Here is a 57671-nt window from a genome sequence, read left to right as displayed (position 1 = left end):
GTTTCAGGAAAAGCTTACAGTGACTCAGCCATAATAAAAAATATAGGAATTTCAGAAGATGAATTAAAAAAAATATATATAGAGTTAGAAAATAATGGATATTTAGAATCTTACGATGATTTTGTAAAAAATAATCAGTCAGTAGCTACCGAAAAAAAGAGTTGTGGTTCTGGTTGTGGAAGTTCTTGTAGTAGTAAATCTTCAAGCGGAGGATGTTGTTCTTCTAAAGACGAAGATTATTCCAATATTAAAGTTTTAACTCTAAAAGCCATTAAAGAATTTGGAGATAATTAATACATTCACAGCGATTAAGTCATAAAAGATTTAATCGCTCTTTTATTTTTTTGATTATTTATTAAAAGATTATTTAAATTTTTAATTTTAAAAATACAATTTTTTATGATATAGTGTATTATAAAATGTTTATAGGAGCTTAAAATGAACAAAATAACAACAATGTTAACAGCAATAATGTTTTTTTCTACAATGGTTCATGCTACAGAATTTAAAGCTGGAACATATCTTGGGACATCTGATGGATATAAAGGCGAAATAAAAGTTGAAGTTAAATTAGGAAAAAATAAAATTGAAGATATAAAAATTATAAAAAATGGAGATACTCCAATAATATCTGATAGCGCTCTAAATATACTTCCAAGTAAAATTTTAAATTTACAGGGACTTGGTGTTGATACAGTCGCTGGTGCTACTGGAACAAGTAAAGGATTTATATCAGCTGTAACTAAAGCTATAAAATCTTCTGGAGCTGATACTTCAGAACTTAGAAAAATAAAAGAAACAAAAAAACAGTTTTCAAACAAAGTTATAAATCATGAAAATGATGTAGTTATTGTGGGTGCTGGAGGTGCTGGACTAATTGCAGCAATAGAAGCAAAGTTAGCAGGTGCAAACGTTATTATTATAGAGAAAATGAGTTTCCCAGGTGGAAATACTCTTATTTCTGGTGCTGAATATGCCGCTCCTGAAAACTGGATTCAAAAGAAAGTAGGAATTTCAGATAGTAAAGAACAGTTTTATAAAGATATTATTAAAGGTGGAGATAACCAAGCAGATATTAATCTGATAAAGGTTCTAGCTGATAATGCTTTAGATGGTGCACTTTGGCTTAGAGATTTTGTAAATGTATCGTTTGAAGATAGACAAATGTTCTTCGGTGGACATTCAGTTGAAAGAAGTTTAGTGCCTGAGGGTGCTAGTGGAGTAGAATTAATTGGAAAACTTTTAAAAAAGGCCAAAGATCTTAATATTCCAATTGTTTATAACATGAATGCAAACGAATTAATTTTAGATAATACTGGAAAAGTTATTGGAGTTCAGGCAGTTTCTGAAACTGAAACTAATAAATATTTAGCTAAAAATGGTGTTATCCTTGCAACTGGAGGATTTGGATCAAATTTAGAAATGAGAATGAAATACAACACAGCTATGGATGAAAATATTCTTTCTACAAATACTACTGGAATTACGGGTGACGGAATTGTAATGGCAGAAAAAATTGGAGCAGGTGTAACAGATATGGAGTATATCCAAACTTATCCAACTTGCGACCCAATGACTGGTGCTCTACTTTATATAGGAGATGTAAGACTTATTGGTGGAAGTATCTTAGTTAATAAAGAAGGAAAACGTTTTGTTGAAGAATTAGATAGAAGAGATGTTATTTCAATGGCAATAAAAAAACAAACTGGAAATGTAGCTTACCAATTCTGGAACCAAGAAATGATGGATTTAAGTAAAGTTGCAGAGCATCATAGCGATGAGTATAACTCTCTAATTAAGAGAAAAGTTCTAATTAAAGGCAATACTATAGAAGAGGTTGCAAAAGCTTTTGATGTAGATGCTACAGAGTTAAAAAATACTGTTCAAAAATATAATCAGTATTCTAAAGATGGTAAAGATTTAGAGTTTAATAAAAGAGGTAAATTAACAGCTTTTGAAAACGGACCATTTTATCTAATGAAAAATGTTCCAGCTGTTCACCACACTATGGGTGGATTAACAATTGATACGAATGCTAGAGTTTTAGATAATAATAAAAAACCTATTCCTGGACTTTTTGCTGCAGGTGAAGTTACTGGCGATATTCATGGAACTAACCGTTTAGGAAGTAATGCTATTTCAGATATAACTGTATTTGGTAGAGTTGCAGGAAAAAATGTTGTAAATAATTAATAGAAAAAAGACGGTACATAGATTAAAATCTATGTACCGTCTTTTTATTACATTGCTACTTGATATTTTTTTATATCTTCTTCTAACTTTTCTAAATCAACTGGTAATACTTCTCTAGTTCCACCATTTATAAATACTGGAATAGTTTCTTTCCCTTTTACCTTAGAGTATCTTGAGAATAAATTTAATGCAAATTCAATTTGCTCCTCATTTAAATCTCCATATCCTAAAATGTGAGGTCCAGGAATTTCTCTTCCTTTTATGTAAAGTGTTCCTATATCCTTATAATTATCCAATTTATGATTGTCTTCTTTTTCTCTTCCAACTATCAGATATTTTCCAGCCTCAAATCTAAAGAATCTTCCTGTTTTTAGAAGATGGAATAATACAGAGTTTTCTTCTTCTAATAATCCGTCTTGCTCTACAAATCTTAATCTTTGAGAATATCCTGGATCAGTTAATAAACATCCTCCACCTGGACTTGGATAATCTACTATTCCGTATCTATCCATAAGTTCTATTTGAGTCTTTCTGCTTCTTCCATGGATATCAAGTAGTTTTTCTCTGTCAATCCACCCTTCTCTCTCAGGTAAGCTTGGCGGTAAATGCTTTGCACATAGAGGTCTAACTATTAAATCCTCTAATCCTCCAGACATACCTTTTACCTTCTCAAGAGCTTGATAATTTTGAGACATAGGTCTTTGTCCTAAAACCTCTCCCGAAATTATAAATGAAGCTCCATATTGCTCTAATAATTGTCCTGCAATTCTAAACATAAGTGCATGGCAATCTATACACGGATTCATATTTTTACCTCTTCCATGTACAGGTTTTTTTAACACTTGAGTATGAGCTGTACTAAAGTCAACATACTCCAATTTTACACCTAACTGTTCTGCCATATTTTCTGCTTTTTCATTTTTACCACCAAAAAAGTGCGAAACAAAATTTAAAGCTATTACTTCAATCCCTTGTTCCTTCACCACTTTTATAGCTAAAGCACTATCTAGTCCACCAGAAAAAAGTGCCAATGCTTTCATAATATTACCTCCTCAATATCAATCGTTATTAATATCTAGGAATGCTCTTTGTTTTAAATCTGTTTTTCCATCATAATGAAACTTAACTGACTTTGGAATTGACGTATAAACTTTTTTGCTTATTTCTATGAATCTTGCTTCTTTTATACTCATAGCTCCACTTAAAAAATCCATTATTCTTTGAGCATCCTTAGTATCTAAATATTCTAAATTTAAAGTTACCATCTTATCATTTTTTATATAATTCGCAATTTTTTTACAATCTGCAAAGCTTTTAGGATCTACAAAAACTGTTTGATACTGCTGATTATTTGCTTGATCTACATTTGATGCAGATACTGAAGAATCTATTCTTGGAGATGGAGTTTCAATAAAATTAGGTTTTAAGTTTTCCTCTATCGCCACATCTTCCATCCCAGTAAAGCTTAGTGATTCATCTTCATCTGCTTCGATTCCAATCATCTCTTTAAAGCTTTTAAATTTATTCTTTATTCCAGCACTCTTACTTGACATTAGTTTCCCCCTCTTATTTAAAAATTTTACTTCCAACTCTTATTAATGTCGCCCCTTCTTCAAGAGCTATTTTATAGTCATTACTCATTCCCATTGACAATTCTGTTAAAGAATTTTCAAAATAAGTTTCATTTAACTCATCTTTAATTACTCCTAATTTTTTAAAAACCATTCTTTGAATATTTTCATCATCAGTAAATGGTGCCATCGTCATCAATCCTACTATCTTTATATTTTCTAACTTTAATAGCTCTGGAAGATTCTTTAGTAACTCCTCTAATTTATATCCTTCTTTACTTTCTTCACCATAAATATTAATTTCTAAAAGAGTTTCAATAATTCTATTATTTTCTTTCGCTCTTTTATCAATTTCTTTAGCTAGAGTAAGTTTATTAACTGAATGAATCATATCTATATAACTAGCTATATATTTCACTTTATTTTTCTGAAGATTTCCTATAAAATGCCATTTTACGCTAAGATTATTTTTAGATAATTCTTCATTTTTTTCTTGAAGAACCTGAACTCTATTTTCTCCTAAAATATTTACTCCAGTTTTCAATACTTCCTTTATAATTAAAGAATCCACATACTTTGTTACCACAACTAATTTTACATTTTTAGCATAAGGAGAATATTTCTCAATATCACCTAAAACTTCCTGAATATTTTTACCTACTTCCAATTTTTAACTCCTTTTAAACAAATTCATCAAAAACATCATTGGCTAATAAAATACCTTTGGATGTTAGAATATATCCATCTTTATTTTTTTCTAAAAATCCTTTTTTCATTAAAGATTCACAGACTTTTATATATTTACCTTCAGCTTTGACTCCTTTAGTTAAAAGTCTTAATCCAAGTATATATTTATAAATCTCTTTTTCAGATTCATCAATTATTTCACTTTCAAATATTGGTTTCTCTTCATTATCTATATTATCATAATAATCCTTAAATTTCACCTGATTTTTATATCTAATACCGTCGCAATATCCTGAAGCTCCTAGACCAACACCCACATATTCTTCATTTTCCCAATATTTAGAATTATGTATAGCCTCTTTTCCAGGAAGAGCAAAATTTGAAATTTCATAATGTATATATCCGTGTTCTTTAGCCATCTCAATTATTAGTTCATACATAGATGCTTCTAAATCATTATCCGTTTCCTTTAATTCTCCCTTTTTTAATTTTTCAAAGAAGTTTGTTCCCTCCTCCCAAATTAAAGAGTAAATCGAAAAATGTTCTGGTCTTAATTCAAATAATTTATTTAAATCTTCTTTCAATTCTTCTAAAGTTTGATTAGGCAAAGAAAACATTAAATCTAAACTTATATTTCTAAATCCAGCTTCTCTAGCTAAATGGTAAACCTCTACCCCTTCTTGAGAGTTATGCATTCTTCCAAGTATATTTAAAAATTTATCATTAAAACTTTGAATTCCAATGCTCAGTCTGTTGACACCAGCTTTTTTTATCTCCTTTAACTTTTGTAAATCTACAGTTTTAGGATTTGTCTCTAAAGTTACTTCAGAATCAATTGAAATATCTATACTTCTAATAATTTTTTTGATTTCACAAGGTTCTAAGATTGAAGGTGTTCCACCACCAAAATAAACAGTAGAATATTCAACCGTTGGATATAACTCTATTTCTTTTATTAAATATTGAATGTATTTATCTCTTTCACTTTTTTTAGATTTAAAAGATAAAAAATCACAATAATTACACTTGTTCATACAAAAGGGTATATGTATGTATATTCCATTTACCACAGCTATCCCTCCTAATATATAAAATAGGGGCTGGTCACAGCCCCTATCTACATTATACCAATGAATCTACAAATTTTTCAAACTCTGTCATAGTATTTGTTATTTTTATCTCTGCTTCATCCGAATTTTTACCTATTATACAGAAATAGTACTTTATCTTAGGTTCTGTTCCAGATGGTCTTGCTGTTATATAAGTACCATCTTCAAAGATAAATTGAATAACATCAGAACTAGGAAGATCTATTGTTTTAGTTTCTCCAGTTTCTATATCTAATTCCTTACTTAATTTAAAATCTTTTATAGTTTTTATTTTTTTGCCAATTATTTCCTTGTAATTTCCATCTCTTAAAGAGTTCATTATTTTGTTGATTTCTTCAACTCCAGCCTTACCTTTTTTAGTAACGGCTATTATTCCCTCTTTATACCATCCATATTTATCATAAAGTTTTTCTAATTCTTCTGGTATAGATGTTCCTATGCTATTATAGTATGCTGCCATTTCAGCAATCAATAAAGTAGATACTATGGCATCCTTATCTCTAGCATGTGTTCCTATCAAATATCCATAAGATTCTTCAAATCCAAATAAATAAGTTCCATCCAATTTACCTTCTTCAAACTCTCTAATTTTTTCTCCGATATATTTGAATCCAGTTAATGTTCTAAATATTTTTACTCCTTTTGAAGCTGCTATTACATCCAGCATTGGAGTTGAAACTATTGTTGAAATTATAGCTCCATTTTTAGGAATATCTTTCTTATTTTCTAATATATAGTTCATTAGAAGAAGTCCTACTTGATTTCCATTTGGATAATTCCATTTACCCTCTTTATCTTTAACAGCTATTCCAATTCTATCAGCATCTGGATCATTTGCCATACATATTGTCGCTCCAACTTCATCAGCTAGTTCTATTCCTAATTTGAAAACAGCTGGATCTTCTGGATTTGCATATGAGCATGTTGGGAAGTTCCCATCTGGCATCTCTTGTGAGGCAACTGTATAAACGGAATCAAACCCCATCTCTTTAAGAACTCTTTGAACTGGAACTCTTCCAGTTCCATGTAGAGGTGAATATACTATCTTAAATTCAGATTTTCCTGGAATTTCTTTTTTTATAACCTGTTTTTCAACTTCAGATATAAATCTATCGTCTATTTCTTTTCCTATCATTACAAGAAGACCTTTTTCTTTAGCTTCTTTTTCTGACATTATTTTTATATCATCGAAATTTTCAACCTCATTTACAGCTTGAACAATTCCGCTAGCCTGAGGTTCTATTATCTGTGCTCCGTCATTCCAATAAACTTTATAACCATTATACTCTTTCGGATTATGAGAAGCTGTAACAACTATTCCTGCTTGTGCTCCTAGCTCTCTTACAGCAAATGATAATTCAGGAGTTGATCTCAATCCTTCAAATAAATAAGCTTTTATTCCATTTCCAGCAAGAACTAAGGCTGCATTTAAAGCAAACTCCACTGACCCTATTCTACAGTCATAAGCTATTGCCACACCCTTTTTCTTTCCTTCCTCACCGGCTTTTAACATTATGTAATTAGATAAACCTTGTGTTGCTTTTCTTATTACATATTTATTTATTCTGTTGGTTCCTATCCCTCTTACCCCTCTCATTCCACCAGTACCGAAAGATAAGTTTGTATAAAATCTATCCTCTATTTCTTTTTCATCTTTTTCTACACTTTTTAATTCTTCTCTATCTTTCAAATCAATATAGTTTGAATTTAACCACTTAGAATAATTTTCTTTAATCAAACCTTCCATTTTACTCCCCCTATTTTACATCATTCCTGGCATCATACCAGGATTTGTATCATTAGATTTTTCCTCTTTTTTATTAGCTATTATAACTTCTGTAGTTAAAATTAAAGCTGATACTGAGGCAGCATTTTGGATAGCTGATCTTGTAACTTTAGATGGGTCAATTATCCCAGCTTCTAGCATATTTACATATTCTTCTGTAGCGGCGTTTAATCCAAATCCTGGAGCTAAAGTTTTAACTTTTTCTACTACTACTCCACCGTCTAATCCGGCATTTATAGCAATTTGTCTAAGTGGTGCACTAAGAGCCCTTTTTACTATCTCCACTCCTATTCCTTCTTCATCTTTCAATGTAAAGTCCTTCATAGCTTCCAATATTTCAATAAGAGCAACTCCACCACCGGGAACAATACCTTCTTCCACGGCAGCTTTAGTAGCATTCAAAGCATCTTCTATTCTAAGTTTTTTTTCTTTCATTTCAGTTTCAGTAGCAGCTCCAACTTTTACAACTGCAACTCCACCTGAAAGTTTTGCTAATCTCTCTTGAAGTTTTTCCTTATCATATTCAGATGTAGTTTCTTCAATTTGAGTTTTTATTTGAGATATTCTATTTTTTAAAACATCATCTATACTATGTCCATCGACTATAATAGTTGAATCCTTGGTAACTTTTACATTATTTGCTCTTCCTAAGTCGGCTATAGTAGCATTTTCTAAAGACATTCCCTTCTCTTCTGAAATTACTTCTCCACCAGTTAGAATAGCTATATCTTCTAGCATAGCTTTTCTTCTGTCTCCAAATGCTGGTGCTTTTACAGCTGTTACATTTAAAGTTCCTCTTAGTTTATTTACAACCAATGTTGCAAGAGCATCTCCTTCTAAATCTTCAGTTATTATTAAAAGAGGTTTTGATGTTTGAACTACTTGCTCAAGAATTGGAAGTAGTTCTTTCATAGAACCTATCTTTTTATCTGTTATTAAAATAAAAGGATTATCTAATAAAGCTTCCATTCTCTCTGAATCAGTTACCATATATGGAGATAAATATCCTTTATCAAACTGCATTCCCTCAACTATTTCTAAAGTTGTCTCAAGTGATTTTGCTTCTTCTACAGTTATTACACCTGTTTCTCCAACTTTTTCCATAGCTTCTGCTATTAATTTCCCAATTTCTTCATCTCCAGCCGAAATAGAGGCAACTTGCGATATTTCTTCATTAGATTGAATTTTTTTAGAAATTTCTTTTAAATGTCTCACTGCTTCTTTAGTTGCTTTTTCTATTCCCTTTTTGATAAACATTGGGTTGGCACCAGCACTTACCATTTTAAGCCCTTCTTTTACCATGGCTTGTGCTAATACAGTTGCAGTCGTAGTTCCATCTCCAGCAACATCATTTGCTTTCGTAGCAACCTCTTTTATAAGTTGTGCTCCCATATTCTCAAACGGATCTTCAAGCTCTATCTCTTTAGCTATAGATACTCCGTCATTTGTTATCAATGGTGATCCATAAGCCTTTTCTAAAACTACATTTCTTCCTTTTGGACCTAGAGTTACTTTAACAGCATCTGCGAGAATATTTACACCTAGTTCTAATTTTTTTCTAGCATCTTCATTAAACTTTATTATTTTAGCCATTTATTTTCGCCCTCCAAAATAAAAAATTTTTACTCAATTACAGCTAATACATCTTCAAAATTAAGAATCAAGTAATTTTCACCATTATCCTTTACTTCTGTTCCTGAAAATTTGTTATATATTATTTTTTCTCCAATTTTTATCTCTATAAGATTTTGACCTTTTCCTAAGGCTACAATTTCTCCAATATTTTGTTTTTCAGATTCAGTTCCTCCAGCTATTATTATTCCACTAGCTGTTCTCTCCTCTTTTTTGGCTACTTTTACTAAAATTCTATCTCCAATAGGTTTAATATTCATATCTTTCCTCCGAATTCTGATTTCAAATATTCCATTAAGTCCTCTTTTGTCTCTTCATTTCTTAATCCAAACTCTATATTAGCTTTTAATAATCCAATTTTATTTCCAATATCATATCTTTTTCCATCAAAATTATGCGCTACTACTTTTTTGTTATCTTGTAACATCTTTAAAATCGCATCTGTAAGTTGGATTTCTCCACCTTTTCCAGGCTCTGTTTTTTCTAAGTAGTCAAAAATTTCTCCTGATAGTAAATATCTTCCAAGACAAGCCATTTTTGAAGGTGCTTCCTCTAAAGATGGTTTTTCAATAAAATCTTCCATCTCTACAGTTTTATCATCTAAATTCTTAGACGGCTTTACTATACCATATTTACATACATCTTCATCAGGTACATTTTGAACTCCAATTACACTTGCTCCATACTTTTCATATACATCAACTAACTGCTTTGAAACGGGGTTTCCAGGATTATAAACAATATCATCACCTAGAGCTATTACAAATGGTTCATCTCCGATAAATGGCTTGGCCTTTAATATTGCATGTCCTAATCCTAGTGGATGATTTTGTCTTACATAAAATATGTTTGCCATGCTTGATATATCGTCAACTTTCTTTAATAGATCTGTTTTTCCTGATTTTAAAAGGGTATTCTCTAACTCATAAGAATGGTCAAAATGATCCTCTATCGAATTTTTATTTCTTCCTGTTACTATAACTATATCAGTTATACCAGAAGCTACCAGCTCTTCAACTATATATTGTAAAGACGGTTTATCAACTATTACCAGCATCTCTTTTGGTTGAGCCTTAGTTGCAGGTAAAACCCTAGTTCCTAAACCTGCTGCAGGTATAACTGCTTTTGTTACCTTTCTCATACTTCCCCCTCATATAAGTTTATTTTATTTTAGATCCTACTTTTACAGATGAATCAACTTCAACAAGTTTTAATCTATTTTTTTCTTCAGAACTTAAAAGCATTCCTTGAGATAATTCTCCTCTTAATTTAACAGGACTTAAATTAGTTACTGCTAGAACTTTTTTCCCTACAAGCTCCTGAGGTTCTGGATAATATCTTGCTATTCCAGATATTATTTGTCTTGCATGATCTCCTAAACTAACTTTAAATTTTAAAAGCTTATCTGCACCTTCAACTTTTGAAACTTCTAATATTTCAACAACTTGAATTTTTGTTTTAGAGAAATCATCTATTGCCACTGGATTTTCTACTACTAAATTTTCGTTGATAGCAAAAGGATCTACTACCTCTTCTTTTTCTAATTCTAATCTCGGGAATATAGGTTCTGCATTTCCTAATTTATGACCAGCTTCTAAAGCACCCCAGTTTTTAATATCTTCTATCTTAATATCTTGAATATTAAAACCTTCAAATCCTAATTGGTTCCAAATCTTTTGAGCTGAAGTTGGCATATAAGGAGCCACTACAACCGCTATTTTATAAAGAGACTCTACTAACATATTCATAACTGTTGCAAGTCTTAATTTTTTATCCTCATCTTTTGCTAAAACCCAAGGAGCAGTTTCATCAATATATTTATTCATTCTAGATACAAATTTCCATATAGCCTCTAAAGCTTTTGAGAACTCAACTCTATTCATATGGTACTCGATAGAATCTAATGTAGTTTCCCATAATTTTTTTACTTCAGAATCAATTTCTTCTTCAACATTTCCTAAAACTATCTGACCATCAAAATATTTTTTATACATTCCTAATGTTCTGTTTAGTAGATTTCCTAAATCATTTGCTAAATCTGAATTTATTCTTGTTACGATAGATTTAGTTGAATAATCTCCATCATTTCCAAAGTTAACCTCTCTCATTAAACAATATCTGAAAGCATCTACTCCATATTTTGCAACTTCATCTAAAGGAGCTACTACGTTCCCTTTAGATTTTGACATTTTTTCTCCTTCAGATGTCCACCATCCATGAGCAACTATCTTTTCTGGAAGTTTAATTCCAGCTGAAAGTAACATACATGGCCAAATAATTGCGTGGAATCTTAAAATATCTTTTCCTAAAAGATGAACAATTTCTGAATTATTCCAGAATTTATCAAATAATTCAGGATTATTTTCATATCCTACTGCTGTTAAGTAATTTGTTAAAGCGTCAAACCAAACATAAGTTATGTGTCCTGGTGCAAATTCTATAGGTATTCCCCATTCAAAAGTATTTCTTGAAATAGATAAATCTTGAAGCCCTTGTTTGATAAATGAAGTTACTTCATTTCTTCTAGAGTGAGGTAAAATAAAATCTGGATTTTCATCTATATGTTTTAATAGCTCATCTTGATATTTAGACATTTTAAAGAAATACGATTCCTCTTTTACAACTCTTAATTCTTTTCCACAATCAGGACAATGATTTTCATTTACAACTTGATTTTCAGGAACAAACGTTTCACACGAAACACAATATTTTCCCTCATATTCTCCTTTATATATATCCCCTTTATCATGTACAGTTTTTAATATTTTCTTAACTGCATCTTTATGTCTTGGTTCTGTTGTTCTTATAAAATCTGTATAATTTATATCTAAAGCTTTCCACATCTCTATAAATCTTGGAGCCATAGAATCTGTCCAATCTTGAGGTGTAAGACCTTTCATTTTAGCTGTCTCTTCAACTTTTTGACCATGCTCATCTGTCCCTGTTAAGAAGAATACATCGTATCCCATCGATTTTTTATATCTTGCTAAAATATCTGCAGCTAATGTTGTATAAGCACTTCCAACATGTGGATCTCCATTAACATAATATATCGGTGTTGTTACATAAAAATTTTTACTCATACTCTAAACGCTCCCTTAAAATTTATTTATTTCCTAACTCTCTCTCAGCTTGTCTATCTAAATTTAACAATTCATCTCTAACTATATCTGCATACTCATCTAATTCACAATCTGGTGGAATCTCTATAGGATCACCCAAAATACAAACTAGCTTTGAAAAAGGTTTCGGAAATTGGAATTTATCCCAAGCTTTTTCAAAAGTCCATTTATTACTAAATGCTGCTCCAACGGGAATTATTTTTTTACCTGATTTTTGTGCAAGATATAACATACCATGCTTTACCTCATACATCGGTCCCTTTGGTCCATCAAGAGGAGTTCCAGCACTATATCCATTTTTTACAAGTCTTATAAGATTTATTAAACTCTTTGCTGAGTCCTTACCCGAAGAACCTCTTACAACCGTAAATCCAAGCTTTTCAAGAGGAACAGATATAAGCTCTCCATCTTTCGAAGGACTAGCTAAAACTGCCTTTTTTTCAACAAATGTCAAAGTTACAGAAGCTGCAATTAATTTATTGTGCCAAAACGCATAAATATAACTCTCATCTGCCTCAATTTCTTTAGATTTTATTATTTTTTTTCTCATAGTTTTAGAAACTATCTTTAAAATATAATATAGAAGAAAACCATATAATCTATAATTTTTATTAGCCATAAAATAAACTCCTGATTACTAATATTTTGAAGTAATTATACCATACAATATAAATTAAAAAAAGCACCAATATACTAGATATCAGTGCTTTTATTGATTATTAGAATAACCCTGGAATGTTTATTCCACCAGTTACTTTAGACATTTCTTTTTCTGCTAATTCTTCTGCTTGTCTCATAGCTTCTCTAACTGCTGAAAGAACTAGATCTTCTAGCATTTCTTTGTCTGTTGCAGCGTCTTTTATAGTTTCATCTGAAATAACTATCGAAACAATCTCTTTTTGTCCGTTAGCTTTAACTATAACAGCTCCTCCACCAACTGAAGCTTCTACTTCTTTACCTTTAAGTTCTTCTTGAACTTCAAGCATTTGCTGTTGCATAACTTGAGCCTGCTTTAATATATCCATTTGAGAATTTCCTGTTTTTTGAGATGTTTTTAATTTTCTAACCACTTATACTCCTCCTCCAAATCTGTTTCTGCTGTGATTATACCATAGTATGTTATTTTTTTTCAACTATAAATCATATGGAAGATACATAACAGGTTTAAAAAACAATTCTTCTTTTCTTAGTTTGTGCATAATTGAACTTGGAGACATTAAAGCTTCATAATTTCTCATCAAAGTTACAGGTAAAATATAGCTTTGTATAACAGAATCCAAACTCTCTGATGATTTCACTTCTACCACATCGTAATTTTCAATATTGTAATCTTTTGCTAAACCAGATATAGTTTCTTCAATTCCACCTATCTCATCTACCAATCCAATAGTTATAGCTTCTTGTCCCAACCAAACTCTTCCTTGAGCTATGCTTTCTAGTTTACTTCTATCTAAATTTCTTCCCTCACTTACTCTATCTAAAAATTCATTATATACTTTTAAATTCGAAGCATAAATCTTATCTATTTCATCTTTATCTAAAGGTTGTGTCATTGAATATATTGAAGAATATTTTCCTTTTTCTAAGACTTCAACATTTACTCCTACTTTTTTTACTAACTCTGAAATATTTGGTATAAGACTCACTACACCAATTGATCCAGTTATACTTTCTCTATCTGCAAATATTTTTTTTCCAGCAACTGAGATATAATATCCTCCTGAAGCCGCAACTCCACCAATAGAAACATATACTGGTTTTTCTATTTTTTTTATTTTGTTATATATAATCTCAGACGCTAGAGCTGATCCACCAGGAGAATTAACTCTTAAAACAATTCCTTTTACACTATCATCTTTTACAGCCTCATCTATACTTTTAAAAATAACTTCTGGAGTTATCTTACTTTTTATATTTCCTGGAGTTGTATTATAATTTATCTCTCCTTCTGCATATATAATTGCTATTTTATCTTTATTTAAATTTTTCAATGTAACTATACTATTATCAACATAGTCTTGCATAGAAATTTTATTTTCTATATTATTTTCTACTAAAAAATTCTCATAATGCTGAACTTCATCTATCATGTTATACTTCAAAAGGTTATACGGTTCAGATACCATGAAATCTCCATTTAAAACTCTTTCATTTAAAAATATCTCATCTTGTTTTCTCTCTATTGTAACTCTACTTATAAAATTAGAATATACAATCCCTAAAATTCTATCCATATTATTTCTATATTCTTCAGTCATAGTATCTCTTACATAATTTTCTCCATAAGATTTATAATCTCCTACATGAATTACATTAAATCCAACCCCAACTTTATCTGCGAGTGATTTGTAATACGGAGTTTCTTTAAAATACCCATCTAAATTTACAGTAGCTGCTGAACTTGGAGGCATAATTATTTTATCTGTATAAACAGCAACCGAATAGTTTTTATTATCTAAAGTTGTTGCGAATGAATAGACAGGTTTTCCAGATTCTCTGAATTTTTTTATTTTTCCACTTAACTCTTCAGCTTGCGCCTTATTTAAGTTCATGTCATCTAGCTTTATTATTAATCCCGATATATTGGAATTATCTCTTGCTTCATCTATATTTTTTAATAATTTGTAAAAATATACTCCTTGTGGTCTAAATGAAAAAGGAGAAAATATTCCATTTTCAAGATACTCATCAGATAAGTCTAACTCTATAAATGTATTCGGTTTTATGATTGTTGATTTATCCTTTTTAGTAAAATAACTAAATCCTAAAAATAAAATCAATCCTATTAATCCTAGATTTACAATCAATTTAACAATCTGCTTCATTATGAATAAAATCATATTCTTTAGCGCAGTCATAATTTTCATATTTTTCTCCTTCGATTAATTTATTAACTCTCTTAGTATTATTCTAACAAAAAATTCTTAAATTTTAAACATCTTATATCAAATATTTATACTGTATATATGTAATATTCTTTTTATATAATTGTTTCGCCCTTGTTAATACTATATACTTTATTGATACTTTATATTAAAGGGGGACAAATATGGCTGAATTAGTGCGAAAAAAAAGAGGACTTTTTAACAAATTTTTGGATTTTGTAGAAGTTAGCGGAAACAAACTTCCACATCCTGTAACATTATTTTTTATTTTTGCTGTTTCCATAATTTTCATTTCTGGGATTGCTGAAAAAATTGGACTTTCTGTAACTTATACTGGACTTAATAGAGCTAAAAATGTTATTGAAGAGATGACAGTTTCTACTAAATCTCTTATGAATGCGGAAGGAATCAGATATATTTTCAATTCTATGGTTAAAAACTTTACTGGTTTTGCACCTTTAGGAACGGTACTTGTAGCTCTTATAGGAGTTGGAGTATGTGAAGGTACTGGACTTATGTCTGCTTTCCTTAGAAAAATCGTTCTTGCTACGCCAAAGAGTGCAATATCTGCGATGGTTGTATTTGCTGGAGTTATGTCAAACGTTGCTTCTGATGCTGGATATGTTGTTTTAACTCCTCTTGGAGCAGTTATATTCTTATCTTTTGGTAGACATCCACTTGCTGGTCTTGCTGCTGCATTTGCTGGAGTTTCTGGGGGATTCTCTGCAAATCTTTTAGTTGGTACAATCGATCCATTACTTGCTGGTATATCAACTGAAGCTGCTAAACTGTTACATCCTACATACAATGTAACTGCTACTGGAAACTGGTATTTTATGGCTGTTTCTACATTTTTAATCACAATCCTTGGTTCACTAGTTGTTGATAAGATAGTAGAGCCTCGGCTAGGTACATATAACGGTGAATATAAAGGTGATATGAACGAACTGACACCTCTAGAAAAAAAGGGACTGAAATTTGCTGGAATTGCTATTCTTGCCTTCATCGGTGTAATGCTTTATTTAACTCTTCCTGCTGATGCAATCTTAAAAACTAAAGGAACATTAAATGCTTGGACTTCTGACGGTCTTGTTCCTACTATGATGTTCGCTTTCCTAATTCCAGGTATTGCTTTTGGACTTGGTGCTAAAACAATAAAAAATGATAAAGATATAGCTGGATTAATTGGAAAATCTCTAGGAACTATGGGTGGATACTTAGCTCTAGCTTTTGCAGCTTCTCAATTTATAGCATATTTCTCATATACAAATCTTGGAACAATCATGGCTGTTAAGGGAGCTGACTTCTTAAAGAGTGTTGGTTTCACTGGGTTCCCATTAATAATAGCCTTTATAATCATAACAGGATTTATAAATCTATTTATGGGATCAGCGTCAGCTAAGTGGGCAATAATGGCACCTATTTTTGTTCCTATGCTTATGCAAGTTGGTTACTCTCCTGAGTTTACACAAATTGCATATAGAATTGGAGATTCTACAACTAATATTATCTCTCCTCTAATGTCATATTTTGCTGTAACTGTTGCTTTCGCTCAAAAATATGATAAAAATACTGGTCTTGGAACTTTAATTTCAACTATGATTCCATTCTCTTTAATCTTTATGATTGGATGGATTATACTATTATTCGTTTGGTATCTATTTGGATTACCAATTGGTCCTGGAGCTTTTATAGGAATATAAATAATATAAATAACAAAAGAGGCGATATTAGTATCGCCTCTTTATATTCTTTATATTTTCTCAAGTTCCTTTTCTAAAATATCTAATAATCTATCAAACTCTTTAGCTATTGAATCAAAACTTTCTCTTTTACTTAAATCAACTCCTGCTTTTTTTAATTGATCCATTGGATGGTTGTTTCCACCTGATTTTAAAAGTTCTAAATAACTCTCTCTTGCAATCTCTTTTTCTTCTACTGTACTATTTGGATTTGTCACTTTATCATACAAATTAGCCGATGCAGCAAAACTTGTTGCATATTGATAAACGTAATACGGAGAATTATAGAAATGAGGTATTCTAGCCCAAATAAGCTTTTGTAATTCATCCACTTCAATTCCCTGTCCAAAATAATCACTAAATAACTGTGCCATTATCCCATCTAATACTTCTGGAGTTATTGCTCCACCATTTTCCACTATCTTGTGAGCTTGATACTCATAGTCTGCAAACATAGTTTGTAAATAATATGTCCCCATAATATTTCCTAATGCCTGCTCTATAAGAGCTATTCTCTCTTTAGGATCAGTTGTATTTTCTAACATACTATCCAATAATAATCTTTCATTAAATGTAGAAGCAATTTCCGCTATAAATATAGTATAACTATTTGTAGGATATGGCTGATTTTTTACAGATAACATACTATGCATAGTATGCCCAAGCTCATGAGCTAACGTGAAAACTGAATCCAAAGTTCCGTTGTAATTAAGTAACATATATGGATGTACATCATATATACTTATTGAGTAGGCCCCACTTCTCTTATTTGTTGTTTCAAACACATCTAGCCACCCTTCGCTCAATGCTTTATTAAGTCCTTCTACATATTGCTCCCCAAGCGGTGAAACAGATTTTAAAACATCTGACTTAGCTTCTTCATAAGAAAAATCTCTATTGTAATCAACTATATTTATTTGGTTATCATAGTAATAGTAATTTGAAAGTTTTAATGCTTTTTTTCTAATATCTATATATCTCTTTAATGGAGCTGTGTTAGCTTTTGTAGATTCTATTAATATCTCGTAAACATTTACTGGTATATTATTTGCTTCTAGGGCTTTTTCTAGAGTCGAACCATAATTTCTTGATTGTGCCGATGCCCAGTCCCTTTGTAATAAGTTTCTATATATAGCTCCGTACGTATTCTTTCCAACTAAAAATGATCCATACATCGCTTCAAAAGCTTTTTTTCTATCTTCTTGATTTCTATTCGTAGAAACAACTTTTGAATAAACTCCATTTGTTACTGGAACTTTCGTTCCATCTGAAAACTCCACTTCATTCCATTTTATATCTGAAGTTGAAAGCTCACTATAGATATCACTAGGTGCTCCCATATATTGACCAAAGTATGATAACAATCTCTCTTTATCTTCTGTTAAAACATGTCCCTGTAATCTATAAATTTCCATTAACGGAAATTTATTCTCTTGCAATTCAGGATAAGTTTCTATCCAAGTTACCATAGTCTCTTGAGGAATTTGCAAAATCTCAGGTGTTATCCACGCTGTTGATATTGCATATTTTGTATATATTGATTCTATTTCTTGTAATTTTATAGAAGCTTCTTGATCTTTTGAATTCAAATCTTTCATCAAATAAGGATATAAATACACCTTATCCAATGTTCTTGAAAGTTTTTCTTCTAGTTTCACCAGTTTTATAAATTCTTCAGGATTATCTTTTATTTTTCCTTTATATGTTGGTATAACATTCATCATTTCTTGCATATTATCTACATCTTTATTCCAAGCTTCCCAGTTCGGATAAATATCATCTAAATTCCATTTATACTTAGCTTCTATTTCTTCTCTTTTTAACATACTATTATCAGCTCCTTTTTCTATCTGATTCTCTTTTACCTCTTGTTTTACTATTTTCCTATTTTCATAATAAGTTTTTCCGAAAAAACCTAAATTTATTAATCCAACTATTATTCCCAAATATACAAATTTCTTCATAATATTCTCCTCAATTTTAGATTCTTAGAACTATATTACTATACAAATAAAAAAATGGAAAGAGTTTCCTTTCCATTTTTCCCTTGATTATATATTTTTAGGCAATATTTTATTTAATGTAACTCCAATCAAAGCCGCTATTGCAAGTCCTGATATTGATACAGTTCTCCAGATAACAACATTTTCAATTGCTATTCCTAAAACAAATATCAATGAAGATATTATTAAATTTCTTGAATGAGAGAAATCTAATTCCGCTTCTATAAGAGTTCTAACTCCAACCGAAGCTATCATTCCAAATAGAATTATTGATATTCCTCCCATTATTGGAACTGGTATAGTTTGAATTATTACTCCAAACTTACCTATAAAACTTAAAACAATTGCATAGCACGCTGCTATTCTTAGGATAGCTGGATCATAAACTTTAGTTACAGCTAGTACTCCTGTATTCTCACCGTAAGTAGTATTAGCTGGACCACCTAGGAATCCTGCCGCTATTGTTGCAACTCCATCACCTAATAGCGTTCTTGCAATTCCAGGGTTTTTAAAGAAATCTTTACCAACTACAGCACCATTCGTAGTTATATCTCCTATATGTTCTATAAAAACTACCATAGCTATAGGAGCTATTGCTAGGATAGATGTTATACTAAACTTAGGAATTGTTAATATTTGCTCTAAATCATTTGATGAGAATCCAAACCATCTAGCTGCTAATACTGGTTGGAAATCTACCATTCCCATAGCAACTGCAACTAAATACCCAACTATAACTGAAACTAGTATTGGAACTAATCTAAAAAATGATTTTTCTAAAACAGAAATCGTAACCATCGATGCTACAACAATTGATGCTACTATTAAACTTTTTATGTCAAAAGTTCCATTTGAATATCCCGCCATATTAAGAGCTACTGGACTCAATCTCAATCCTATAACCATTATTATTGGTCCTACAACTACTGGTGGGAAAAATGATCTTATTTTATCAACACCAAACACTCTAACCATTAGTGACATTCCTATATACACCAATCCAGCTGAAATTACTCCACCTTTAATTGCAGCTATTCCTCCCTCTCTTAAAACCAATGCAAGTGCTCCAATAAATGCAAATGATGATCCTAAGAAAACCGGTACAATTCCTTTAGTACACAGGTGAAAAAGTAATGTTCCTATTCCTGCTGAAAGTAATGCTATCGCTGGACTCAAGCCAGTCAAATATGGAACTAATACAGTGGCTCCAAACATGGCTAAAACATGTTGAAATCCTAAAATCAATTTTGTTCTTGTTGAAATATTGTTCATTAAATCCTCCAAATTATGCTTTTATTTCTGCGTATTTTCTTCCATCTAAAATTTTATATGCAAATAAAATTATTAAATATCCTAAATGGAACTCTAAAGTTCCGTACAGTTTAAACTTTCTAGATTTTCCATTATCTAAATATCGAAATCCAACTTTTAAAATAGAAATTATGTACTTATCATCTTTTCTATCTGGAGTGAATGCAAGAAGTCCTCCTACATAAATCATTAAAATTACAAGAGATATTAAAATTACTATAATTGTTGTTAACATAGAAATCACTCCTTACTTTTAATCGTTTAGAATACATAGTAGTCTTCCGGTATTAAAATCTACAGTTGCTTCATCACTACATACAATATTACTCATACATCTTGAATCTCCTCTTTTTAATAAGTAATCATTTAAAGGATATTTAAATCCTTTTAAATTCATATTTCTTACCTCATCTGAAAAGGGAACAAATGAAATTATCTTATTTTTTTTGTTAATAAAAGTATACTTTCTATCGACCGAAAATAAAAGCTCTTTTTCTGTTTTTATGTTAATATTTTTATATTTGAAGAGAAGATTTATATTAGTTAGTTCATGATCCAATCTTCCTCCTAATCCACACAACACATAAATTTCATCGTAATTTTTAGAACTTACATATTCTATCAATAATTCTCCATCGGTAGAATCTTTTTCTTTACTAAATTTTCTTAAAATTATATCACTATCTTCTAAATCTTTAAACTCTGAATCTGAAACTGAATCAAAATCTCCCCAGACTTCTTTAGGAATAGCTCCAGCTTTTAGACACTGCCTATAACCACCATCAGCACAATAAACCGAGCTATTTTTAAAATCTAATTTTTTATAAAATTCTTCTTTTTCTCCAACACCATTTAAAAATATATATGCTCTAGTCATCATCTTCTCCTGTAAGTACTTTCATAAATATAGGCAAATGATCAGATACATTTTTTCTCGTATCTATATAATTTCCATTTGTAATATCTATAGCTCCACTCACACCCGTAAACTCTTTTGTATATTTCAATGAAATAAAAAAGTTGTCATATGAATTCGCAAATCCTTTACTTCCGATTGTTGTCTTTATTGTAGGATCAATTGCATAGATTATATTGTCAGGAATATCCATCAGTTGCTGAAATGACTCATCATTTGCTGGTAAATTAAAATCTCCAGCTATTATTATATCATTTTCTTTGGAATCTTTCTCTTGAAAATATTTATAAATGTCATCAAATTGAAAGGCTTCCGCTCTTCTTTGACTCTCTTTTTTTCCAAAAATAGAATGAATTAAAACAAATGTAAAATCAAAATTATCTATTTTAAAATTAGCAGCATATGGCTCTCTTATTAATTTATTCCCAGGATCTGGATAAAAACCTTCACTTCCTAAAAATTTAACTTTATCTTTTTGATAAACATATCCATAATACTCTTTATATCCATCGGTTCCAACAGCATATGGAGAAATATGATATGCCCATTTTTTATTGCTAACTTTTTCTAAATTATCTACTAACTTTTCAAGTCCTTTTTCATCCATAACTTCTACTAATCCTATTATTTCAAATTTCTTTATACCAGAAGCCATTATTTCAAAATTTTTTTTTGCTTTTACCAAGCCTAAGAGTATTAAAAACTCCAATATTTGCTTCACTAGTATAGACAAAAACAGAAATAATAAAAAACAGAAATAATCGTATAACTTTTTTCATCAATCCCCTCCTTGAAATTTTTTAGAGGTTACAAAAAAATGCCCAACCAAGGGCATTTCTCTAGTAATTTTCTGGGAACATTATTTTTTCTACACCTTCAATTATTATATGAAGTATCATCATATGAATCTCTTGAATTCTATCTGAAGTAGCACCAGGAATTATAAATTCATGGTCACACATTCCTTTTAATTTTCCACCATCTTTACCAAGTAATACCACTGTTTTCAATCCCATTTTCTTTGCAGATTCAACAGCTTTTATTACATTTTCTGAATTTCCACTTGTTGAAATCCCGATAAACATATCTCCAGGTTTTCCATAAGCTTCAACACCTCTAGAAAAAATGTAGTCAAATCCATAATCATTTCCTACACAAGTTATATGTGATGAATCTGATAAAGCTATAGCTGGTAAAGCTCTTCTATTTCCACGGAATCTACCTGTAAATTCCTCTGCAAAATGAAGTGCATCACAGTTACTTCCACCATTTCCACATATTAAAACTTTGTTTCCTTCAAAAAAAGTTTCAGATAAAGATTTAGCTACTTTTTCTGTCTCATTTCTCTTTGATTCTTCTTTTATAAACTTCTCTAGCATCTCCAGAGTTGTTTTATAAGAGTTCAAAAGTTCCATAAGTTCCTCCTAATATTGTATCTTATAATTTTGGACGAAATTAACAAACTTAATAATCTGAATAAGATTTTTCTTATCTTTTGTTATTACGATTTGATATCCGTCTTTTATTTCTTCTATTTCTTCTATAACTTTAAATTCTCCACTCTCTATTTCTTTATGCACAGCATAGTAAGGAAGAATTACATTTCCTATTCCCTCACGAACCATTCCTTTTATAACTTCTAAGTTTCCTAAAACTGATATCTTAGTCTCAAAATTTATTTTATGTCTCTCTTCTACAATTGCTATAGCCTCATTATTATTTGGAATATGTTTTCTACTAATTAATGGATCTTTGGCTACATTTTCAATATTTCTATATTCCCTTCTACCAACTAACACATATGGAACCTTATCTAAAGTAATAACTTCAAGATTTGGGTCTGTTATATGTTCTTCGTCCAATAGTAATATATCTAATTCCCCCTCTTTCAGAAGCTTTAAAAGCCACTGCTTATTAGATACATTTATATCGTATTCAATCTCTTCATGAACTTTATTAAATTCTTTCATAAGACACGGTAAAACAGGCTCTCCAATAACTGGACTCGCCCCTATAGAAATTTTAGCTCTATCTAAATCTATTATTCTGCTTATCTCTTTTTCAGCTCTTTTTACTTTTTCAAAAATCTCTTCTGCCATTTTAAAAAGCGCTTCACCTGTATAAGTTAACTTAATCTTTTTAGAACTTCTATCAAATAATCTAGCATTTAATAACTCTTCAAATTTTTTAACTTGAATTGATACAGCCGATTGATTGATATACAGCTTGCTTGCAGCTTTAGTAAAACTTTTCTCTTTAGCTACCTCATAAAATATTTTTAAATAATGTAAATCCAAAACCATCACTCCCCAAATATTATAATTATATATAACATCAATTTTATTTTAGCACATTTTTTTATTTTTTAATACATTATATTGTGAAAAACTTTTTTGGGAATTGCCAACTAATAACAAAGCCGCTAGAAGAAGATTCTAGCGGCTTTCAATTAATTATTGGAAGTTTTTTAGATTTTCCATTAATTTATCAAATTTATCTTGATACTCTTTTTGGATTTTTCTTTCTCTATCCAAAATATGTACAGGAGCTTTTGAAGTAAATCTTTCATCAGAAAGTTTAGTATTAACTTTTTCTAAATCTTTTTCAACTTTTTCTAGTTGTTCTTTTATTTTTTTAACTTCAGCTTCTACATCAAGAAGACCAGTTAAAATCATATAAACTTCAGAATCCCCATTTACTCTAAATCCACTTTGCTCTGGAGCAACAACATCTGGACCATAAGTAAGTTCTTCTATTTTAGCAAGTTTAGTTATAAATACGTAGTTGTTTTTAATTGTTTCAAGTTCAATTGGGTTTGAAGTTCTAATTACCACTTTAACTTCTTTAGCTGGAGATATTCCTCTTTCAGCTTTAATATTTCTAAGAGATGAAATTAATCCTTGGATATAACCAAACGATTTCTCAATATCTTCATTAATTAATGCATCCTCAACTACCGGATACTTAGAAAGCATTATGCTCTCAGCATCTGTAGAAGTTTTTATTTTTTGCCAAATTTCTTCAGTTATGAATGGCATAAATGGATGTAACATCTTTAATCCTGAATCTAGAATTGACCAAAGTACATATTGTGCAGTTACTTTTGAACTCTTATCAGATTCATCTTCATTGTATAGTCTTACTTTTGCTAGCTCTACATACCAGTCACAGAAATCTCCTCTTAAGAATTCATATACAGACTTCGCTGCTTCATCTAATTGGAACTTTTCAAGTTTGTCAGCAACATCTTTAACTGTTCTGTTCAATCTCGAGAATATCCATTCATCAACTAGTTCAAATTTCAGATCATCCTTATTAACCGTTTCAACATTGAATCCCTCAAGATTCATAAGTACGAATCTTGAAACGTTCCAAATTTTATTTGAAAAATTTCTTCCCATTTCTAAAAGCTTTTCAGAGAAATGAACATCCTGACCTTGAGAAGTACTATAAATCATAGTAAATCTTATAGCGTCTGCACCATACTCATCTATAAGTTCTAATGGATCTGGAGAATTTCCTAAAGATTTTGACATCTTTCTTCCATTTTCATCTCTTACAATTCCATGAAGATATACATTTTCGAATGGAATCTCATCCATAGTATACATTCCAAACATTACCATTCTAGCTACCCAGAAGAATAATATATCTGCTCCTGTTACAAGAGTTGAAGTTGGGTAGAATGCTGATAATTCAGCAGTCTTATCTGGCCAACCTAATGTTGAGAAAGGCCAAAGTGCTGATGAGAACCAAGTATCTAAAACATCTGTTTCTTGTCTTAATTCTACTTTTTTTCCATAGTGTGCTTCAGCTTGCTCATAAGCTTCTGCTTCATCTTTTGCAACAAATATGAAGTTATCTGGACCATACCAAGCAGGTATTCTATGTCCCCACCAAATTTGTCTAGATATACACCAATCTCTTATATTATCAAGCCAATTGTAGTAAACTTTTTCCCATTTCTTAGGCATAAGTTTTACTTGTCCGTTTCTTACAACTTCTAAAGCTTTTACAGCTAAAGGTTCCATCTTAACGAACCACTGCTTTGAAACTCTTGGTTCAATTACAGTATTACATCTATAACATCCACCAACATTATGCTTATGATCTTCAATTTTTACAACATAATTACCTTTTTCTAAATCTTCAACCATAACTTTTCTAGCCTCAAATCTGTCCATTCCTGCATAAGCTGGATAATCTGCTACTACTTTTCCATCATCTGTCATCATATTTATAATTGGTAAATCAAATTTTTGTCCTAAAGCAAAGTCATTCGGATCATGTGCTGGAGTAATTTTTAAAGCTCCTGTTCCAAACTCTATATCTACATATTCATCAGCTATAACTGGAATCTCTCTTCCTACTAATGGTAAAATTACAGATTTTCCAACTAAATGCTTGTATCTATCGTCGTTTGGATTAACTGCTATAGCAACGTCTGCCAACATTGTTTCTGGTCTTGTAGTTGCAATGATTAGAAATTCCTCTGAATCTTTTACAGGATATCTTAAATACCATAATTTTCCAGCTTTTTCTTCATGTTCAACTTCATCATCAGCAAGAGCAGTTCCACATCTTGGACACCAGTTTACCATGTATTCACCTTGATAAATAAGTCCATCTTTATATAATTTTACAAATATTTCTCTTACAGAATTTGAAAGTCCTTCGTCCATAGTAAATCTTTCTCTATCCCAATCTAAAGAAGCACCTATTCTTCTAAGTTGAGTAGTGATAGCTCCACCATATTGCTCTTTCCATTCCCATACTTGCTCTACAAACTTTTCTCTTCCAAGATCTTCTTTTTTAAGCCCTTGTTCAGCTAGTTTTCTTTCTACTCTATTTTGTGTTGCTATTCCAGCATGGTCTGTTCCTGGCATCCAAAGAGTGTTATATCCACTCATTCTCTTATATCTTACAAGAACATCTTGAATACTGTTATTTAATATATGTCCCATATGCAATATTCCAGTTACATTTGGTGGAGGAATTACTATTGAATAATTAGGTTTTCCCTCCTCTAAAGTAGCTGCAAAAAATTTCGAATCTTCCCAATGCTTATACCATTTTTTTTCGATTTCATTGGGAGAATAAGTTTTATTCAGTTCTTTCACTACAAATCTCCTCCTGTAATTCATCTTTTAAATAAGCTCCAATAAATTCTAAAACTTGATCTCTTCCATGATTATTAAGTGAAGAATGGAAAAGTACATCTTCGTTTGAAAATTCTATCTTAGTTCTTATATCTTTTAAAGCTTTAAATTTTTCATTGTTTGACACTTTATCCATTTTTGTAAATATTATTTTAAATGGAGTGTTATAGTGATCTAGCCATGTTAACATTTCTAAATCCTCTTCACTTGGAACTCTTCTTATATCTAGCAGAACAAATACTAACTTGTTTCTAGGACTCGCTAGATATCTTTCCATAGTTTGTCCCCACTCTTTTTTCATCTCTTTTGGAACTTTTGCAAATCCATATCCTGGCAAATCTACAAAGAAAACTTCCCTATTAATTAAAAAATAATTTATCAATTGAGTTCTTCCAGGAGTTTTACTTGTTTTAGCTAATTTATTTCTTCCTGTAATACTATTTATTAAAGAAGACTTACCTACGTTAGATCTTCCTACAAATGCAAACTCCATATTTTCTAATTCTGCTGGATAATCTTTCTCAAAAACTGCAGATTTGATAAATTCCGCTTGTTTTACTGTCATAATTTATCCTCTTTTCTTTTTATTTTTCAAATACTAACTCTTCAACCTCACTATATTGCTTAACATAATGAATAGTCATATCTTTGGCTACCTCTTTAGGTATTTCGTCGCCATCAACTCTATTGTCATCTGGAAGAATAACTTCTCTTATTCCAGCTCTATGAGCCCCTATCACTTTTTCTTTAATTCCACCAACTGCTAACACTTCCCCAATGATAGTAATCTCTCCAGTCATCGCTATATCCTGTCTAATTTTTCTATTCGTTAAGATAGATAAAATAGTTGTAGTTATTGCAATTCCTGCAGATGGACCATCTTTTGGAGTAGCTCCCTCAGGAAAATGTAGATGTATATCTTTCTTTTCTAAAAATTCTGGATTTTCTAATCCAAATTTCTCTAAATTAGCTCTTAAGTATGTAAATGCAACTTGAGCTGATTCTTTCATTACGTTTCCTAAAGTTCCAGTTAGAGATAAGTTTCCTTTCCCCGGTATAACAACTCCTTGTACTTCAAGAGTTACTCCACCAACAGCAGTCCAAGCAAGCCCGTTAACTACTCCAAGTTTCGAAACTTTTTCTCTCATTTTTTCAGGTCTAAATTTAACTTTACCTAAATATTTTTCAACATTTTTTATGCTGACTACTACTTTTTTCTTTTTATTTTCAATAACATCTCTTGCTATTTTTCTAAATAGTGACATTATTTCTCTTTTTAAATTTCTAACTCCAGCTTCTCTTGTATACTCATCAATAATTTTTAAAATAGACTTATCCGATATGTCAACTTCTACATCTTTTAAACCATTTTCAATTTTAGAAGAATCTATTAAATATTTTTTTGCAATATGTAATTTTTCAATCTCTGTATAAGATGAAAGAGTTATAATTTCCATTCTATCTCTCAATGGTCCTGGAATATTTCTTAACTCATTAGCTGTTGCTATAAAAAATACTTTTGATAAGTCAAATGGCATATCAATGTAATGATCTTCAAAATGTGAATTTTGTTCAGGATCTAGAACTTCAAGCATAGCTGAAGACGGATCTCCTTTAAAATCACTCGACATTTTATCAAGTTCGTCTAAAAGAATAACAGGATTTTTTGAATTAGCTATTTTTAAAGCTTTCATAATTCTTCCAGGCATAGAACCAATATATGTTCTTCTATGTCCTCTTATTTCAGCTTCATCTCTTACTCCACCTAAAGAAACTCTAACAAATGATCTTCCCATAGATTCAGCTATTGATTTTGCTAAAGATGTTTTTCCAACTCCAGGAGGTCCTGCAAGACATAAAATAGTACCTTTCATGTTTGGATTTAATTTTTTTACAGCTAAATAATCTAAGATTCTTTCTTTTACATCTTTAAGTCCATAGTGATCTCTTTCTAGAATTTCACTTGCTTTTTTTAAATCTAAGACATCTTTAGTCGATTTATCCCAAGGTAAATCAACAACTGTTTCTATATAAGTTCTAGATACTGTCGCTTCCGCAGAAAATTGAGCCATTCTTGAAAGTTTTTTTAATTCCGACTCTAATTTTTTCTTTACATCTTTTGGAAGTTTCTTCTTATCAATTAACTCTTTTAACTGCGCTATATCTTCATCTGGATTTTGATCTCCAAGTTCTTCCTTCATCGCAGTAATTTTTTCTTTTATGTAGTATGCTTTCTGGTTCTCATTTATTTTAAATTTAACTTTCTCTTCTATTTTTCTTTCAATATTAGCTATTTCAATCTCTCTATTTAGATGTTCAAGAATTTTAAATCCTCTTTTTTCAACATCAAATTCTTCTAGCAATGACTGCTTTTCAGCTGTATCAATCATAAGATTAGATGCAATTATATCAAAAGATGATCCTATTGAAGTCATACTTTTTAAATTTATTATTAAATCTGGACTAACTTTATTAGTAATCTTTCCATATTTTTCAAAATTTTTCAAAATTTTTCTGTATAAAGCTTGAAGTTCTTTCGTCTTTTCTTCTTTACACTCTATTAAAGTATATTCTGATTCGTATTTCCCATCAACAATTTCTACATTATCAACATACACTCTTTGTTCTGCTTCTAATAAGAGTTTAATAGTATTATTTGGCATCTTAACTGTTTGAAGTATAGTTGCGATAACACCAACTTTATGGATATCTTTTGTAAGATCTAAATCTTCTTTAAGACTATCTTTTTGAGTTCCAAGAATTATTCTCTCTTTATTTTGAGCAGCATTTTCTAAAGTAACAAGGCTTAACTCTCTTCCTACATATACTGGCGTTACAATCCCAGGGAAGATAACTATATCTCTAGTTGGTAAAAATGGTAATTTACTCATAAGGTTATCCCTCCATTCTTTCAATTAAAACTTTTGAAGAGTCAGTAACAGACTCTGCCGTAATCACTATTTTCTTTATATCTTTTTCTGATGGAACATCATACATAAGCTCCAACATTGTATTTTCTAAAATCGCTCTTAATCCTCTAGCTCCAATTTTTCTAGCTAATGCTAAATCTGCTATTTTTTTAAGTGCGTCCTGTGTAAATTCAATCTCTACATCTTCCATTTGGAAAAACTTTCCATACTGTTTTATTATAGAGTTTTTTGGCTCAGTTAAAATTTTAATAAGAGCTTCTTCATCTAAACTTTGTAAAGTTGTGATGATAGGAAGTCTTCCCACAAGTTCTGGAATTATCCCTTGTTTAACTAAATCTTCAGGTAAAACTCTTTGGAAACTTTCACCTTCAGTTTCAGTTATAGCTTTATTGTTTTGAGCTCCAAATCCTAATACTTTCTTGTTAGTTCTTGATTTTATAACCTTCTCTAGTCCTTCAAAAGCTCCACCAACTATAAATAAAATATTTGTAGTATCGATTTCAATCAATTCTTGATTTGGATGCTTTCTCCCTCCTTGAGGTGGAACTTGTGATTTAGTTCCTTCTATTATTTTAAGAAGCGCTTGTTGTACTCCTTCTCCAGAAACATCTCTTGTTATTGAAACATTTTCAGATTTTCTTGCTATCTTATCTATTTCATCTATATAAATTATTCCTCTTTCAGCTGCATCCACATCATAGTTTGAAGCTTGTAATAATCTAACTAAAACATTTTCTACGTCATCTCCTACGTATCCAGCTTCTGTTAGTGTAGTTGCATCTGCTATTGCAAACGGTACATTTAAAGTTCTAGCTAATGTTTGTGCTAATAATGTTTTTCCAGAACCTGTTGGTCCAATTAATAAAACATTTGATTTTTGAAGCTCAACATCTTGATCTCCGCTATCTTTATGCATTATTCTTTTGTAGTGATTATATACTGAAACCGCTAAAACTTTTTTACTTTCATCCTGTCCTATTACATATTCATCAAGTTTTGACTTAATCTCTCTTGGCGTCAATAATTTAAGTTCTGAAAGACTTTCAAGTTTTTCACCTTCTGGAATCGAGGAAAAATCAAGCATATCGAAACAAGTTTCTATACACTCATCACAAATATAAGCTCCTTCTATTCCTGCAAAAAGTTTAGCTACTTCATTTTGTCCTCTGCCACAAAAAGAGCAATTTTCTTTTTTACTCATAAGTATTTCTCCTCCTATCTCACAAAAACTTCATCTATTAGACCGTAATTTTTAGCTTCTTCTGCTGACATAAAGTTATCTCTTTCAGTATCTGCTAATACTTTTTCTAATGGTTTTTCTGTATTTTTAGCTAAAATTTTAGATGTTAAATCTTTCATTCTTAAAATTTCTTGAGCTTGAATTGCTATATCTGTTGCTTGACCTTTTGCTCCACCTAAAGGTTGGTGAATCATTATTCTAGCATTTTCTAAAGCATATCTCTTTCCTTTTGTTCCTGCAGATAAAAGTAATGCTCCCATACTTGCAGCTTGACCAACACATACTGTTTGTACATCTGGTTTTATATAGTTCATTGTATCGTATATAGCCATTCCAGAAGTTATTACCCCACCTGGACTGTTAATATACATTATTATATCTTTTTCAGGATCATCTGCTTCTAAAAAAAGAAGTTGTGCCACAATTGAATTTGCGACTTGATCGTCTATCTCTGTTCCTAAGAAAATTATTCTGTCCTTAAGAAGTCTTGAATATATATCGTAGGCTCTTTCACCCTTACCTGTATTTTCTATTACTGTTGGATTATACATAAAGTTTACCTCCTTAAATAAATAGGAAAATACTAATCTCATATTAGTATTTATCTTTATATTTAAGTAAGTATTGAGTAGAGAAATTCTCTACTCAATACTTATTTTTAAATTATTACTTTGCGTTGTTAACAATAACTTCAACAGCTTTTTGTAATAGAGTTTCCCCTTTTAAAGTAGCTTTAAAGTTCTCTAAGTTGTTATTTTTGTTTAATTCTGTTTCTAACTGCTCAGTTGTCATTCCATACATCTTAGCAACTTCAGAAATTTTCTCAGCTAATTCTTCTTCAGAAAGAGCAATATTTTCAGCTTTAGCGATTGTTTCTAAAACTAAATCAACTGTAACTTTATTAAGTGCCATTGGTGCCATTTGATTAAATGCTTTCTCCATAGTCATTCCAGTCATTTTTAAATAAGTCTCAAGGTTCATTCCTTGCATTGCAAGTTGTTGATCCATTTCAGCAAATCTAGCTTCGATTTCTCTTGTGATCATTGACTTAGGAATTTCTACTTTACTGTCTGCTACTACTTTTTGTATTAGTTTTCCAGTGAAATCATTTTTAATTCTTAACTCTTCTCTAGCTTTTAATTCTTCTTCTTTTTTAGCTTTTAAATCTGCTACTGAATCATATCCTAATTCTTTTGCAAACTCATCATTTAATTCTGGCTTTTCTAAAACTTTTATAGCGTTTATTTTAACTTTAAAAGTTGCAGGTTTTCCAGCTAATGAAGCTTGGTGATAGTTTTCAGGGAAGTTTACAACTATTTCTCCCTCTTGTCCAACTGTGTATCCAACTAATTGATCTTCGAAAGTATCAATAAACATTTTTGATCCTAACTTTAATTGGTGAGAATCAGCTTTTCCACCTTCAAATGGAACACCGTCTATAAATCCTTCAAAAGCTAAATCTACTGTATCACCCATAGCTGCTTTTGTTCCTTCTGGAGCATCTACTAATTTAGATTTAGATTGTAATAAAGTTTCGATTTCGTCATTTAAAAGAGTTTCTGACATTTCAAAAGTTTCTTTTTCCGCTTCTAATCCTTTATATTGACCTAATGTTACTTCTGGATAAAGATCTATGTTAAATACAAGCTCTAATCCATCTTTTGTCATATCAGCTTTTAAATTATATATGAAACTTATTGGAGATAATTTCTCATCAGCAATAACTTTATCAAAATTTTCTTTTAAAACTTTCTCAACGATTTCTTCTTTTAATAAATCTGCATATTGAGCTTCAACTTTATCAACTGGAGCATTTCCTTTTCTAAATCCAGGAACCTCCACCTTTTTAACTAATTCTTTTAAGATTTGAGATTTAATTGGTGCTAATTCCTCTGCAGTAAGATTAAACTTTAACTCAGCTGCTGAATTTTCAATTTTCTTGATTTCGTGTCTCATTTATTCCTCCTTAAAAATCTATTTGATAAAAACCTCAAAGAATTCATCCTTAACTTTTAGGTCTTTAATCCTAATCTGAAAAATCTCCTCCCCTTTGTAATAGATTTTCTCAGGGTAGTAGACTATATCGAATTTTTGAAGTTTATATTCTTCCTCGTTTATCTTGTGAGCAAGTTCAAAAGCCACTATTGGGTAAGATTTGTTTCCTTTTCTTATGATCCCGTTAAAATGTCTATCTTCAACTCCAAATTTTTTAATCCCCTCTATCTTTAAATTAGTATCTAAAAATAATGGATGTGGATTTTCCAACCCAAATGGAGATAATTCTCCTATATCTTTTATCATACTTTCATCTATATTTTCAATAGAATATTCTAAATCTATCATTAATTTTCTTTTATCTTTTTTACTTTTCACTTCTTCAATCTCTTCAGAGAAAAGTTTTTCAATATAAGAAAGCTTTGTTTCCTCTGCTATAAATCCAGCTGCCAAATCATGACCGCCAAATCGAATTAGGTTATCACCTATTTTTTTGAAGATATTAAAGATATTTATTCCGGGAACACTTCTACATGAAGCTTTTCCAATACCATCCTTCAAAGCAATTAATACTACGGGAACCCCATATTTAACGCTTAGTCTAGAAGAAACAACTCCTATAACACCTGGATGCCACTTATAAGAGCTCAAGAAAATGTATCTCAATTCCTTTAAATTCTTACTTTTAAGTATTCTATCGGCCTCATCATAAATACTTTTTTCCAATTCTCTTCTTAATTTATTAGATCTTTTCATCTCTTCGATAATATTATAAATTTCAAACTCATCTTCTTTCATAAAAAAATCGGCTCCTAATCTAGAGATGCCAATTCTTCCAAGTGAATTTATGAGTGGAGATACAAAATAACTAATATCAGTAGTGTTTATATCCTTATTTTGAAATTTTAAGTATCTCATAAGATAAACTAATCCTTTTACCTTAGTATTTTTCAATACTTTTAATCCTTCTCTTATAATAATTCTATTCTCATCTATCATTGGAACAACATCCGCAACAGTACCTATCATTACTATATCCATATACTGATAGAGTTTAGAAAAATCTTCTTGAAGTTTAATAAATACAGCTTGGGCAACTTTTAACGCTACTCCAGCCCCTGCTAAAAATTTAAACTCATAGTTTTCACTTAGTTTTGGGTTTATCAAGATAAGTTGATTATCTGCTTTTTCTTTAACACTTTTATGATGATCTGTAATTATAACATCTATTCCCAGAGAATTAGCATACTCTAAATCTTCCATAGAATTTATACCAGTATCAACTGTAATTACTAATTTCCCTTTTTTACTATGGATATAGTTTATGGTCTTTTTATCAAGACCATAACCTTCTTCCATTCTATTAGGAATATAATAATCCACATCTATACCTATCTCTCTAAATACTAAAACTAGGAATGCTGCTGCTGTTATTCCATCTACATCATAATCACCATAGATAAAAAGTTTCTGTTTTTTATTTTTTATTGAGATTATTTTTTCAACAACCTCATCCATTTTTTCAAATCCAAAGGGATTTCTAAGTTTAGAAATATTTGGATTTAAAAAACTTTCCACTTCATCCTTCTCAACAAAACCTTTGTTAAGAAGTAAATTAGCTAAAAGATTTGAAACCTTCCACTGGCTAGCTTTAGATTTAATTAGATTTTCAGATAGTTCACTATATTCCCACTCCATAGTATCACTACCCTTTTAAGTCATTTAAAAGTTGAGAAATTTTAATAGCATGCTCTATTGTATCATCCAATTTAATTCTCATTTCTGGAGTATATCTAAGAGCCAATTCTTCAGATACTCTTTTTCTTAAAAATCCTTTTACTTCATTAAGTCCTTCAAGCACTTCTTCTTTGTTGAAACTCTCACCAGTTATTGGCATTATACTAAAATATAAATCAGCGAACTTAAGATCCTCAGTAACTCTTACCCCCGTAACAGAAACAATCGCTTTTTTTATTTTAGGATTTTTTATTTCTCCAAATAATGCTTGTGAAACTACTTTAGAAACTTCTTTTTCAATTGCGGCTAATCTTTGTCTTTTCATTTCAATCACCCTCTACTTTTTTAAGCTTCTTTTTATTTCAATAATATCGAATGCCTCAACGATATCTCCTTCTTTGATATCATTAAAGTTCTCTATTCCAAGTCCACACTCTTGACCTGCTACAACTTCTTTAGCATCGTCTTTATATCTCTTTAATGTACTTAATTTCCCTTCATATACTATAACTCCATTTCTAAGAATTCTAATATTTGAATCGTTTCTAACTTTACCGTCTACCACTACACATCCAGCGATATTTCCAACTTTAGAAACTTTAAATACTTTTTTAATCTCTATTCTTCCAGAGTACATCTCTTTAAATTCTGGATCTAACATACCAGTAAGAGCTTTTTCAATATCTTCTGTAATATGGTAGATTATATTAGATGTTCTGATTTCAACACCAGCAGCATCTGCTTCTTTTAAAGCTTTTGTTGTAGGTCTAACATGGAAACCAATTATGATTGCTTTCGATGCTTCAGCAAGTCTTACGTCACTTTCTGTTATAGCACCTGAAGCTGCTTGAATTATGTTAACTGCAACCTCGTCTGTTGATAACTTAGTTAAAGAATCTCTTAACGCGTCTACAGATCCTCTTGAATCTGCTCTTAGAATTAAGTTAAGTTCTTTAATGTTTGCACTTTCTAATTGCTCAGATAATGACTCTAGAGATATTGTTTTTCTAGTTATTTCAGAAATTTTTCTCTCTTTAGCCATCTCTTCTACTATTCTCTTAGCATGTTGTTCATTTTGTACAACATACATAACGTCTCCAGCAGATGGAACAAAGTTAAATCCGATTATTTCAACTGGTTGAGATAATTCAGCTTTCTCTACTCTTTCACCTTTGTCGTTTACTAAAGCTCTAACTCTACCATTTGCTTCTCCAGCAACTATGATATCTCCTATTTTAAGAGTTCCCTCTTGAACAAGAATATCTGCTATTGGACCAACTTTTGGATCTAGTCTAGACTCTAACACTACACCTTTAGCTCTTTTGTTAGGGTTAGCTTTTAATTCAAGCATCTCTGCTGTAATTAAAATTGTATCTAGAAGAGTATCTAAATTTAATCTTTGTTTTGCAGAAACTTCAACGAACTCAGTGTCTCCACCCCATTCGATAGAAACAAGTCCATGCTCCATCATTTCTTGCTTTACTCTCATAGGATTAGCATCTGGCTTATCCATCTTATTGATTGCAACTATTATAGGTACATTTGCTGCTTTCGCATGAGAAAGTGCTTCTATTGTTTGTGGCATTACTCCATCATCTGCTGCTACAACTAAAATTGCTATATCAGTTACCTGTGCTCCTCTAGCTCTCATATCTGTGAAGGCCTCATGTCCAGGAGTATCTACGAAAGTAATTTTCTTACCATCTTTTACTACTTGGTATGCTCCTATTTTCTGTGTGATTCCACCAGCTTCTCCTGATGCAACGCTTGTTGTTCTGATAGCATCAAGTAATGATGTTTTTCCATGATCAACGTGTCCCATTATTGTTATTACTGGAGGTCTCTCTATTAGATCTGCTGATCTGTCTTCTATTTCAAGTGCGAATTTTTCTCCGAACTCTAATTCTACTTCTTCTTCTTTTTCTACTAAAGCTTCATATTCTTCAGCTAACTCTTCAGCTAACTCATAAGATATTGGACTGTTAATAGTTAACATTTGACCTTTTAAGAAAAGTTTTTTGATAAGTTCTCCAGAACTAACTCCAAGTCTTGAAGCAAATTCTCCTAGAGTAATCTCTCCTCTTAACTTGATGATTTTCATTCCATCTTCTTCTATAGTGTCAGGACCTTGCTCAGCTTTCAATACTACGAAATCTGTTCTTCTTCCTTTTTTCTTCTTCTTTTTACCTTTAGAAGAATCATCTTCTACTTCATCTTCTGCTTTTTTAGTAGTCTTTTTCTTCTTTTTGCTAGTATCTTCTACAAATTCTTCTTCTACTATTTCATCAAAATTCTCATCTGATTCAAATCCAGCGTTAACAGTTGCAACACCTAATTCGATAGTTTCTTTATTTGCAGGATCTGCAAAATACTCTAATATTTCCTTACACTGGTTATCAGTTAATCCCGAAAGATGTGAAGATACATTTACTCCTATTTCATGAAGTAAAGATAAAAACTCTTTATTTCCCATCTTATATTTCTTTGCTAATTCATGCACTCTTGTTCTCATACTAATAAGACACCTCCTGTAACCTAATCTATAAGACCTCTCGCTATCCTTTTGTTTTTTACAGCAATTACATTCACTTCATCTTTATTAAATATCTCGCCCAGTTCATGTTTATTTCCATAATGAACATATGCGATTCCTAATTCTTTTGCTCTAGCTATAAGCTTTTTATCATTCTTTTCGCTTATATCTTCTGCTATAATTATGAAATGAATATGTTCTATTTCATCCATTACCATATTTATTCCAAAAGTAAGATGTTCTGAGTTTTTCATTGCCCTTAAAATGTTCAAATAGTCCTTTGATTTCTTTTTTAAAAGACTCAACATAGCCATTAAATCATCCATACTTAGGTTGTATTTTCTATTTTTAGAAATTCTTTGAATACATTCATGAGTTTTACATACATATAATCCTCTTGCTTGCATTTTTTGTTCTTTATCAAAAACATATTTATTTTCACTAACTTGAGCTATCCTAAAGAGTTCTGATTTATCCTTTTTCTCTCTACAAACCACACACGTTCTTTCTGGAATATGCTTATCCATTATACCCCTCATCAATAGTTATTTCTAAATCTATTGGTGGTTCAACAGTATCATCAGTTTTTATGTCAACTCTCATTCCAGTTAACTTTGCAGCTAATCTAGCATTTTGACCATTTTTACCGATTGCTAGAGATAATTGAGAACTCTCAACCATTACTCTCGCAGTTGCTCCTTCTTCTAAAACTTCAACACTTTTAACTTTTGCTGGACTTAATACAGCAGAAACAAACTCTTGAATAGAATCTTTCCATACAACTATATCAATTTTTTCTCCATTAAGTTCATTTACGATATTTCTAATTCTAAGTCCTTTTTGACCTATACATGCTCCAACAGTATCTATATTGTCATCATTTGAGAATACAGCAACTTTAGCTCTAGAACCAGCTTCTCTTGCTACTGCTTTGATTTCAATTACACCTTCAGAGATTTCTGGTATTTCTAGTTCAAATAACTTCTTAAGAAGCCCTTCATTTTTTCTAGAAATAACAATTTTAGGGAATTTACTTGTTTTTTCTACTTCAACTACATAAACTTTTATTCTTTCCCCAACTCTATATACATCCGCTGCAGATTGCTCAGCAATCGGAAGAATTGCCTCTATTCCATCAAATTCGATAAATATATTTTTCTTATCATCTATTCTTCTGATGATTCCGTTTATAATATCTTTTTCTCTATTCTTAAATTTATCATAAATATTTTGTCTTTCAGCTTCTCTAACTTTTTGGATTACTATTTGTTTTCCATTTTGGATAGCATTTCTTCTGAATTCCTCACAGTTAACATCAATTTTTACGATATCTCCAAGTTTTACTCTCTTTTTTATCTCTTGAGCATCTTCTAAAGAAATTTCTAATGCAGCGTCATATAAATCTTCTTCTGAAACAACAGTTTTGATTTCATAAACTCTTACATCTCCACTCTCTCTATTAATCTCAACCTCTACATTTTCCTCTTCACCGTAGTGCTTTTTATAAGCAGCTAGCATGGCCTGTTCAACAGCTTCTAAAAGGCTTTCTTTACTTATACCTTTTTCTCTTTCAAGCTCGTCCAATGCCTCTAAAAAAATCTTAGCATCTTTACTTTTCATCTTCTTCTATTACCTCCTATGAATTCTAAAATTCACTAAATTCAAAAACAATATTAGCTTTTCTAATCTCTCCAAATGGTATCTCAAGTATTTTTGACTCGATATTTAGATAGACAATTCCATTTTCTATTTTCTCTAGTATTCCAGTCCAGTTCTTATTGTCATCTAATTTATGTTTTAGACTTACTTTTATTTTTTCACCAGTAAATCTCACATAATCACTTTCTTTTCTTAAAGGTCTCTCTATTCCAGGTGAAGAAACTTCTAAGAAAAATTTATGTTCAATTAGTGCATCTATCGGCTCATCTATTTTATGACTTAATTTAGCACAATCCTCTAAATTTATTTCTCCGTCTTTCTTCTCTATATAAACTCTAACATAGAAATATCCACCCTCTTGAACATATTCTACATCAACTAGCTCAAGTCCTAATTCTTCTGTTGCTGGAGATATTATTTTCTCTATTTTCTCCAAGGCTTTTTCCATTTCTCTCTTGTCAACAACCATACACTTCACCTCACTTTCATTAAAAAAAACTATAAAGAAAGAGTGGGTTGCGCCCACTCTTAAACTATAACTTGTATTAATTATCTATAAAAATTATAACATAATATAGTATAAAAAGCAAATTATCCTTGACAAGCAAGAATTATACATGAATTATCATATATTTCATGAATGAATTAAAAATTCTCTATATAAATTTTACATTTATGTTGTATTTCTTAGAAACATAGTGTATATTTTAAACATATAAAGTTTGTTTTTTATAGCAAAAAATTTAGCGAGGTGTTAATATCTATGAAAAATGGTAAAAAGGTTGTTATAGGTGTAATCGGTTCCGACTGTCACGCTGTTGGAAATAAAATCATTCACCACGTTCTTGAGACTAACGGATTTGAAGTTGTTAATATAGGAGTTCTTTCTCCACAAGTTGACTTTATCAATGCCGCTGTTGAAACTAAAGCAGATGCAATAATTGTTTCTTCTTTATATGGACATGGAGAGTTAGATTGCCAAGGTATGAGAGAAAAATGCGAAGAAGCTGGATTAAAGGACATCGTTCTTTATGTTGGTGGAAACATAGTTGTTGGAAAGCAAGTATGGGATGAAGTAGAATCTAGATTCCAAGCTATGGGATTCAACAGAGTTTACAAGCCAGGTACTCCTATCGAACTTACTACTGAACACTTAAAAGCTGATCTTGGGATTGCTTAATTTTTAGAAAAGAGATGATTCTATGAAATGTTATCTTACGATAGATTTTGGAAGCACATACACAAAGCTTACTGCTATTGATATAGAAGCGGAAAATATCTTAGCTACAGCTAAAGATATTACTACAATTGAAAACGACATCATGATTGGATTCAATAATGCTTTTGAGGAATTAAAGATCAACATAGAAAAAGTTGTTCCTTTCTCTGAAGTAGAGTTCGTTAACAAAATAGCTTGTTCATCTGCTGCTGGTGGTCTTAAAATGTTTGCAATAGGACTTGTTCCTGAGCTTACTGCTGAAGCTGCTAAAAAAGCTGCTCTTGGTGCAGGTGCGAGAGTTATGAAGACTTTCTCTTATGAACTTAATTCAAAAGAAATGGAAGAAATTAAAAATGCCCCTGTCGACATAATTCTACTTGCTGGTGGAACTGATGGGGGAAACAAAGAGTGCATTATTCATAATGCTAAACTCATTGCAAAATACAACTTATCTGTTCCTGTTATTGTTTCTGGAAATAAAGCTGCAACAGATGAGATTGAAGAAATATTTAAAGAAGCTAATATTGATTATTACATGACTGAAAATGTTATGCCTAAACTGAACAAATTAAATGTAGAACCAGCACGTGAAGCAATTCGTCAAGTTTTTATGCATAAAATTGTAGAAGCCAAAGGAATGAAAAATGCTGAAGAATTTATCAGCGGAATCCTAATGCCTACTCCTGCAGCAGTTTTAAAGGCAGCTGAAGTTTTATCAAGTGGTACTGATGAAGAAGATGGAATAGGTGACCTAATCATAATTGATATAGGTGGTGCTACAACTGATATTCACTCAATTGGAAAAGGTGATCCTACAAAACCTGGTGTAATGATCAAAGGTTTAGAAGATCCTTTCTCTAAAAGAACTGTTGAAGGTGACTTAGGTATGAGATACTCTGCTATCTCTTTACTTGAAGCAGCTGGGACAAAAAAACTACGTGCATACTTAGGTGATACTGAAAAACTTTGGGATGTTAAGGCTGACTGCAACTATCGTCACGATAACATAAAGATGGTTCCTTCTACTGAAAGAGAGATTAAATTTGACGAGGCTATGGCTATGGCAGCTACTGAAATTGCTATGAGTCGTCACTGCGGTGTTTTAGAATGTATCTACACTCCAATGGGAACTATGTTCAACCAAATTGGAAAAGATCTTCTAAATACTCCATATATAATTGGAACAGGTGGAGTTATCATTCATAGTGAACATCCACATCAAATTTTAGAAGCAGGAAAATTTAATCCTTTAGAACCAATACATCTAAAACCTGAAAATCCAAAATTGTTAGTTGATAAAACATATATTTTATCTGCTATGGGACTTTTAGCTGAATCATTGCCTAACTTAGCAGTGAGAATTATGAAAAAATATTTAATCGAAGTATAACATAGTTAAGGAGGAGTTTTTTCAATGGAATTAAAATTCAGAAAATGGACTGAAGAAGAGTTTTTTAAAATAAGAGAAGAAGTATTAAAGCAATGGCCTACTGGTGAGGAAGTAGATTTAGAGGATGCTATAAGATATCACAAATCTTTACCTGATCACAAAAATTTCTCTAAAAAATTAATAGATGCTAAAGAAAGAGGAATCACTCTAGCACAACCAAGAGCTGGAGTTGCTCTAATTAGCCAACATATAGAGCTATTAAACTTCCTAGATAAAGAGGGTGGAGCAGATTTACTTCCATCTACAATTGACTCTTACACTAGACAAAACAAGTATGAGAACTGTCAAAAAGGTATCGAAGAATCTCTAAAAGCTGGAAGATCATTACTTAATGGATTCCCAGGTGTTAACCACGGAGTTAAAGGATGTAGAGAGGTTGTTGAAGCAGTTAACCTTCCTTTACAACTTAGACACGGAACTCCTGATGCTAGATTACTTTCTGAAATCATGATGGCAGCTGGATACACTTCTAACGAGGGTGGAGGAATCTCTTATAACATTCCTTACGCTAAATCAGTTAGTTTAGAAAAAACAATGATCGACTGGCAATATATCGATAGACTAGTTGGATGGTACGAAGAGCAAGGAGTTTCAATCAACAGAGAACCATTTGGACCTCTTACTGGTACATTAGTTCCTCCATCAATCTCAAACGCTGTACAAATCATCGAGTGTTTAATGGCTGCTGAGCAAGGAGTTAGAAACATCACTCTAGGATACGGACAATGTGGAAACTTAGTTCAAGACGTTGCTGCTGTAAGATCTTTACAAAAGCAAGCTGAAGAGTACTGTAGAGAATACGGATACAATGATGTTTACATCACAACTGTATTCCACCAATGGATGGGAGGATTCCCTGAAGATGAGGCAAAAGCGTTTGGAGTAATCTCTAACGGAGCTTCTGCTGCTGCACTTTCTGGAGCTACAAAAGTTATCGTTAAAACTCCTCATGAGGCTATCGGAGTTCCAACTAAAGAAGCTAACGCTATGGGTATCAGAGCAACTAAGATGGTTCTTAACCTATTAACTGGTCAAAGACTTCCAGATTCTGCTGCTTTAGAGTTTGAAATGAACTTAATTCAAAAAGAAGTTAAACAAATAATAGATAAAGTTGTTGAAATTGGAAATGGAGACCTAGCTGTAGGAACTGTTAAAGCTTTCGAAACTGGAGTAATGGACGTTCCATTCGCACCTTCAAAATTCAATGCTGGTAAAATGATGCCTGCTAGAGACAACAACGGAATGATCAGATACCTAAATGTTGGTAACTTACCATTCACTCAAGATATAATTGATTTCAACACTGCTAAACTTCAAGAAAGAGCTGACTTCGAAGGAAGAGAAATAAGCTTCCAAATGACTGTTGACGATATATTCGCAGTTGGAAAAGGATCTCTTATCGGAAGACCTGCAACTAAGTAATTAAAAAATAATAAAACTATATGGAGGATTACTATGAAAATTGTTGACGTTATTTGTTCACCAGGAAAAACTGGTTTCTACTTTGATGACCAGAGAGCTATAAAAAATGGAGCAGATCACAATGGATTTGCATATGTTGGAGAGCCTGTAACTGAAGGATTCTCTTCTATCAGACAATCAGGAGAATCTATCTCAGTTCAACTTGTTTTAGAAGACGGACAAGTTGCTTACGGTGACTGTGCTGCTGTTCAATACTCAGGTGCGGGTGGAAGAGATCCTCTATTCCTAGCTAAAGATTTCATTCCAGTTATCGAAAATGAAATCGCTCCAAAGTTAATAGGAAAAGAATTAAACAACTTCAAATCTCTTGCTGAAGAGTTTGACAGAATGGAATTAAACGGAAAAAGATTACATACTGCTATCAGATACGGAATCACTCAAGCTTTACTTGATGCTGTAGCTAAAGACAGACATGTAACTATGGCTGAAGTAATCCAAAAAGATTACAATACTGGTTTAGAAATTTCTAAGAGACCAATATTCACTCAATCTGGAGATAACAGATATGAGAATGCTGATAAAATGATCATCAAAACTGCTGACGTTTTACCTCACGCTCTTATAAACCATGTTGATACTAAACTTGGTAGAGACGGTGGAATCTTACTTGAGTACGTTGGATGGTTAAGAGATAGAATAATCGAATTAAGAGCTGACGAAAACTACAGCCCAATATTACATATAGATGTATACGGAACTATCGGAGCTGCTTTTGGTTGCGATACTACTAAAATGGCAGACTACTTAGCAACTCTTGCTGAAGCTGCAAAACCATTTGCTTTAAGAATCGAAGGTCCTATGGACGTTGAAGATGGTCCTAAGCAAATAGAAGCTCTTGCTGCTCTTACTGCTGAAGTAGACAGAAGAGGAATCAACGTTGAGCTTGTTGCTGACGAATGGTGTAACACTTTCGACGACATCAAAGCTTTCGCTGATGCAAAAGCTGGACACGTAGTACAAATAAAAACTCCAGATTTAGGAGGAGTTAACAATATAGCTGACGCTATTCTTTACTGTAACAAAGTTGGAATAGGATCTTACTGTGGTGGAACTTGTAACGAAACTAACAGATCTGCTGAGGTAACTACTAATATTGCTATGGCAACTGGAGCTCTTCAAGTTCTTGCTAAACCAGGAATGGGTGTTGACGAGGGATACATGATCGTATTCAACGAAATGAGCAGAGTAGAAGCTATGGTTAACAGAAGAAAGAAATAGTTCTAATTCTGGGAAAAGGTAGAAATTTCTACCTTTTCCTTTTATTTAATAAAATGTTGATGAGGTGAAATAATGACAATTAAAAAACCAGCTAAATGTGGAACCTTAGAATCAAATGATATATTTCTTATGGTTACTCCTAATGAGCACGGTATAGAAATAGATTTAGAAAGTTCTGTTATGCAACAATTTGGAAATAGAATTAAAGAAGTAATAGAAAATAAATTAAAAGATTTAGGAATAAACAATATTAAAGTTGTAGCACAAGATAAAGGAGCTTTAGATTATACTATCGAAGCTAGAGTAGAAACTGCTATAAAAAGGGGGATGATGTAATGAAATTAAGAAGATCTATGCTTTTTATGCCTGGAAATAACCCTGGTATGTTACAAACAGCTCACCTTTTCGGAGCAGATTCTGTTATATTTGATTTAGAAGATGCTGTTGCTCTAACAGAAAAAGATGCAGCTCGTGTTCTTATATCTAATGCTCTAAAAACATTAACTTATGGAGATACTGAAGTTGTTATCAGAATCAACCCTCTATCTTCTCCTTTCGCTGCTGATGATATTGAAGTTATGGCAAGATTAGTACCAGATGCTATTTTACTTCCAAAAGCAACTCCTGAGGATATGGCAATCTTAGATAATAGACTTACAGAAATAGAAAAAGAATTAGGTATAGAAAATGGAACTATTAAAGTTCATGCTCTTGTTGAAACAGCTCTTGGAATCGAAACTGTATCAGAAACTATTGCAACTTCAAAAAGATGTATTGCAGTATTACTTGGTGGAGAAGATTTAGCTGCTGACTACGGAGTTAAAAGAACTGCCAACTCTGATGAACTTTTCTATGCTAGAACAAAACTTATCAATGCTGCGAAAGCTGCAAAAATAGAAGTAATTGATACTCCTTTTACAGATACTAACGACTATGAAGGGCTAGCAAAAGATTCTATCAAAGCTAAATCACTTGGATTTACTGGAAAGTTAGCTATAAACCCTAGACAAATTGACACTATCCACGAAAGTTATTCACCTTCTGCTGCTGATATCAGACATGCTACTAGAGTAATGGCTGCAAAAGAAGAAGCTGAAGCTGAAGGATTAGGAGTTTTCTCTCTAGATGGAAAAATGGTAGATTTACCAATAATTAACAGAGCTATTCAAACTCTTGAAATAGCAAAAGCCATAGGTTTAATAAGTTAAGGAGGAAGAAATGAACAATTGCAAAGTTAGCTTAGAAAAAGAGAAGTTATATCTAGAGTTTACAAAACTTATGGATAATTTAAATTTAAAAGATGGAATGACTGTTTCTTTCCACCACCACTTAAGAAATGGTGATTTCATTTTAAATATGGTGATGGATGAAATAGCAAAAAGAGGATATAAAGATGTTAAAATAGCTGCTAGTTCTATTTTCCCATGTCATAAACCTTTAGTTCAACACATTGAAAACGGAGTAGTTACTGGAATTTATTCTGCATATATTTCTGGACCAGTTGCAGAAGCAATATCTGCTGGTAAATTAGCAACTCCTGCTCTTATGCACACTCACGGTGGAAGAGCAAGATTATTCGAAACTGGAGAAGCTCACATAGATATCGCTTTCTTAGCTGCTCCTACTTCTGACGAATATGGAAATATCAATGGTGTAGATGGAAAATCAGCTTGTGGAGCTTTAGGATATGCTCATACAGATGCTGACTATGCTGACACAGTTGTTGTTATTACAGATAATTTAGTTTCATATCCAAATCCAGTTATTGAAATAGATCAAACTAAAATTGATTATGTTTTAGTTGTAGATGCTATAGGAGATCCAAAAGGAATAGTTTCTGGAACAACTCAAGTTACTAAAAACCCAATTGGATTAAAAATAGCAAACTTAACTACAAAGTTCATTGAAAACTCAGGATACTTCAAAAATGGTATGAGTTTCCAAACAGGAGCGGGTGGAATATCTCTAGCTGTTGCTGCTGAACTTAAAAATCTTATGAAAGAAAAAAATGTAGTTGGAAGTTTTGCTTCTGGTGGAATAACAGGATATATCGTTGATATGTATAAAGAAGGACTTTTCAAAGCTCTTTTTGATGTTCAATGTTTTGATCTTGCTGCTATTGAATCTGCTCGTACAAACAGAGAACATATAACTATGTCTGCTTCTATGTATGCAAATGCTAACAACAAAGGAGCAGTTGTTGATAAATTAGACGTTGTAATCCTTGGAGCCACTGAAATAGACCATAACTTCAACGTAAACGTTACAACTGGTTCAAGTGGAATTATAATGGGTGGATCTGGTGGACATGCTGATACTGCAGCTGGTTCTAAACTTTCTATCATAGTTTCTCAACTAGTTAACGCTAGAATCTCTGTTGTTAAAGATCACGTTACTACTATCACTACTCCTGGGGATACTGTAGATGTATTAGTTACTGAATACGGAGTTGCAATCAATCCAAAAAGATTAGATTTAATTGAGAAATTCAAAGATTCTAACTTACCTATAAAAACTATAGAAGAACTTGGTGCTATCGCTAAGAACTTAACTGGAGAACCTACTCCAATAGAATTTACAGATAAAATTGTTGCAAATGTTCAATACCGTGATGGTTCTATAATAGACACTATAAAAATGGTAAAGTAATAAAAAATGGAGGGGCCTAAAAGGCTCCTCCGTTTTTTATCTATTGAAATATTTTTTTAATTCTTCAACTTTATTGTTTCTTTCCCAAGGTAAATCTAAATCAGTTCTTCCTATATGACCAAAAGCAGCTAAATCTTGATAGTTGAAATTTCCACTTCTAAGCTCTAAAGCTTTTTCTATTCCTCTTGGTGTTAAGTCAAATATTTTAGAAACAGCTTCTGCTAGTTCTAATTCGCTAACTTTTCCAGTTCCAAAGGTATCAATTTTTATAGATGTTGGATCTACTACTCCAATTGCATAAGATAATTGAAGTTCACACTTATCTGCTAAGTCTGCAGCTACTATATTTTTAGCAACCCATCTAGCGGCATAAGCTGCTGATCTATCAACTTTTGATGGATCTTTTCCTGAGAATGCTCCACCACCATGTCTAAAGAATCCTCCATAAGTATCAACTATTATCTTTCTTCCAGTAAGACCTGTATCTCCGTGTGGTCCTCCTATTACGAATCTTCCAGTTGGATTTATGTGGTAATTTTTTACCTCTTCTGGATTTAAGTTATATTTTTCTAAAACTGGCTTTATTATAAGTTCTTTTACATCATGATGAATTTGAGCTTGAGTTACATCTGGATTATGTTGAACTGAAACTACTACAGTATCAACTCCTACAACATTTCCAGCTTCATCATAAGCTAAAGTAACTTGAGATTTTGCATCTGGTCTAGCCCACTCTAAATCTTTACTTCTTGTCATTCTAGTAAGTTTTATAATTATCTCTCTAGCCAACACTAAAGCTAATGGCATAAGCTCAGGAGTTTCCTTAACAGCTCCTCCAAACATTATTCCTTGGTCTCCAGCTCCTCCGATATCAACTCCCATAGCTATATCAGGTGATTGTGAATGAATAGCATTTAAAACTCCGCAATCTGAATCAAACCCCATTCCTTGCTTGTATCCTATCTCATCTATTTTATTTCTTACTATCTCTTGAATATCTATATACGTTCTAGTAGTAATCTCTCCTCCAACTATAACTTGTCCAGTTGTACAAAATACTTCACAAGCTACTCTTGAAGTTGGATCATCTTTTATACACGCATCTAATACTGCATCAGATATTTGGTCTGCTATTTTATCAGGATGCCCAGGTGATACGCATTCTGAAGTAAAATAAGTTAAATTTTTCATTGTTAAACCCCTCCTAAAAATACTAAAAAAATTTTAATAATATAAATAAAAAAGCCCTCTATCAGAAAGATAGAAGGCTTAAAGTTCAAATCCATGGCTTCATCTTTCTGGAATTAGCACCACACATATAGCAGGTTGCTGAGATTTCACAGGGCCAGTCCCTCAATCTCTCTTGATGATTTTGTTCAACGATATAATACCATTTTCGTCAAAATTTGTCAATTTTATTTTTCCTCTATTAAAGTTAGATTTCCTACTCTATTAAAGATTTCTGAAATGAATTTCAGTTGTGAAAGTCTATTAGATTTAATAGCTTCATCCTTATCCATAACCATTACAGAATCAAAATATTTATTGATAACTGATTCAGTAGTTAGAATAGTATTTAAGTAGCTTGTATACTCTTTATTTGAAAGTTGAGAGTCAGCTATTTGAGCTACCTCTTGTGATTTTGAATAAAGTTCTTTCTCTATCTCTTCTTTCAATAATTCAGGATTTACTTGAGTTTCATTATGATCTTTAGATATATTTCCTACTCTTTTTAAAATTCCAACTAAGCTATTAAACTTTTCCTCTTTAGAGAAATTCTCTAAAGCTTGAATTTTTAATAATGCATCCATTAAGTTGTCACATTCTCTATCTAACACTGCAAGAATAATATCTTTTGAGTATCCCATATCAGAGAATACATTTATAGCTCTTTGTTTAAAGAACTCCATTACTTCAGCACATACTTCAAGTTTTGGTCTTTTTAGTACTCCTGAACTCTCTAAATTATTTATAGATTCTTCTACTAAACTTTTTAAAGATATATTAAGTTTTGAATTTAATATTATGTTTACTATTCCTAAAGCTGATCTTCTAAGTGCAAACGGATCTTTTGAACCACTTGGAATAATTCCAACTCCAAAACATCCACAAAGAGTATCTAATCTATCAGATATTCCTACTACCATTCCTTCAAATTCTGTTGGAAGTTTATCTCCTTGGAATCTTGGGTAATAGTGCTCTTCTATTCCTTTAGCAACTAAATAATCCTCTCCAGATTTTAGAGCATAATCTGCCCCCATAAATCCTTGAAGTTTTGTAAATTCCTTTTCTCCAATCATGTTAGAAACTAAATCTGCCTTACATAAAAGAAGTGTTCTTTGAATATTTTCTGCTCTATCTTCTATTCCAAGTTCCTTAGCTAAATATTCAGCAGTTTTACTACATCTCTCTATCTTATTATAGATAGTTCCTAAGTCTTTTTGGAATACAACATTTTTTAATTTTTCCACATTATTTATTAATGGATTCTTTAAATCCTCTTGATAGAAGAATCTAGCATCCGCAAGTCTTGCAGATAAAACTTTTTCATTTCCTTTTCTAACTTGCTCTGAGAAATCTATTCCATTTCTCACAACAATGAATTTAGGAAGAAGCTTTCCATCCATATCCAAGATAGGGAAATATCTTTGGTGAACCTGCATAGATATTATAAGTACATCTTGTGGAACTTCTAAGAAATCAGAATTGAATGTTCCAACTATAGGGAATGGATATTCAACTAAGTTAGCAACCTCATCTAATAATTCAGGGTCAATTATAACTTGTTCATCTTTTCCTATACATTTTTGATTGATAAGAGATTTTATAAGGTCTTTTCTCTCCTCTGTACTTATTATTACATTATTTTCTCTAATTTTTGCAAAATATTCATCTATTGTATTTACTGTAAATTCAGAACCAAAGAATCTATGTCCTCTTGAAACATTTCCACTCTTTATTCCTTCGATTTCGAATTCAACTACATTATTATCAGCTAAAGCTACAAACCATTGAATTGGTCTTGCAAACTTAAGTTTTTTATCTCCCCATTTCATAGATTTAGCAAAATTTAACTCTAAAACTAATGATTTTAGAAGATCTGATAAAAGGTTTGAAGTTTCGTCACCTTTCATGAATTTTCTAACTGCTATATATTCACCTTTTGGAGTTTCAACTATTTCTAAATCTTTAGCTTCTACTCCTTGAGATTTAGCAAATCCTAATCCAGCTCTTGATATTTCACCATTAGCATCAAATGCTACAGCTTTTCCAGGTCCCATATTTAAAATGTTTAAATCCTCTTGAGTTTCAGATAAATTCTCAACTAAAAGGACTAACCTTCTTGGACTTCCAAATGTTTTTATTTCATCAAAAGCAATTCTATTTTCCTTTAATTTTCCTTCTAAGTTATGCTTTAAATCTTTTAAAGCTTGACCAAGGAATCTTGCAGGAATCTCTTCCATTCCTATTTCAAAAAGTAATCTCACTTATTTTTCCTCCTGTCATGTCCCTTACTACTTTTTAAGTAGAGGATATCCTAAATCTTTTCTATTTTGTACAAATACTTCTGCACATCTCTTTGCAAGATTTCTAACTCTTAATATGTATGCCATTCTCTCAGTTGTAGAAATTGCTCCTCTAGAATCTAAAACATTAAATACATGAGAACACTTTAATACATAATCATATGCTGGCATAACTAAATTTTCGTTTAAAGCTCTATCGGCTTCTTTCTCATAATCGTCAAACCATCTGAAATGGCTATCTAAATCTGCAACTTCAAAAGAATATTTTGAGTTTTCATATTCATACTGATATCTCATATCTCCATATTTAATTCCTGGAGCCCATTCTAAATCATATACATTTTCTTTATTTTGAATATAAAGAGCTAATCTTTCTAGTCCATAAGTTATTTCAACTGGAACTATTTCTAACTCTAATCCACCAACTTGTTGGAAATATGTAAACTGTGTTACTTCCATACCATCTAACCATACTTCCCAACCTAATCCCCAAGCTCCTAGAGTTGGTGATTCCCAGTCGTCCTCAACAAAACGTATATCATGTTTTTCAGTTTCTATTCCTAGAACTTTTAAAGATTCTAAATATAGCTCCTGAATATTAGATGGAGATGGTTTCATTATAACTTGGAACTGATGATGCTGATAAACTCTATTTGGATTCTCTCCGTATCTTCCATCTTTAGGTCTTCTTGATGGTTCAACATAAGCTATGTTCCAAGGCTCAGGTCCTAAAGACATAAGGAATGTGTTTGGATTGAATGTTCCCGCTCCTGTCTCTATATCGTAAGGGTTACCGATGATACACCCTTTTGAACTCCAATACTGTTGAAGAGCAAATATCATCTCTTGAAATGTCATTTTATTTCCTCCTGTTTTTTACTTCTTTCTTTTATAAAACTATCTAATAGTATAAAGATAACTCCTATATTTATCCAAACATCTGCAAGGTTAAATACAAAAGTCCATATACCTCTAAAATCTATCATATCTATAACAAACCCTCTATAGAGTCTATCTATTATATTTCCAAGAGCTCCACCTAATATGAAACTATATCCTAACTTTTCCATTACTGGCAATTTTTTAAAATTTTTATAAAAATATACTCCAATTCCTAATATTGCCACTATTGTTAAAACACTTATAATATCAAGTTTGCCTTGAAAAAATCCAAAAGCTATTCCTCTATTTTGAACATATGTTAAATGGAAAAACTCCCCAATAATTGGGTGAGTTTCTCCTTGAAAAAATCTTTTATGAACTTCATATTTTGAAATTTGATCCACTATAATCAAAAATGTTATTAATAAAACATATGGCATTGGAATCTCCTTAAAAATCTAGAATTAGTTTTCTAGTACTCCAGCACATCTTGGACATAAAGTTGGATGCTCAGAACTAGTTCCAATCTCTGTTGAATACTTCCAACATCTTTCACACTTCTCTCCATCAGCATGAGTTACTTTAATAAATACTATTGGATATTCCTCTCCTTGAGTAAATGTTTCGTCTGCAATACTTGCTACTTCAAGTTCTGAAACAATAAATACATCCGCTAGTATCTCAGCATTTTCAACTAAGAAATCATTTATTTTTTTATCGTCTGCAAATATAGTTACTTTAGCATCTAGAGAGTTTCCAATTATTTTGTTTTCTCCCTGTCTTGCTTTTTCTAGAACTTTATTTACTTCTTTTCTAATTCTCATGATTTCATCCCATTTAGATTCTAAATCATCTCTTAAATATACATCGTTATTTGAATACCAATCAGATAATAGAACTGATTCAGAGTCTTTTAAAACTTCTGGAAGTGTATCCCATATCTCTTCTGATGTAAATGAAAGTATTGGAGCTATCATTTTTGTTAGAGTTATTAAGATTTCTGACATAACTGTTTGAGCTGCTCTTCTTTCTTTTGAATCAGCTTTTTCAGCATATAATCTGTCTTTAATTATATCTAAGTAGAATGCTGACATATCTATTCCAGCAAAGTAATGTATCTCTTGGAATAAATTGTAGAATTCATATTTCTCATATGATTCTGTAACATTTCTCTTTAATCTTTCTAATTTATTTAAAGCCCATTTATCTATTTCTGTTAACTCATCATATGGTACTGAATCTACTTTAGGATCAAAGTCTGAAGAGTTACCTAAAATATATCTAGCTGTATTTCTTACTCTTCTGTAAGCTTCTGCCATTTGTTTTAAGATATTATCAGAAATTTTAACATCCTCACTATAGTCTACTGAAGCACACCATAATCTAAGGATATCTGCACCGTAAACTTTTATTACATCTTCAGGAGCAACTACGTTTCCTACAGATTTAGACATTTTCTTTCCTTCTCCATCATTAACAAATCCGTGTGTTAATAACATTTTGAAAGGAGCATCATGAGTTGAACCAACAGATGTTAGAAGTGATGTTTGGAACCATCCTCTATGTTGATCTGATCCTTCAAGATATAAATCAGCAGGTCTATGAAGTCCTTCTCTAGTTTCTAATACTGCTCTATGAGAAACTCCTGAATCAAACCATACGTCCATTATATTAGTTTCTTTTCTTAATTCAACACCTTTTAAGTTATATTTCTCTAATAACTCTTCTCCAATTAACTCTTCAGCAGTGTACTTTAACCAAGCTTTTGTTCCTTGCTTTTTAACAAGTTCAATTACTCTATTTAGTATTTCTTTTTCAAATATTTCTTTTCCTGTAGCTTCGTTATAGAATATAGGAATTGGTACTCCCCATGCTCTTTGTCTAGAGATACACCAGTCAGGTCTTGACTCTAACATTGATCCAATTCTATTTCTTCCCCAATCAGGAACAAACTTAACATCATCTAATGCTCTTAGAGCTTTCTCTCTTAAATCTGACCCTTCACATCTTATAAACCACTGTTCAGTAGCTCTAAATATTACTGGAGTTTTTGATCTCCAATCATGAGGATATGAATGCTCAAACTCTTTATGGCTAAGTAAATGTCCAGTTTCAGTTAAGTGAGCGATGATAACTTTATTTGCTTTCTTATAGAATAATCCAGCAAAAGGTCCCGCCTCTTCTGTTAGAACACCTTTATTATTTATTGGTGAAATTATTGGTAATCCATATCTAACTCCAACTACATAGTCATCTTGACCATGTCCTGGCGCTGTATGAACTGCTCCTGTACCAGCATCAGCTGTAACATGAGTTCCTAATATAACTTTTCCAGTTCTTTCTAAGAATGGATGTTGGTAAGTTGTATTTTCTAAATCTGAACCTACAAACTCTTTTATAAGCTCATAATTTTCTATTTTCATATCTGCAAATGCTTTATCAGCAAGATCTTTAGCTAAAATTAAGTTTCCTTTTTCAGTTTTATATAATCCATACTCGAAATCTGGATTTAATGAAATTCCCACATTTGCTGGAAGTGTCCAAGGAGTTGTTGTCCAAATTACTATGAACGCAGGCTCAGTAAACTCTATTTTATCAAGTAAATCTTTATTAGCTTCCATTCTTACATATATTGATGGAGACATTTGATTTTTATATTCAATTTCAGCCTCAGCTAGAGCTGTTTCTGTAACTGGAGACCAGTAGATTGGCTTTAATCCTTTGAATACATAACCATTCTCATAAAGTTCTCCAAATACTTCTAATTGTTTTGCTTCATATTCTGGATTTAATGTTAAATAAGGATTATCCCATTCTCCTAAAATTCCAAGTCTTTTAAATTGTTCTTTTTGTACATTTACCCATTTTTTAGCGTACTCTGTACATTTCTGTCTTATTTCAATTGGAGTCATCTCTTTCATCTTTTCCCCAAGCTCTTCACTAACTTTAAGCTCTATAGGAAGACCATGAGTATCCCATCCAGGAACGTATGGAGCATTGTACCCTGATAATCTCTTATATTTTAAAATTATATCTTTCAATATCTTATTAAGAGCATGCCCAATATGAATTCCACCATTTGCATAAGGTGGTCCATCATGCAATATGAAATCTTTATCAAACTTTGTAAGCCCCTTTTGGTATATTTTTTCTTCATTCCATCTTTTTAAAATATTTGGTTCTTTATTCGGTAAATTAGCTTTCATTTGAAAACTAGTTTTCGGAAGGTTTAATGTTGCTCCGTAATCCTTTTCCGCCATCATAAATTTTCCTCCTTATATGAATTTAATGTTATTTTAACTTCAGTTCCATGATTATACTTTGAAAAAAACTTTATTACTCCCATATGTTCTTTCACTATTTTATACACAAATGAAAGTCCCAGTCCTGGAGTATTTTCTTTATAGCTTATAAATGGTTCATATATATTTTTTAATTGCATAGGTGTCATTCCTATACCATTATCAACTATCTCTATTTTTATTTTCTCTATTTTTCTATCTTTCGATATTGTTATATTTATTTTTTTATTCTCTTGATTTGATCTTTTTAGTGCATCACATGCATTTTCAATTATCTCCACTATAGCTTTTTTCAAACTATAAGCGTCTCCTAATATTTTACCGCTATAATTAGTAAACAGTGAAAGTGTAATTCCCTGACCTTCAATCTGCTCTTTTATTTTTTCAATAGCATCTAATACCAATGAGTCTAAACTTAAAGGTTGGAAAGTGCTTTCTCTAATTTTTGAATATGCTTTTAATGTACAATTTTCTCTTTCTATCTTTTCCAAATCTGGTTTTAGTACTTCAAGATTTTCTCTTATCTTATCACTAGTTTCTCCACTTTCAAGTATCTCTAGTATTCTTTTTAAAGTATCTCCACGTACACTTAAAAATCTTTCTGCTATTTTTTCAATAGTTTGAACTCTTTCATTATCTATTCTATCCTCTTCCAAAATCTTATTTTGCATACGAACAGATATGTTCATAGATAAAAGATTTAGAAGTTCGACTTCTTCTAATGAAATTACTCTATCTCTTGTGTAATAATCAACTAGAATAACTCCAGAATATCTATTCTTATTATAAATTGGGAAAATCAAGAAATTATTTAATCCTAAACTTTTTAAAAGATCATTACCTAAATCATACTTATATCCCTTATCATTATGATAAATAATTTTTCTTTCCATGAGAGCTCTACTAAGTAGATTGCTATCTTTGAAAGGAATTTTCATAAATGTAATAAGTTCTTGTATATCTTCTACTTGGAATCCAAAGCCATTACAGCTTTCTCTCTCTTTTAAAATATCATCTTTTTGATCTTTAATGATACTATTTATAGAAGTGTATTCTCCAATCAGATAATCCTTTTCTCTGCTATACCTAAAGAACATTGCTCTACTATAACCTAAACCTATTTCAGATGTGAAAGCCGATATTAAATCTTTTACAGTACTTGAGGTATCCTCTTCAATATGGATTCCTATTAGTAGCTTATCAATAGCATCTATTCTCTCTAAATTTTCTTGAAGTTTTTCATTTTTGTTTTTTAAGGTTTTCTGCGTACTAACTATTTCAATTAGCATCTTCTTAAAAGAATTAGAAAGTGTCCTTAGCTCACCTGATCCTTCAATAGGGATTTCTACATCATACTCTCCACCACTCACTCTATCTGCAATATCAGCTATATTAGAAAGAGGTTCCAGTAATTTTCTAAATATTTTACTGGTAATAGTTGAACTTACTATTGTTACTATAATAACTAAAATTGTGATAAATATAGCTGCCATAGCTTTTGTTTTTATCATTGGTTCTTTTGAAATCGCGACTCCAAAACTTCCAATATATTCATTATTATAGTTAGTTAGTGTGTAAAGAGCCATATAATATGGTTTATTATTTATATCCTTATTTTTATAATAAAATTTATACTCTCGTAATTTTAAGTCATCATAAACTTTTTTATTTAGAAAGACTTCACCCTTTTCAAGATTTAAATCACCTTTATCAAATTCATTCTCAATCAATAGAAAGATTCTATCTCTATGACTTAATTCTAAAAAGTTTTTCAAACTTTGAAGCAAAGCAAAATCTATAGGAGCAGTAACTACTAAATAATTCTTTTGATTATTATGATAATAAGGAACAGCTATTCTTGCATAGATATCATTATTTAACTTAACTAAATAATATCCTGTATCTTCATACTCTTTCTTAGTGATGTTTTTCAATAATAATCCAGTATTATTTGAAGTCAAAGTTTGTAAGATACTCTTATTTCCGGCTTCTCCTAATACTTCACCACTTTCAGATACAATTGTCACAACTGAATCATAATAATTTTTAAAATTCTTTTTATTGAGCTCCTCTTTTATTGTATCAGCAATTTGTTGATATGTTCCAACATCTTCCCCAATACTTCTAGAAACTTGAAATGCATCGTCTCTAGCTTTATTTAAATACCCTTGATACCCTTTCGATAAAAGCACGATTTTATTTCTAGCTTCATTTATTACTTTATCTTCCATATCTTTAAATGTTATAGCTGTAAGAACCATTGTTATCATTATCGATGTAAGAATTATGGCTATATCATTATAAAATACAATTTTAAGAAGAAGGGAATCATTTTTTATCTTCATTCTTACATCCCCTTTTTAGTTAACGCTACTCTCTCCCTTTCCTTATCTATCTCTTTTATTTTAACCTTTATAATCTGACCCACTGAAAGCACTTTACTTGGATCATCTATAAATTTATCAGAAATTTCTGAGATATGAATTAGAGCATCATTTTTCAAGCCAATATCTACAAAAGCGCCGAATTTAACTACATTTCTAACTGTACCTTCTAATTCCATGCCTGGTTTTAAGTTTTCTATTTTTAATATGTCAACTTTTAATAATGGTTTTTCGAATTCATCTCTTGGATCTCTTCTATCTTTTATAAGAGCTTGGTATATATCCTGAACCGTAGCTTCTCCATATGAATTATCTTTTGCAAATGATTCATAGTTAAAACTTTTTAGTTTTTCTCTTGCATCTGCTAGATTATTTCTATATTTTTCTAGATTCAGTCCAACTTTTTCAAGTATTTCTGTTGCTATTTTATAAGACTCTGGATGGATTATTGTATTATCTAAAATATTCTTTCCATCTTGTATAATTAAGAATCCAGCCATTTGCTCGTAAGCTTTAGAACCTATACCTTTTACTTTTAGTAATTCTTTTCTCTCTTTAAATTCACCCGTGTCTTTTCTGTAATCCACTATATTTTTAGCTATATTTTTCTTTATCCCAGATACATGAGATAGAAGTGCCCATGATGCAGTATTTACATTTACTCCAACATTATTAACTACATATTCTATAACATCATCTAAAGATTCATCTAACTTCTTCTGATTTACATCATGTTGGTACATCCCAACTCCAATGGATTTTGGATCAATTTTTACAAGCTCAGCCAATGGATCTTGAATTCTTCTTCCTATAGATATAGCTCCTCTAACAGTTACATCTAAATCTGGAAACTCTTCTGAAGCTATCTTTGAAGCTGAATAAATTGATGCTCCTGCCTCATTTCCTATCAGATATTTAACATCTTTATTAGCTTTCTTTAAAACTTTTGCTACGAAGCTTTCTGTTTCTCTAGAAGCTGTTCCATTTCCTATAACTATTATATCTATATCATATTTTTCTATATATCCAAGAATCTTTTTCTCAGCTTCTAGCAACTGTCTATCATTGTGCATAGCTTCTACTAGATAAAGAACCGTATCTTCTCTATAAAATCCATTCTTATCAATTATAGCTGTTTTACAACCAGTTCTATAACCTGGATCTAAAGCTAGGATGTTTTTAGCATTTAAAGGTGGTTGCATTAAAAGATTTTTTAAATTTTCCTTAAATACTCTTATTGCCTCTACCTCTGATTTTTCTGTTAAAATATTTCTTACTTCTCTTTCAATAGATGGAAGTATTAATCTATTTAACGAATCTTTTATAATTTCAGAATGTAATTCAACTA

Annotated in this window: 47 protein-coding genes, 1 pseudogene and 1 riboswitch (2 of these 49 running past the window's edge); of the genes and pseudogenes, 10 read left to right on the top strand and 38 right to left on the bottom strand. The window is 31.3% G+C overall.

The features are described 5' to 3' along the window. Positions 1 to 294, top strand: the 3' portion of a protein-coding gene (locus H3N56_RS08655; protein ID WP_185880792.1) for a hypothetical protein. Its footprint begins 36 nt before the window's first position; only the last 294 of its 330 coding nucleotides appear in the window; the start codon falls outside the window, past its left edge; its stop codon occupies positions 292 to 294. A 144-nt stretch (positions 295 to 438) separates the two neighbouring features. Next, entirely contained in the window at positions 439 to 2193 is a 1755-nt protein-coding gene (locus tag H3N56_RS08650; RefSeq protein WP_185880791.1) for a flavocytochrome c, read from the top strand. 47 nt (positions 2194 to 2240) lie between these two features. Here the strand turns inward: H3N56_RS08650 and H3N56_RS08645 are convergent, their stop codons facing one another. From H3N56_RS08645 to sppA, 12 genes are all read right to left on the bottom strand, one after another. Continuing rightward, positions 2241 to 3233 carry a 7-cyano-7-deazaguanine synthase gene (locus H3N56_RS08645; RefSeq protein WP_185880790.1) on the bottom strand — a complete coding sequence of 331 codons (993 nt, stop codon included), beginning with the start codon at positions 3231 to 3233 and terminating at the stop codon, positions 2241 to 2243. 18 nt (positions 3234 to 3251) lie between these two features. Continuing rightward, entirely contained in the window at positions 3252 to 3746 is a 495-nt protein-coding gene (locus H3N56_RS08640; RefSeq protein WP_185880789.1) for a cell division protein SepF, read from the bottom strand. A gap of 13 nt (positions 3747 to 3759) precedes the next feature. Beyond that, positions 3760 to 4431: a YggS family pyridoxal phosphate-dependent enzyme gene (locus H3N56_RS08635; protein WP_185880788.1), complete on the bottom strand. Its 672-nt coding sequence runs from the start codon at positions 4429 to 4431 to the stop codon at positions 3760 to 3762. Between the two features lie 13 nt (positions 4432 to 4444). Beyond that, entirely contained in the window at positions 4445 to 5527 is a 1083-nt protein-coding gene (gene hemW / locus H3N56_RS08630; RefSeq protein ID WP_370521071.1) for a radical SAM family heme chaperone HemW, read from the bottom strand. Positions 5528 to 5573: 46 nt separating this feature from the next. Then, positions 5574 to 7307, bottom strand: coding sequence for a phospho-sugar mutase (locus H3N56_RS08625; RefSeq protein WP_185880786.1), 1734 nt, complete (start codon positions 7305 to 7307; stop codon positions 5574 to 5576). A 15-nt stretch (positions 7308 to 7322) separates the two neighbouring features. Next, a complete protein-coding gene (gene groL / locus H3N56_RS08620; RefSeq protein WP_185880785.1) occupies positions 7323 to 8939 on the bottom strand; it encodes a chaperonin GroEL in 1617 nt (538 codons plus the stop codon). A 29-nt stretch (positions 8940 to 8968) separates the two neighbouring features. Beyond that, a complete protein-coding gene (locus tag H3N56_RS08615; RefSeq protein WP_185880784.1) occupies positions 8969 to 9238 on the bottom strand; it encodes a co-chaperone GroES in 270 nt (89 codons plus the stop codon). Beyond that, complete coding sequence (gene galU, locus H3N56_RS08610; RefSeq protein WP_185880783.1) at positions 9235 to 10119, bottom strand: UTP--glucose-1-phosphate uridylyltransferase GalU; 885 nt, start codon at positions 10117 to 10119, stop codon at positions 9235 to 9237. The genes H3N56_RS08615 and galU overlap by 4 nt, the downstream gene beginning before the upstream one ends. Before the next feature lie 19 nt (positions 10120 to 10138). Next, on the bottom strand, positions 10139 to 12061 hold the full coding sequence (metG, locus tag H3N56_RS08605) for a methionine--tRNA ligase (RefSeq protein ID WP_185880782.1): 1923 nt from the start codon (positions 12059 to 12061) through the stop codon (positions 10139 to 10141). Positions 12062 to 12083: 22 nt separating this feature from the next. Next, positions 12084 to 12719, bottom strand: a complete 636-nt coding sequence (locus H3N56_RS08600; protein ID WP_185880781.1) for a lysophospholipid acyltransferase family protein — start codon at positions 12717 to 12719, stop codon at positions 12084 to 12086. Between the two features lie 100 nt (positions 12720 to 12819). Continuing rightward, a complete protein-coding gene (locus H3N56_RS08595) occupies positions 12820 to 13170 on the bottom strand; it encodes a YbaB/EbfC family nucleoid-associated protein (protein ID WP_185880780.1) in 351 nt (116 codons plus the stop codon). A 63-nt stretch (positions 13171 to 13233) separates the two neighbouring features. After that, entirely contained in the window at positions 13234 to 14967 is a 1734-nt protein-coding gene (gene sppA, locus H3N56_RS08590; protein ID WP_185880779.1) for a signal peptide peptidase SppA, read from the bottom strand. A gap of 182 nt (positions 14968 to 15149) precedes the next feature. Here sppA and H3N56_RS08585 point away from each other — a divergent pair, with 182 nt between their 5' ends. Then, complete coding sequence (locus H3N56_RS08585) at positions 15150 to 16688, top strand: AbgT family transporter (protein WP_185880778.1); 1539 nt, start codon at positions 15150 to 15152, stop codon at positions 16686 to 16688. 50 nt (positions 16689 to 16738) lie between these two features. Here the strand turns inward: H3N56_RS08585 and pepF are convergent, their stop codons facing one another. From pepF to rimP, 19 genes and pseudogenes are all read right to left on the bottom strand, one after another. Next, positions 16739 to 18553, bottom strand: a complete 1815-nt coding sequence (gene pepF, locus H3N56_RS08580) for an oligoendopeptidase F (RefSeq protein WP_185881106.1) — start codon at positions 18551 to 18553, stop codon at positions 16739 to 16741. Positions 18554 to 18778: 225 nt separating this feature from the next. Then, positions 18779 to 20002 (bottom strand): uracil-xanthine permease family protein, encoded by a 1224-nt coding sequence (locus tag H3N56_RS08575; RefSeq protein ID WP_185880777.1) that lies wholly within the window; start codon positions 20000 to 20002, stop codon positions 18779 to 18781. Between the two features lie 13 nt (positions 20003 to 20015). After that, a complete protein-coding gene (locus H3N56_RS08570; RefSeq protein ID WP_185880776.1) occupies positions 20016 to 20276 on the bottom strand; it encodes a hypothetical protein in 261 nt (86 codons plus the stop codon). Positions 20277 to 20294: 18 nt separating this feature from the next. Next, positions 20295 to 20918 (bottom strand): thiamine diphosphokinase, encoded by a 624-nt coding sequence (locus tag H3N56_RS08565; protein ID WP_255492165.1) that lies wholly within the window; start codon positions 20916 to 20918, stop codon positions 20295 to 20297. Then, positions 20911 to 21736, bottom strand: a pseudogene (locus H3N56_RS08560) (endonuclease/exonuclease/phosphatase family protein). The gene H3N56_RS08565 and the pseudogene H3N56_RS08560 overlap by 8 nt, the downstream one beginning before the upstream one ends. A gap of 60 nt (positions 21737 to 21796) precedes the next feature. After that, positions 21797 to 22372, bottom strand: coding sequence for a D-sedoheptulose 7-phosphate isomerase (gmhA, locus tag H3N56_RS08555; RefSeq protein ID WP_185880774.1), 576 nt, complete (start codon positions 22370 to 22372; stop codon positions 21797 to 21799). A gap of 9 nt (positions 22373 to 22381) precedes the next feature. Continuing rightward, complete coding sequence (locus H3N56_RS08550; RefSeq protein WP_185880773.1) at positions 22382 to 23254, bottom strand: LysR family transcriptional regulator; 873 nt, start codon at positions 23252 to 23254, stop codon at positions 22382 to 22384. 156 nt (positions 23255 to 23410) lie between these two features. Next, entirely contained in the window at positions 23411 to 26077 is a 2667-nt protein-coding gene (locus H3N56_RS08545) for a valine--tRNA ligase (RefSeq protein WP_185880772.1), read from the bottom strand. Further along, positions 26061 to 26681, bottom strand: a complete 621-nt coding sequence (gene yihA, locus H3N56_RS08540) for a ribosome biogenesis GTP-binding protein YihA/YsxC (protein WP_185880771.1) — start codon at positions 26679 to 26681, stop codon at positions 26061 to 26063. The genes H3N56_RS08545 and yihA overlap by 17 nt, the downstream gene beginning before the upstream one ends. Before the next feature lie 19 nt (positions 26682 to 26700). Next, entirely contained in the window at positions 26701 to 29007 is a 2307-nt protein-coding gene (lon, locus tag H3N56_RS08535; protein ID WP_185880770.1) for an endopeptidase La, read from the bottom strand. 4 nt (positions 29008 to 29011) lie between these two features. Then, on the bottom strand, positions 29012 to 30247 hold the full coding sequence (gene clpX / locus H3N56_RS08530; protein WP_185880769.1) for an ATP-dependent Clp protease ATP-binding subunit ClpX: 1236 nt from the start codon (positions 30245 to 30247) through the stop codon (positions 29012 to 29014). Positions 30248 to 30261: 14 nt separating this feature from the next. Then, positions 30262 to 30837 carry an ATP-dependent Clp endopeptidase proteolytic subunit ClpP gene (clpP, locus tag H3N56_RS08525; RefSeq protein ID WP_185880768.1) on the bottom strand — a complete coding sequence of 192 codons (576 nt, stop codon included), beginning with the start codon at positions 30835 to 30837 and terminating at the stop codon, positions 30262 to 30264. Positions 30838 to 30952: 115 nt separating this feature from the next. Beyond that, positions 30953 to 32242 carry a trigger factor gene (gene tig / locus H3N56_RS08520; protein WP_185880767.1) on the bottom strand — a complete coding sequence of 430 codons (1290 nt, stop codon included), beginning with the start codon at positions 32240 to 32242 and terminating at the stop codon, positions 30953 to 30955. Between the two features lie 18 nt (positions 32243 to 32260). Continuing rightward, complete coding sequence (recJ, locus tag H3N56_RS08515; RefSeq protein ID WP_185880766.1) at positions 32261 to 33979, bottom strand: single-stranded-DNA-specific exonuclease RecJ; 1719 nt, start codon at positions 33977 to 33979, stop codon at positions 32261 to 32263. Positions 33980 to 33986: 7 nt separating this feature from the next. Further along, complete coding sequence (gene rbfA, locus H3N56_RS08510) at positions 33987 to 34343, bottom strand: 30S ribosome-binding factor RbfA (protein ID WP_185880765.1); 357 nt, start codon at positions 34341 to 34343, stop codon at positions 33987 to 33989. Positions 34344 to 34355: 12 nt separating this feature from the next. Then, a complete protein-coding gene (infB, locus tag H3N56_RS08505; RefSeq protein ID WP_185880764.1) occupies positions 34356 to 36530 on the bottom strand; it encodes a translation initiation factor IF-2 in 2175 nt (724 codons plus the stop codon). A gap of 23 nt (positions 36531 to 36553) precedes the next feature. Next, positions 36554 to 37081: a DUF448 domain-containing protein gene (locus H3N56_RS08500; protein ID WP_185881105.1), complete on the bottom strand. Its 528-nt coding sequence runs from the start codon at positions 37079 to 37081 to the stop codon at positions 36554 to 36556. Beyond that, on the bottom strand, positions 37071 to 38171 hold the full coding sequence (gene nusA / locus H3N56_RS08495) for a transcription termination factor NusA (protein ID WP_185880763.1): 1101 nt from the start codon (positions 38169 to 38171) through the stop codon (positions 37071 to 37073). The genes H3N56_RS08500 and nusA overlap by 11 nt, the downstream gene beginning before the upstream one ends. A gap of 25 nt (positions 38172 to 38196) precedes the next feature. Beyond that, complete coding sequence (gene rimP / locus H3N56_RS08490; protein ID WP_185881104.1) at positions 38197 to 38658, bottom strand: ribosome maturation factor RimP; 462 nt, start codon at positions 38656 to 38658, stop codon at positions 38197 to 38199. Between the two features lie 315 nt (positions 38659 to 38973). On the opposite strand from rimP, the gene glmS reads away from it, so the two are divergent. The 7 genes from glmS to citF all read left to right on the top strand — a co-directional run bounded on the left by glmS (position 38974) and on the right by citF (position 46228). After that, positions 38974 to 39390, top strand: coding sequence for a methylaspartate mutase subunit S (gene glmS / locus H3N56_RS08485; protein ID WP_185880762.1), 417 nt, complete (start codon positions 38974 to 38976; stop codon positions 39388 to 39390). Between the two features lie 22 nt (positions 39391 to 39412). Then, positions 39413 to 40819 carry a methylaspartate mutase accessory protein GlmL gene (gene glmL, locus H3N56_RS08480; protein WP_185880761.1) on the top strand — a complete coding sequence of 469 codons (1407 nt, stop codon included), beginning with the start codon at positions 39413 to 39415 and terminating at the stop codon, positions 40817 to 40819. Between the two features lie 24 nt (positions 40820 to 40843). Further along, entirely contained in the window at positions 40844 to 42301 is a 1458-nt protein-coding gene (locus tag H3N56_RS08475; RefSeq protein WP_185880760.1) for a methylaspartate mutase subunit E, read from the top strand. A gap of 33 nt (positions 42302 to 42334) precedes the next feature. After that, positions 42335 to 43579, top strand: coding sequence for a methylaspartate ammonia-lyase (locus H3N56_RS08470; protein WP_185880759.1), 1245 nt, complete (start codon positions 42335 to 42337; stop codon positions 43577 to 43579). Between the two features lie 72 nt (positions 43580 to 43651). Continuing rightward, on the top strand, positions 43652 to 43915 hold the full coding sequence (citD, locus tag H3N56_RS08465; protein ID WP_185880758.1) for a citrate lyase acyl carrier protein: 264 nt from the start codon (positions 43652 to 43654) through the stop codon (positions 43913 to 43915). Continuing rightward, the gene (locus tag H3N56_RS08460) at positions 43915 to 44787 is read left to right on the top strand and encodes a CoA ester lyase (protein ID WP_185880757.1); all 873 of its coding nucleotides are present in this window, start codon (positions 43915 to 43917) and stop codon (positions 44785 to 44787) included. The genes citD and H3N56_RS08460 overlap by 1 nt, the downstream gene beginning before the upstream one ends. Before the next feature lie 10 nt (positions 44788 to 44797). Continuing rightward, on the top strand, positions 44798 to 46228 hold the full coding sequence (citF, locus tag H3N56_RS08455) for a citrate lyase subunit alpha (RefSeq protein WP_185880756.1): 1431 nt from the start codon (positions 44798 to 44800) through the stop codon (positions 46226 to 46228). Positions 46229 to 46264: 36 nt separating this feature from the next. Here citF and metK read toward each other — a convergent pair whose 3' ends face one another. The 7 genes from metK to H3N56_RS08420 form a co-directional block, all read right to left on the bottom strand. Continuing rightward, positions 46265 to 47419 (bottom strand): methionine adenosyltransferase, encoded by a 1155-nt coding sequence (gene metK / locus H3N56_RS08450; protein ID WP_185880755.1) that lies wholly within the window; start codon positions 47417 to 47419, stop codon positions 46265 to 46267. A gap of 96 nt (positions 47420 to 47515) precedes the next feature. After that, a riboswitch (SAM riboswitch) is annotated at positions 47516 to 47601 on the bottom strand. Positions 47602 to 47643: 42 nt separating this feature from the next. After that, the gene (glyS, locus tag H3N56_RS08445) at positions 47644 to 49716 is read right to left on the bottom strand and encodes a glycine--tRNA ligase subunit beta (protein WP_185880754.1); all 2073 of its coding nucleotides are present in this window, start codon (positions 49714 to 49716) and stop codon (positions 47644 to 47646) included. Positions 49717 to 49743: 27 nt separating this feature from the next. Next, complete coding sequence (gene glyQ, locus H3N56_RS08440) at positions 49744 to 50613, bottom strand: glycine--tRNA ligase subunit alpha (RefSeq protein WP_185880753.1); 870 nt, start codon at positions 50611 to 50613, stop codon at positions 49744 to 49746. After that, positions 50610 to 51077, bottom strand: a complete 468-nt coding sequence (lspA, locus tag H3N56_RS08435) for a signal peptidase II (RefSeq protein ID WP_185880752.1) — start codon at positions 51075 to 51077, stop codon at positions 50610 to 50612. Before lspA ends, glyQ begins: the two co-directional genes overlap by 4 nt. Before the next feature lie 24 nt (positions 51078 to 51101). Then, positions 51102 to 53897, bottom strand: coding sequence for an isoleucine--tRNA ligase (ileS, locus tag H3N56_RS08430; RefSeq protein ID WP_185881103.1), 2796 nt, complete (start codon positions 53895 to 53897; stop codon positions 51102 to 51104). Further along, positions 53897 to 56284, bottom strand: a complete 2388-nt coding sequence (locus tag H3N56_RS08425; RefSeq protein ID WP_185880751.1) for an ATP-binding protein — start codon at positions 56282 to 56284, stop codon at positions 53897 to 53899. The genes ileS and H3N56_RS08425 overlap by 1 nt, the downstream gene beginning before the upstream one ends. A gap of 2 nt (positions 56285 to 56286) precedes the next feature. Beyond that, positions 56287 to 57671, bottom strand: the 3' portion of a protein-coding gene (locus H3N56_RS08420; protein ID WP_185880750.1) for a Tex family protein. It continues 781 nt past the right edge of the window; 1385 of the gene's 2166 nt are visible here — the last part of the coding sequence; its start codon lies off the right edge, out of view — the gene reads right to left on this strand; its stop codon occupies positions 56287 to 56289.

It is taken from the genome of Cetobacterium sp. 2A (assembly GCF_014250685.1).
GTDB lineage: Bacteria > Fusobacteriota > Fusobacteriia > Fusobacteriales > Fusobacteriaceae > Cetobacterium.
The sequence above is the reverse complement of the archived record's forward strand: the minus strand, read 5'-3'. Positions and strand labels throughout refer to the sequence as shown.

Bases quoted from the DNA above. Each gene is read 5' to 3' on its own strand.
- metK (WP_185880755.1), bottom strand. From the start codon at position 47,419: ATGAAAAATTTAACTTATTTTACTTCAGAATGCGTATCACCTGGGCAT.
- citD (WP_185880758.1), top strand. From the start codon at position 43,652: ATGACAATTAAAAAACCAGCTAAATGTGGAACCTTAGAATCAAATGAT.
- yihA (WP_185880771.1), bottom strand. From the start codon at position 26,681: ATGACAGTAAAACAAGCGGAATTTATCAAATCTGCAGTTTTTGAGAAA.
- sppA (WP_185880779.1), bottom strand. From the start codon at position 14,967: ATGAAAATTATGACTGCGCTAAAGAATATGATTTTATTCATAATGAAG.
- clpX (WP_185880769.1), bottom strand. From the start codon at position 30,247: ATGAGTAAAAAAGAAAATTGCTCTTTTTGTGGCAGAGGACAAAATGAA.
- pepF (WP_185881106.1), bottom strand. From the start codon at position 18,553: ATGTTAAAAAGAGAAGAAATAGAAGCTAAGTATAAATGGAATTTAGAT.
- H3N56_RS08575 (WP_185880777.1), bottom strand. From the start codon at position 20,002: ATGAACAATATTTCAACAAGAACAAAATTGATTTTAGGATTTCAACAT.
- H3N56_RS08460 (WP_185880757.1), top strand. From the start codon at position 43,915: ATGAAATTAAGAAGATCTATGCTTTTTATGCCTGGAAATAACCCTGGT.
- H3N56_RS08640 (WP_185880789.1), bottom strand. From the start codon at position 3,746: ATGTCAAGTAAGAGTGCTGGAATAAAGAATAAATTTAAAAGCTTTAAA.
- recJ (WP_185880766.1), bottom strand. From the start codon at position 33,979: ATGGAGTGGGAATATAGTGAACTATCTGAAAATCTAATTAAATCTAAA.
- H3N56_RS08625 (WP_185880786.1), bottom strand. From the start codon at position 7,307: ATGGAAGGTTTGATTAAAGAAAATTATTCTAAGTGGTTAAATTCAAAC.
- H3N56_RS08570 (WP_185880776.1), bottom strand. From the start codon at position 20,276: ATGTTAACAACAATTATAGTAATTTTAATATCTCTTGTAATTTTAATG.
- H3N56_RS08565 (WP_255492165.1), bottom strand. From the start codon at position 20,918: ATGACTAGAGCATATATATTTTTAAATGGTGTTGGAGAAAAAGAAGAA.
- H3N56_RS08475 (WP_185880760.1), top strand. From the start codon at position 40,844: ATGGAATTAAAATTCAGAAAATGGACTGAAGAAGAGTTTTTTAAAATA.
- glyQ (WP_185880753.1), bottom strand. From the start codon at position 50,613: ATGACATTTCAAGAGATGATATTTGCTCTTCAACAGTATTGGAGTTCA.
- clpP (WP_185880768.1), bottom strand. From the start codon at position 30,837: ATGTATAATCCAACAGTAATAGAAAATACAGGTAAGGGTGAAAGAGCC.
- glmL (WP_185880761.1), top strand. From the start codon at position 39,413: ATGAAATGTTATCTTACGATAGATTTTGGAAGCACATACACAAAGCTT.
- nusA (WP_185880763.1), bottom strand. From the start codon at position 38,171: ATGAAAAGTAAAGATGCTAAGATTTTTTTAGAGGCATTGGACGAGCTT.
- H3N56_RS08650 (WP_185880791.1), top strand. From the start codon at position 439: ATGAACAAAATAACAACAATGTTAACAGCAATAATGTTTTTTTCTACA.
- citF (WP_185880756.1), top strand. From the start codon at position 44,798: ATGAACAATTGCAAAGTTAGCTTAGAAAAAGAGAAGTTATATCTAGAG.
- ileS (WP_185881103.1), bottom strand. From the start codon at position 53,897: ATGGCGGAAAAGGATTACGGAGCAACATTAAACCTTCCGAAAACTAGT.
- groL (WP_185880785.1), bottom strand. From the start codon at position 8,939: ATGGCTAAAATAATAAAGTTTAATGAAGATGCTAGAAAAAAATTAGAA.
- infB (WP_185880764.1), bottom strand. From the start codon at position 36,530: ATGAGAACAAGAGTGCATGAATTAGCAAAGAAATATAAGATGGGAAAT.
- metG (WP_185880782.1), bottom strand. From the start codon at position 12,061: ATGAGTAAAAATTTTTATGTAACAACACCGATATATTATGTTAATGGA.
- lon (WP_185880770.1), bottom strand. From the start codon at position 29,007: ATGAGTAAATTACCATTTTTACCAACTAGAGATATAGTTATCTTCCCT.
- rimP (WP_185881104.1), bottom strand. From the start codon at position 38,658: ATGGAAAAAGCCTTGGAGAAAATAGAGAAAATAATATCTCCAGCAACA.
- H3N56_RS08425 (WP_185880751.1), bottom strand. From the start codon at position 56,284: ATGAAGATAAAAAATGATTCCCTTCTTCTTAAAATTGTATTTTATAAT.
- H3N56_RS08615 (WP_185880784.1), bottom strand. From the start codon at position 9,238: ATGAATATTAAACCTATTGGAGATAGAATTTTAGTAAAAGTAGCCAAA.
- H3N56_RS08645 (WP_185880790.1), bottom strand. From the start codon at position 3,233: ATGAAAGCATTGGCACTTTTTTCTGGTGGACTAGATAGTGCTTTAGCT.
- H3N56_RS08470 (WP_185880759.1), top strand. From the start codon at position 42,335: ATGAAAATTGTTGACGTTATTTGTTCACCAGGAAAAACTGGTTTCTAC.
- lspA (WP_185880752.1), bottom strand. From the start codon at position 51,077: ATGCCATATGTTTTATTAATAACATTTTTGATTATAGTGGATCAAATT.
- H3N56_RS08585 (WP_185880778.1), top strand. From the start codon at position 15,150: ATGGCTGAATTAGTGCGAAAAAAAAGAGGACTTTTTAACAAATTTTTG.
- gmhA (WP_185880774.1), bottom strand. From the start codon at position 22,372: ATGGAACTTTTGAACTCTTATAAAACAACTCTGGAGATGCTAGAGAAG.
- galU (WP_185880783.1), bottom strand. From the start codon at position 10,119: ATGAGAAAGGTAACAAAAGCAGTTATACCTGCAGCAGGTTTAGGAACT.
- tig (WP_185880767.1), bottom strand. From the start codon at position 32,242: ATGAGACACGAAATCAAGAAAATTGAAAATTCAGCAGCTGAGTTAAAG.
- glmS (WP_185880762.1), top strand. From the start codon at position 38,974: ATGAAAAATGGTAAAAAGGTTGTTATAGGTGTAATCGGTTCCGACTGT.
- rbfA (WP_185880765.1), bottom strand. From the start codon at position 34,343: ATGAAAAGACAAAGATTAGCCGCAATTGAAAAAGAAGTTTCTAAAGTA.
- H3N56_RS08600 (WP_185880781.1), bottom strand. From the start codon at position 12,719: ATGGCTAATAAAAATTATAGATTATATGGTTTTCTTCTATATTATATT.